Origin of the sequence: Pseudomonas sp. D1-1, from assembly GCF_051132225.1 — a bacterium.
GTDB lineage: Bacteria > Pseudomonadota > Gammaproteobacteria > Pseudomonadales > Pseudomonadaceae > Aquipseudomonas.
This window is the reverse complement of record NZ_CP071676.1, coordinates 1,757,914-1,812,894: the sequence shown is the minus strand read 5'-3', so window position 1 is coordinate 1,812,894 and position 54,981 is coordinate 1,757,914. Positions and strand designations below refer to the sequence as shown.

The 54,981-nt window shown below is 61.3% G+C and carries 61 protein-coding genes (2 of these 61 cut by a window edge); 7 read left to right on the top strand and 54 right to left on the bottom strand.

The window, feature by feature from the left end; all coding sequences use genetic code 11:
* Positions 1–149, top strand: partial view of a c-type cytochrome gene (locus tag J3P86_RS08255; RefSeq protein ID WP_434674519.1) — the end only. 670 nt of this gene lie to the left of the window's left edge; 149 of the gene's 819 nt are visible here — the last part of the coding sequence; its start codon lies beyond the left edge, outside the window; its stop codon occupies positions 147–149.
* Positions 150–229: 80 nt separating this feature from the next.
* Here the strand turns inward: J3P86_RS08255 and J3P86_RS08250 are convergent, their stop codons facing one another.
* From J3P86_RS08250 to J3P86_RS08200, 11 genes are all read right to left on the bottom strand, one after another.
* The gene (locus tag J3P86_RS08250) at positions 230–571 is read right to left on the bottom strand and encodes a ribonuclease E inhibitor RraB (RefSeq protein ID WP_434569327.1); all 342 of its coding nucleotides are present in this window, start codon (positions 569–571) and stop codon (positions 230–232) included.
* Positions 572–774: 203 nt separating this feature from the next.
* The gene (locus J3P86_RS08245; protein ID WP_434699887.1) at positions 775–1,011 is read right to left on the bottom strand and encodes a hypothetical protein; all 237 of its coding nucleotides are present in this window, start codon (positions 1,009–1,011) and stop codon (positions 775–777) included.
* A 138-nt stretch (positions 1,012–1,149) separates the two neighbouring features.
* Entirely contained in the window at positions 1,150–1,758 is a 609-nt protein-coding gene (locus J3P86_RS08240; protein ID WP_434699886.1) for an START domain-containing protein, read from the bottom strand.
* 39 nt (positions 1,759–1,797) lie between these two features.
* The gene (locus J3P86_RS08235; protein WP_434699885.1) at positions 1,798–2,052 is read right to left on the bottom strand and encodes a YkgJ family cysteine cluster protein; all 255 of its coding nucleotides are present in this window, start codon (positions 2,050–2,052) and stop codon (positions 1,798–1,800) included.
* A gap of 148 nt (positions 2,053–2,200) precedes the next feature.
* Positions 2,201–2,674 carry a translation initiation factor 2 gene (locus tag J3P86_RS08230; protein WP_434673872.1) on the bottom strand — a complete coding sequence of 158 codons (474 nt, stop codon included), beginning with the start codon at positions 2,672–2,674 and terminating at the stop codon, positions 2,201–2,203.
* Between the two features lie 84 nt (positions 2,675–2,758).
* Complete coding sequence (locus J3P86_RS08225) at positions 2,759–4,201, bottom strand: PLP-dependent aminotransferase family protein (protein ID WP_434699884.1); 1,443 nt, start codon at positions 4,199–4,201, stop codon at positions 2,759–2,761.
* 201 nt (positions 4,202–4,402) lie between these two features.
* A complete protein-coding gene (locus J3P86_RS08220) occupies positions 4,403–5,212 on the bottom strand; it encodes an OmpA family protein (protein WP_434699882.1) in 810 nt (269 codons plus the stop codon).
* Positions 5,209–5,568 (bottom strand): DUF4398 domain-containing protein, encoded by a 360-nt coding sequence (locus J3P86_RS08215; RefSeq protein WP_434603286.1) that lies wholly within the window; start codon positions 5,566–5,568, stop codon positions 5,209–5,211. Before J3P86_RS08215 ends, J3P86_RS08220 begins: the two co-directional genes overlap by 4 nt.
* 9 nt (positions 5,569–5,577) lie before the next feature.
* Positions 5,578–6,402 (bottom strand): substrate-binding periplasmic protein, encoded by an 825-nt coding sequence (locus J3P86_RS08210; protein ID WP_434699881.1) that lies wholly within the window; start codon positions 6,400–6,402, stop codon positions 5,578–5,580.
* 74 nt (positions 6,403–6,476) lie between these two features.
* Positions 6,477–7,406 carry an electron transfer flavoprotein subunit alpha/FixB family protein gene (locus tag J3P86_RS08205; protein ID WP_434699879.1) on the bottom strand — a complete coding sequence of 310 codons (930 nt, stop codon included), beginning with the start codon at positions 7,404–7,406 and terminating at the stop codon, positions 6,477–6,479.
* A 2-nt stretch (positions 7,407–7,408) separates the two neighbouring features.
* On the bottom strand, positions 7,409–8,158 hold the full coding sequence (locus J3P86_RS08200) for an electron transfer flavoprotein subunit beta/FixA family protein (RefSeq protein ID WP_024776877.1): 750 nt from the start codon (positions 8,156–8,158) through the stop codon (positions 7,409–7,411).
* A gap of 547 nt (positions 8,159–8,705) precedes the next feature.
* Here J3P86_RS08200 and J3P86_RS08195 point away from each other — a divergent pair.
* Positions 8,706–10,370 (top strand): electron transfer flavoprotein-ubiquinone oxidoreductase, encoded by a 1,665-nt coding sequence (locus J3P86_RS08195; RefSeq protein ID WP_434625132.1) that lies wholly within the window; start codon positions 8,706–8,708, stop codon positions 10,368–10,370.
* 88 nt (positions 10,371–10,458) lie between these two features.
* Here J3P86_RS08195 and J3P86_RS08190 read toward each other — a convergent pair whose 3' ends face one another.
* From J3P86_RS08190 to J3P86_RS08170, 5 genes are all read right to left on the bottom strand, one after another.
* Positions 10,459–11,262 carry an IclR family transcriptional regulator gene (locus tag J3P86_RS08190; protein ID WP_013693986.1) on the bottom strand — a complete coding sequence of 268 codons (804 nt, stop codon included), beginning with the start codon at positions 11,260–11,262 and terminating at the stop codon, positions 10,459–10,461.
* 60 nt (positions 11,263–11,322) lie between these two features.
* Positions 11,323–12,633, bottom strand: coding sequence for an MFS transporter (locus J3P86_RS08185; protein ID WP_305496032.1), 1,311 nt, complete (start codon positions 12,631–12,633; stop codon positions 11,323–11,325).
* A 190-nt stretch (positions 12,634–12,823) separates the two neighbouring features.
* Positions 12,824–13,972 carry a galactonate dehydratase gene (gene dgoD, locus J3P86_RS08180; protein ID WP_003179439.1) on the bottom strand — a complete coding sequence of 383 codons (1,149 nt, stop codon included), beginning with the start codon at positions 13,970–13,972 and terminating at the stop codon, positions 12,824–12,826.
* Between the two features lie 49 nt (positions 13,973–14,021).
* Entirely contained in the window at positions 14,022–14,642 is a 621-nt protein-coding gene (locus tag J3P86_RS08175; protein WP_434625135.1) for a 2-dehydro-3-deoxy-6-phosphogalactonate aldolase, read from the bottom strand.
* Between the two features lie 19 nt (positions 14,643–14,661).
* A complete protein-coding gene (locus J3P86_RS08170) occupies positions 14,662–15,645 on the bottom strand; it encodes a 2-dehydro-3-deoxygalactonokinase (protein WP_434625137.1) in 984 nt (327 codons plus the stop codon).
* 184 nt (positions 15,646–15,829) lie between these two features.
* On the opposite strand from J3P86_RS08170, the gene J3P86_RS08165 reads away from it, so the two are divergent.
* The gene (locus J3P86_RS08165) at positions 15,830–16,462 is read left to right on the top strand and encodes a glutathione S-transferase family protein (RefSeq protein ID WP_434625139.1); all 633 of its coding nucleotides are present in this window, start codon (positions 15,830–15,832) and stop codon (positions 16,460–16,462) included.
* A gap of 3 nt (positions 16,463–16,465) precedes the next feature.
* Here the strand turns inward: J3P86_RS08165 and J3P86_RS08160 are convergent, their stop codons facing one another.
* Positions 16,466–16,948 (bottom strand): GNAT family N-acetyltransferase, encoded by a 483-nt coding sequence (locus tag J3P86_RS08160; protein WP_305496036.1) that lies wholly within the window; start codon positions 16,946–16,948, stop codon positions 16,466–16,468.
* A gap of 166 nt (positions 16,949–17,114) precedes the next feature.
* Between J3P86_RS08160 and J3P86_RS08155 the strand changes: the two genes are divergently transcribed.
* Positions 17,115–17,456: a hypothetical protein gene (locus J3P86_RS08155; protein WP_434625141.1), complete on the top strand. Its 342-nt coding sequence runs from the start codon at positions 17,115–17,117 to the stop codon at positions 17,454–17,456.
* A 47-nt stretch (positions 17,457–17,503) separates the two neighbouring features.
* Positions 17,504–17,884, top strand: coding sequence for a Rho termination factor N-terminal domain-containing protein (locus J3P86_RS08150; RefSeq protein WP_434625143.1), 381 nt, complete (start codon positions 17,504–17,506; stop codon positions 17,882–17,884).
* 540 nt (positions 17,885–18,424) lie between these two features.
* Here J3P86_RS08150 and araH read toward each other — a convergent pair.
* The 23 genes from araH to J3P86_RS08035 all read right to left on the bottom strand — a co-directional run bounded on the left by araH (position 18,425) and on the right by J3P86_RS08035 (position 38,673).
* On the bottom strand, positions 18,425–19,393 hold the full coding sequence (araH, locus tag J3P86_RS08145) for an L-arabinose ABC transporter permease AraH (RefSeq protein WP_305496039.1): 969 nt from the start codon (positions 19,391–19,393) through the stop codon (positions 18,425–18,427).
* Between the two features lie 9 nt (positions 19,394–19,402).
* The gene (gene araG / locus J3P86_RS08140) at positions 19,403–20,947 is read right to left on the bottom strand and encodes an L-arabinose ABC transporter ATP-binding protein AraG (RefSeq protein ID WP_434699878.1); all 1,545 of its coding nucleotides are present in this window, start codon (positions 20,945–20,947) and stop codon (positions 19,403–19,405) included.
* A 75-nt stretch (positions 20,948–21,022) separates the two neighbouring features.
* Positions 21,023–22,027, bottom strand: coding sequence for a substrate-binding domain-containing protein (locus J3P86_RS08135; RefSeq protein ID WP_434625147.1), 1,005 nt, complete (start codon positions 22,025–22,027; stop codon positions 21,023–21,025).
* A gap of 174 nt (positions 22,028–22,201) precedes the next feature.
* Positions 22,202–23,020, bottom strand: coding sequence for an SDR family oxidoreductase (locus J3P86_RS08130; protein ID WP_434625149.1), 819 nt, complete (start codon positions 23,018–23,020; stop codon positions 22,202–22,204).
* A 237-nt stretch (positions 23,021–23,257) separates the two neighbouring features.
* Complete coding sequence (locus J3P86_RS08125; protein ID WP_434569345.1) at positions 23,258–24,133, bottom strand: SMP-30/gluconolactonase/LRE family protein; 876 nt, start codon at positions 24,131–24,133, stop codon at positions 23,258–23,260.
* Positions 24,130–24,876 (bottom strand): FadR/GntR family transcriptional regulator, encoded by a 747-nt coding sequence (locus J3P86_RS08120; RefSeq protein WP_305496044.1) that lies wholly within the window; start codon positions 24,874–24,876, stop codon positions 24,130–24,132. The genes J3P86_RS08125 and J3P86_RS08120 overlap by 4 nt, the downstream gene beginning before the upstream one ends.
* 178 nt (positions 24,877–25,054) lie before the next feature.
* On the bottom strand, positions 25,055–25,621 hold the full coding sequence (locus J3P86_RS08115) for a DUF1285 domain-containing protein (protein ID WP_434699876.1): 567 nt from the start codon (positions 25,619–25,621) through the stop codon (positions 25,055–25,057).
* A gap of 16 nt (positions 25,622–25,637) precedes the next feature.
* Positions 25,638–26,243, bottom strand: coding sequence for a DUF4823 domain-containing protein (locus J3P86_RS08110; RefSeq protein ID WP_434569347.1), 606 nt, complete (start codon positions 26,241–26,243; stop codon positions 25,638–25,640).
* 136 nt (positions 26,244–26,379) lie between these two features.
* On the bottom strand, positions 26,380–27,348 hold the full coding sequence (locus J3P86_RS08105) for a GTP 3',8-cyclase MoaA (protein ID WP_305496047.1): 969 nt from the start codon (positions 27,346–27,348) through the stop codon (positions 26,380–26,382).
* A 137-nt stretch (positions 27,349–27,485) separates the two neighbouring features.
* On the bottom strand, positions 27,486–28,124 hold the full coding sequence (locus J3P86_RS08100; RefSeq protein ID WP_003204240.1) for a TetR/AcrR family transcriptional regulator: 639 nt from the start codon (positions 28,122–28,124) through the stop codon (positions 27,486–27,488).
* A 383-nt stretch (positions 28,125–28,507) separates the two neighbouring features.
* Complete coding sequence (locus J3P86_RS08095; protein ID WP_434699875.1) at positions 28,508–29,302, bottom strand: TatD family hydrolase; 795 nt, start codon at positions 29,300–29,302, stop codon at positions 28,508–28,510.
* Positions 29,303–29,313: 11 nt separating this feature from the next.
* Positions 29,314–29,670, bottom strand: coding sequence for a PilZ domain-containing protein (locus J3P86_RS08090; RefSeq protein WP_305496049.1), 357 nt, complete (start codon positions 29,668–29,670; stop codon positions 29,314–29,316).
* 40 nt (positions 29,671–29,710) lie between these two features.
* Complete coding sequence (locus J3P86_RS08085; RefSeq protein WP_434699874.1) at positions 29,711–30,697, bottom strand: DNA polymerase III subunit delta'; 987 nt, start codon at positions 30,695–30,697, stop codon at positions 29,711–29,713.
* The gene (gene tmk / locus J3P86_RS08080; RefSeq protein WP_434625158.1) at positions 30,690–31,322 is read right to left on the bottom strand and encodes a dTMP kinase; all 633 of its coding nucleotides are present in this window, start codon (positions 31,320–31,322) and stop codon (positions 30,690–30,692) included. Before tmk ends, J3P86_RS08085 begins: the two co-directional genes overlap by 8 nt.
* A 19-nt stretch (positions 31,323–31,341) precedes the next feature.
* Entirely contained in the window at positions 31,342–32,514 is a 1,173-nt protein-coding gene (gene mltG, locus J3P86_RS08075) for an endolytic transglycosylase MltG (protein WP_434699873.1), read from the bottom strand.
* Positions 32,515–32,517: 3 nt separating this feature from the next.
* Entirely contained in the window at positions 32,518–33,333 is an 816-nt protein-coding gene (gene pabC / locus J3P86_RS08070; RefSeq protein ID WP_434699872.1) for an aminodeoxychorismate lyase, read from the bottom strand.
* Positions 33,333–34,577, bottom strand: a complete 1,245-nt coding sequence (fabF, locus tag J3P86_RS08065) for a beta-ketoacyl-ACP synthase II (protein WP_305496054.1) — start codon at positions 34,575–34,577, stop codon at positions 33,333–33,335. The genes pabC and fabF overlap by 1 nt, the downstream gene beginning before the upstream one ends.
* Before the next feature lie 108 nt (positions 34,578–34,685).
* A complete protein-coding gene (gene acpP / locus J3P86_RS08060) occupies positions 34,686–34,922 on the bottom strand; it encodes an acyl carrier protein (RefSeq protein WP_003175607.1) in 237 nt (78 codons plus the stop codon).
* 191 nt (positions 34,923–35,113) lie between these two features.
* Positions 35,114–35,857, bottom strand: a complete 744-nt coding sequence (fabG, locus tag J3P86_RS08055) for a 3-oxoacyl-ACP reductase FabG (RefSeq protein ID WP_018613558.1) — start codon at positions 35,855–35,857, stop codon at positions 35,114–35,116.
* A 15-nt stretch (positions 35,858–35,872) separates the two neighbouring features.
* Positions 35,873–36,811, bottom strand: a complete 939-nt coding sequence (gene fabD / locus J3P86_RS08050) for an ACP S-malonyltransferase (RefSeq protein WP_434625165.1) — start codon at positions 36,809–36,811, stop codon at positions 35,873–35,875.
* 123 nt (positions 36,812–36,934) lie between these two features.
* On the bottom strand, positions 36,935–37,945 hold the full coding sequence (plsX, locus tag J3P86_RS08045; protein ID WP_434653208.1) for a phosphate acyltransferase PlsX: 1,011 nt from the start codon (positions 37,943–37,945) through the stop codon (positions 36,935–36,937).
* Between the two features lie 4 nt (positions 37,946–37,949).
* Positions 37,950–38,132: a 50S ribosomal protein L32 gene (gene rpmF / locus J3P86_RS08040; protein ID WP_003179396.1), complete on the bottom strand. Its 183-nt coding sequence runs from the start codon at positions 38,130–38,132 to the stop codon at positions 37,950–37,952.
* A gap of 13 nt (positions 38,133–38,145) precedes the next feature.
* Entirely contained in the window at positions 38,146–38,673 is a 528-nt protein-coding gene (locus J3P86_RS08035) for a YceD family protein (RefSeq protein ID WP_003204262.1), read from the bottom strand.
* 105 nt (positions 38,674–38,778) lie between these two features.
* Between J3P86_RS08035 and J3P86_RS08030 the strand changes: the two genes are divergently transcribed.
* Positions 38,779–39,357, top strand: a complete 579-nt coding sequence (locus J3P86_RS08030; RefSeq protein ID WP_434699870.1) for a Maf family protein — start codon at positions 38,779–38,781, stop codon at positions 39,355–39,357.
* Between the two features lie 167 nt (positions 39,358–39,524).
* Here the strand turns inward: J3P86_RS08030 and J3P86_RS08025 are convergent, their stop codons facing one another.
* Genes J3P86_RS08025 through rluC form a run of 3 tightly spaced genes read right to left on the bottom strand, consistent with a single transcriptional unit; the run spans position 39,525 to position 42,144 of the window.
* On the bottom strand, positions 39,525–40,514 hold the full coding sequence (locus J3P86_RS08025; RefSeq protein ID WP_434699868.1) for a S49 family peptidase: 990 nt from the start codon (positions 40,512–40,514) through the stop codon (positions 39,525–39,527).
* A gap of 21 nt (positions 40,515–40,535) precedes the next feature.
* The gene (locus J3P86_RS08020) at positions 40,536–41,198 is read right to left on the bottom strand and encodes an HAD-IIIA family hydrolase (protein WP_434569358.1); all 663 of its coding nucleotides are present in this window, start codon (positions 41,196–41,198) and stop codon (positions 40,536–40,538) included.
* Positions 41,188–42,144: a 23S rRNA pseudouridine(955/2504/2580) synthase RluC gene (gene rluC / locus J3P86_RS08015; protein WP_434569359.1), complete on the bottom strand. Its 957-nt coding sequence runs from the start codon at positions 42,142–42,144 to the stop codon at positions 41,188–41,190. The genes J3P86_RS08020 and rluC overlap by 11 nt, the downstream gene beginning before the upstream one ends.
* A 699-nt stretch (positions 42,145–42,843) precedes the next feature.
* On the opposite strand from rluC, the gene rne reads away from it, so the two are divergent.
* A complete protein-coding gene (gene rne / locus J3P86_RS08010; protein WP_434699867.1) occupies positions 42,844–46,038 on the top strand; it encodes a ribonuclease E in 3,195 nt (1,064 codons plus the stop codon).
* Between the two features lie 249 nt (positions 46,039–46,287).
* On the opposite strand, the gene J3P86_RS08005 is transcribed toward rne, so the two are convergent.
* From J3P86_RS08005 to J3P86_RS07955, 11 genes are all read right to left on the bottom strand, one after another.
* The gene (locus J3P86_RS08005; protein ID WP_434699865.1) at positions 46,288–46,878 is read right to left on the bottom strand and encodes a nucleotidyltransferase family protein; all 591 of its coding nucleotides are present in this window, start codon (positions 46,876–46,878) and stop codon (positions 46,288–46,290) included.
* A gap of 16 nt (positions 46,879–46,894) precedes the next feature.
* Positions 46,895–47,866, bottom strand: a complete 972-nt coding sequence (locus J3P86_RS08000; RefSeq protein ID WP_434699864.1) for an XdhC family protein — start codon at positions 47,864–47,866, stop codon at positions 46,895–46,897.
* Entirely contained in the window at positions 47,866–50,181 is a 2,316-nt protein-coding gene (locus tag J3P86_RS07995) for a molybdopterin cofactor-binding domain-containing protein (protein ID WP_434699863.1), read from the bottom strand. Before J3P86_RS07995 ends, J3P86_RS08000 begins: the two co-directional genes overlap by 1 nt.
* Positions 50,178–50,648, bottom strand: coding sequence for a (2Fe-2S)-binding protein (locus tag J3P86_RS07990; RefSeq protein ID WP_305501323.1), 471 nt, complete (start codon positions 50,646–50,648; stop codon positions 50,178–50,180). Before J3P86_RS07990 ends, J3P86_RS07995 begins: the two co-directional genes overlap by 4 nt.
* A gap of 268 nt (positions 50,649–50,916) precedes the next feature.
* A complete protein-coding gene (murB, locus tag J3P86_RS07985; RefSeq protein ID WP_434699862.1) occupies positions 50,917–51,936 on the bottom strand; it encodes a UDP-N-acetylmuramate dehydrogenase in 1,020 nt (339 codons plus the stop codon).
* Entirely contained in the window at positions 51,933–52,397 is a 465-nt protein-coding gene (locus J3P86_RS07980; RefSeq protein ID WP_434569365.1) for a low molecular weight protein-tyrosine-phosphatase, read from the bottom strand. Before J3P86_RS07980 ends, murB begins: the two co-directional genes overlap by 4 nt.
* Positions 52,397–53,161 carry a 3-deoxy-manno-octulosonate cytidylyltransferase gene (kdsB, locus tag J3P86_RS07975; protein WP_434699861.1) on the bottom strand — a complete coding sequence of 255 codons (765 nt, stop codon included), beginning with the start codon at positions 53,159–53,161 and terminating at the stop codon, positions 52,397–52,399. The genes J3P86_RS07980 and kdsB overlap by 1 nt, the downstream gene beginning before the upstream one ends.
* Entirely contained in the window at positions 53,158–53,343 is a 186-nt protein-coding gene (locus J3P86_RS07970) for a Trm112 family protein (RefSeq protein ID WP_003179363.1), read from the bottom strand. Before J3P86_RS07970 ends, kdsB begins: the two co-directional genes overlap by 4 nt.
* 23 nt (positions 53,344–53,366) lie before the next feature.
* Complete coding sequence (lpxK, locus tag J3P86_RS07965) at positions 53,367–54,377, bottom strand: tetraacyldisaccharide 4'-kinase (RefSeq protein WP_434699860.1); 1,011 nt, start codon at positions 54,375–54,377, stop codon at positions 53,367–53,369.
* Positions 54,377–54,805 (bottom strand): ExbD/TolR family protein, encoded by a 429-nt coding sequence (locus J3P86_RS07960; RefSeq protein WP_434569368.1) that lies wholly within the window; start codon positions 54,803–54,805, stop codon positions 54,377–54,379. Before J3P86_RS07960 ends, lpxK begins: the two co-directional genes overlap by 1 nt.
* Positions 54,802–54,981, bottom strand: partial view of a MotA/TolQ/ExbB proton channel family protein gene (locus J3P86_RS07955; protein ID WP_305496069.1) — the 3' portion only. The gene runs 456 nt beyond the window's last position; 180 of the gene's 636 nt are visible here — the last part of the coding sequence; the start codon falls outside the window, past its right edge; the stop codon is at positions 54,802–54,804. Before J3P86_RS07955 ends, J3P86_RS07960 begins: the two co-directional genes overlap by 4 nt.

Sequence of the window (54,981 nt, the reverse complement as noted above, 5' to 3'; positions counted from 1 at the left end):
TTCTCAAGCGTTACATACGGGATCCGCAGAGCCTGCGGCGCTGGCCTCAAGGGAAGATGCCGGGGTTCTCGGCGGCGGTGCTGCCGGATGCGGAGCTTGATTTGCTGGTGGGATATTTGAAGCATATGGCGGGACGCAAGCAGCCGTAGATGCTGAATTGCCACAAGAGCGCTACATGAAAACGGCCGACACAAAGGGTCAGCCGTTGCTGTGCTGCAAAGAGTAAGTATCAGGCCTGCAGGCGACGGATCTCCTGCTTGACGCCCCACCCTTCAATGATGCCACCCAGTGGCTCAACCACCGCCTCGAAATTCAGTTCGAAGTCGCCGATATCGTCATAAGTGGCGTACATCACCCGGCTCAGTTCCAGTGACCAGGCTCCATCTTCCCGAGCGCTGATCTGCGCATTCAACGATTCTCCCCGAAAATGACCTGCCGCCCTGCGCGCCCGTTCCTCGTCGGGAAAAATGGCGTAGAACTCGATGGGATGGAATTGGGAGAAATCGAAACCGCCTTCTTTCATGCGGCGCAACACGCTGGTGCTGACATCTTCTTGATAGGCTGTGCTCATGAAACGTCCTCCTCAGAACCGATGGATAGACTTTCCGTCTTCCCGTGCATGCAACCAGCGGTTACAAGCGATACGGCATCAAATGACCGTCGGGACACAAGCATGTAGCTGACAAGACCGGACCTTCGCGATCCTTTCGCTGATCTCGATTGCAGAGTAGCGTCAAGTCAGTGCGACTGCCAAGCGGGACCAGACAATGAATTTCATGAAACCGGTTTAATGCTGATGATCTCAATGCTGTTCTGGGTTTTCAGGCTCTTGACCGTGGGGTCGTCGGTGCGGCCCTCCAGGTCGTTGAGGTCCAGCTCTTTCGAGAGAGGTACCAGCTTTTCCTGAATCAGTTGTGCCGCTTGTTCCATCGTGGGCTCCTGGGCGTAATCAAACTGCTCGGCGATCGTTTCGCCGTGATCGTCAACGAAGGTGATTTCCCACTTTTGCATCAATGTCTCCTTGATCGATGGAATGGCCCGACTTACCTCTATCTCGACATTGGCGGCGAAACAATCGTTCCGCTGAGTTCGTTGACGGCACATAAGAAAAAACCGCCTCAAGGGCGGTTTTTCTCGGAGTGACCAGGGCTATTTTTCGGCGCGTTCTTTCAACGCTTTCAGGGTATTGAACGGCGCATCCACCACGAACTTGTTAGCCAGCCAGGACGGAACGTCGCCCCCCGGCTCGGTATGGACCTGGTAAATCACCTCGACCTGATCCGCGCCCTTGGGAGTGAATTTCCAGAAACCGTCGACTTGTGCCACTCGCACAAAACCTTTTTCTTCAGGAGCGTAAGTAGGCACGCCCTTGAGGTTGCGGGTCAGGCTGCCATCCGCGCCTTCGACGGTGGTAACTTCCAGCACGGAGTCACGCGGCGTAACCGGCCACGGCGTGTTGAATCGAGTGTAGGTCCAGCTCTTGTCGCCCTCGTGCTTGAGCAGCTTCTGGCTCTTGCATTCATGAATCCAGGCACAGGCACCCGATACGTCCTCCTGCAAGGCGCGCAACTTCGCCATGGTGGTCTTCATCACGGTCACGCCTTGGTAGGCCTTGTACTTGGAAAGGCTGACTTCACTGAGTGAAACCTTGATGCCGTCCTTTTCCTTGGCAACCTGCCAATCCTCAGCCTGGGCGGTAGCCGTCGCCAGCAACACGGTCAAACCACACAACACAGCCATACGATGCAGCGAACCCATAATTGTTTTCCTTGTTTTCGAAGTTCCGATCTTGACGCATTACGCTGCCGTGACTTGCTCCCACCAACCGATCAGTCGAATGGCGTCTTCGCTGCTGTCGCCACAGACCTCGATGTCAGCCTCAAACGCCGAGCACACCGCAGGGCGATCGGCCCGGTCGAATATCTGGCACAGATTGTCGACCGACAACTGCACGCAACGCTCGCCCGCCGGCTTGCCTTGAGGCATCCCTGGGATGGGTGAGCTGATGGAGGGGGCGATGCAGCAGGCGCCACAGCCCTCGCGGCATTTCATGACGAAAACGTCCTCGCGGCAGGTAATGGTTGATAACAGGACAGAGAGTAACGGCTAAAACGAACGTTTTAAATTACTGGATGGGTGTTTTTTCGTTCATGACGCGATGACCGAGCAGTCAGTGACGAGTTGCAGGCGCAATGAATGCCTACTGCTTGAATTCGAACTCCAGCGCTGCGCCTTCCACTTCGTTGCGCTCCTGGTTGCGCAACGGCAGCTGCATTTCATTGCTCAGCAAACGTCCGTTGAGTTGGAACGGCCCAGGCTTATCGCCGAACATGGGCGGCAACAACGGCTCACGCTTGGGCAGCGGCACAGTTCCCGGGGGCTTCAGCTCCTCGACCATTTCATTGGGCAAGCTCAAATCGAGCTTCGCCGGTGGCAGTCGGGTCTTGGCAATTTCGCGAGCGGATTTGCTTTTGGAGGCGACGGGGGCACGTTTTTTTCTGGTATTCGCGGCTTTCTTCGCGGGGGCTTTTTTCACCGCTGCGGGTGCCTTGCCAGAATTCTTCGTGGCGCTGGCCGCGGGTTTTTCCTGTGCCGCAGCCGCCACGACGCCTCCTGAATGGAAGGCAGTCAACAGGCCAAGCAAAACCCAGACGGCAGGGACAATGGCTTTCATTGGACTCGATGGCAGTTACGACACAAGCCCCATGCTCGCCTGTTAATCGAGCGCTGACAAGCATGTCCATCCAAGCGCTTGAATTTAAAGGAGCCCGCTCGCGGTCTCCTGGCACAGCTGGGTGGCCAACAGCCCCAGCGTCATCAGGGCCCGCTCTGCCTCGCGGTTCCAGGGTGTTCCGCAGTTCAGGCGAATGCAGTGGTTGAACTGCTCGGTGTTACTGAAGATCAGCCCGGGGGCGATGCTGATGCCCTGTTGCAGCGCCCGCACGTGCAACTCCTGGGTATTGACCCGTCCCGGCAGGCTGACCCAAAGGATGAAACCCCCGGTAGGACGGCTCATTTGCGTGCCTTCGGGAAAATACTGCTGCACAGCCAGTTGAAAGGCGCTGAGGTTCTTGCGGTACTCCTGGCGAATGTAGCGCAGGTGCCGGTCGTAGCCGCCGTTTTCCAGGTACGCCGCGATGCCCATCTGCGTGACGCTGCACGCCGAATGAGTACTGAACGTTTGCAGGCGCTGGATCTCTTGCTGGAACTTGCCGGCGGTCATCCAGCCGATGCGCACACCCGGCGACAAGGTCTTGGAAAAACTCGAGCAGTAGATCACCCGATCCAGGCGGTCGTACGCCTTGAGTGCCTTGGTACGCCCCTGCTCGAACATCAGTTCGCCGTAAATGTCGTCCTCGACAATCTGAATGTCGAAATCCGACGCCAGGCGCAGCAGCTGCTTTTGCCGCTCCTCAGGCATCGTGCCGCCGAGGGGATTGCTCAGGCGCGTGGTCAGGACCAACGCCTTGATCGACCATTGGTTGGCCGCCAGCTGCAAGGCTTCAAGGCTCATACCGGTGACCGGATCGCTGGGGATCTCGATCACCTTGAGTCCCAACAGATCCGCCAACTGCAGCAAACCGTAATAGGTCGGCGACTCGGCGGCGATCAGGTCCCCCGGCCGGGTCAGCACGCGCAGCGACATTTGCAACGCATCGACGCAGCCATGGGTAATCACCACTTCGGAGGGGTCGACCACGACTCCGGCATCACGCATGCGAATCGCCACCTGGCGCCGTAACGGCTCGAAGCCGGGGCTGAACATGTAGCTGAAGGCCCGCGGACTGTGAAACCGTGTGACCTTGGCCAACTGCTGGTGCAACGCCCGCACTGGCAGATAATCGACGCTCGGTACCGCCGCGCCCAGCGGGAAGACCCCCTCACGACGCGACTCGACCAACACCTGCTGGATGATGCTGCTGCGCGTCACCAGGCCGGGGCGCTCGACCCGGGCGATGTCCGGCGTCGGCGCGGTCAGGGCCGGCGTCTGGTGCACGTAGTAACCCGACTGCGGCCGCGCCCGGATCAACCCCTGGTCTTCCAGGTTGGCATAGGCCTGCAACACAGTGGCATGGCTGACGTTGAGCTGCGAACTCATCTTGCGCACCGACGGCACGCGTTCGCCGGGCTGATATACACCGCGCCGGATATCTTCAGCCAGCTGTTGAGCAATACGTTGGTAGAGCAGGAGGTTGGTCATGACGCAGCACTCGATTTCACGGGCATTTTATTCTTGTGGGAAATATTACCGGAACAGTTTAGAAGTGTACTGGGACAGTTGCCAGATTACTTGACAGCACAGTGTAGTGACACCCCCAAACTGTACCCTTTTCTTCACGATCTCCAGGCGCAAAAAAACCCGGCGCCTTGGCAGGGGCCGGGTTTTCCAGTGACGCAACCCTCAGCGGGCGGCGCCGAGCTGGCCTTTCTCGTCGGAAAAGACGATTTCCACACGACGATTCTGGGCCCGGCCACGCTCGGAAGCGTTGACATCCACCGGGTATTGATCGCCGTAGCCTTCGACCTGAATGCGCTTTTCATCGATCCCCAGGTCCACCAGCACGTCCGCCACCGCCTGCGCGCGATCACGGGACAGCTTGAGGTTCTCCTGCTTGCCACCGGTGCTGTCGGTGTAGCCCTCGATACGCGCCACGCGCTTGGGATTGAGCTGCAGGAACTGCACGATCTTGAGCACCACGCGGTTGGCCGAGTTCTTCAGTTCCGCTTCGCCGGTGTCGAACAGCACGTCACCCAGGGTCATCACCAAGCCGCGATCAGTCTGGGTGGTGGCCATCGCCATGATCTGTTCTTCCAGCCACTTGCCTTGCTGCTGGACGCTCAGCAACTTGGATTCGCGCAAGGCCAATTGCAGGCGCTGGCGTTCCAGCTCAAGCTTCGCCGCGCGCTCTTCGTTGAGCAACTGATTGCTGTGTTCCCGCGCGATCTCGCTGTAGCGCTGGCTCAGGTAAGCGTAATGCTGGACATCCTCGCCGCTGCCCCAATAGCTGGACAGGCGATCGGCCCGGGCCAGGGATTCGCCGGCGCGGATGACATCCTTGGGCGCGGCGCGCAGGACATTGGCGTCTTCCTTGACCTTCTGGAAGCTGGCACTGGCCTGTTCCAGCGCCGCTTCGCTACGCTGCCCGGCGCAGCCATACAAACTGGCGAGGCCCGCGAGGACCAGGCTGCCACATACATGGGACGGCTTCATTGGGCATCATCCCTCAACTGTTTGCGCAAGCGCTTGATTCGAGTATCGAGCACGTTCAACTGCTCCTGGCGCTTGAGACTGAGCACCTTCGCTTCGGCCAGGCGCGCGTCCAGCTCGGCCTGCTCGGCGCGCATGCGTGCCTTCTTGTAGGATTCGTCGGCCATGTTGCTCTTGGCGCGGGCGAATTTTTCTTCGGCGAGTTTGAGTTCAGGCACGTCATCGGCGGTGGCGCCCACCGCATGGGCCTGCTCGATGGCCTGTTCAGTCAGGCGCAGCTGTTCATTCGGCGCCGGATCGGCTGCACAACCCGCCAGAGCCAGAACGGCCAGGGCAGCGAAAAGAGGTCGAATAGTCACTAATGTTCCCTACGGTTTTGGGGCACTGACAGGTGGCTGCAACTGTGTTCTCCAACACTCCAGATTGCGCTGCAACACAGCCTCCGTCAGGCCGGACGCGGCCAATTCTGTCATCTTTTGCGCCAGCTGTCCGCGCAACCATGGATCGTTGCAGGCGGAGTTATGGGAAACCGCGAGGAACAATCCCGGTTTATCCACCGGTTGCGGTGCCGCCTGCAGATCGTTGGCCATCCCCAATGTCTGCGCCATCGCCATGCCCGAGTAGCGTCCTGCCAAGACATATTCCACTTCACCCAGCAGCAATTTCTGAAAGGCCTGGGTCAGGTTGGGTGTCCGGGTCAGGGTTAGATTCTGCTCGGCAAAGACGCTGAATCCCTGGGTCATTCGGGCCTTCTCCGACAAGGCTCCGGGATGTCCATGAAGATCCTCGGGCCGGGTGATGAGCAACGTCGAGTCCTTGCGGGTCCAGACCAGGTAATCATTTTCCAGCAAGGCCGGATGCACGTAATCGAGGCTGTCCAGCCCGTTCGTGGTCAGCGGAGCATCGGTGAGCAGGTCCATGCGCCCGCTGCGCACCTCGTCCAATGCCTGGGCACGCTTGCCGGCGTAGAGCAGCTCGATCTTGATGCCCAGCGCCTTAGCCACCTCCTCCAGCAGGTCGGCGCCAGCGCCGATCAGGTGCTTGGGGTCCTGGGAGTCTTGCCAAAGATAAGGCGGCGCATCGGGGCTGCCAGTGGCGACCAGACGCTCACATTTGCCAGCGGCGACAGACAGGCCCGGCATGCAAGCCAATGCCCACAACAACGACCAACCGGCCAAATGGCGAAGATCCATGGCGCTACGCTCCCCGGAAGCAGAAATAAAAAACCCGGCCAAAGGCCGGGCTCTTTATAAGTGAAGACGCCGGATTAGACCAGCTTCTCCAGCTCGGGGATGGCTTCGAACAGATCAGCCACCAGACCATAATCGGCCACCTGGAAGATCGGCGCTTCTTCGTCCTTGTTGATCGCAACGATCACCTTGGAGTCTTTCATGCCGGCCAGGTGCTGGATCGCGCCGGAGATACCGACGGCGATGTACAGCTGTGGCGCAACGATCTTGCCGGTCTGGCCGACCTGCATGTCGTTCGGCACGAAACCGGCGTCGACCGCGGCGCGCGAAGCACCAACGGCAGCGCCCAGCTTGTCGGCCAGGGCGTACAGGTGCTTGAAGTTGTCACCGTTCTGCATGCCGCGACCGCCGGAAACGACGATCTTGGCAGCGGTCAGTTCAGGACGGTCGGACTTGGCCAGTTCTTCGTTGACGAAGCTGGAGATGCCGGCGTCGTGAGCAGCGCCTACCGCTTCAACGGCAGCCGAGCCACCTTCGGCGGCAACCGGGTCGAAACCGGTGGCGCGCACGGTGATGACCTTGATCGCAGCGGTCGATTGTACGGTGGCGATGGCGTTGCCAGCGTAGATCGGGCGCTTGAAAGTATCGGCGCTTTCCACCGAGATGATTTCGGAGATCTGGTCGACGTCCAGTGCGGCAGCCACGCGCGGCAGGATGTTCTTGCCGTTGGAGGTAGCGGCAGCCAGGATGTGGCTGTAGCCCTTGCCCAGCTCGGCCACCAGCGGAGCAACGTTTTCCGGCAGCTGATGTGCGTAGGCGGCGTTGTCGGCCGACAGTACTTTTGCCACGCCGGCAATTTTTGCAGCAGCTTCGGCAACGGCACTTGCGCCCTGCCCGGCCACCAGCACGTGCAGATCGCCACCGATTTTGGCTGCGGCAGCAACGGTGTTCAGCGTGGCCGGAGCCAGCGCCTTGTTATCGTGTTCGGCGATTACCAAGATAGTCATAGTCAGATTACCTTCGCTTCGTTTTTCAGTTTCTCGACCAGTTCAGCCACCGACTTGACCTTGATGCCCGCGCTGCGTGCAGCCGGCGCTTCGACCTTCAGGGTCTTGTTGGTGGAGGCGGTGGAAACGCCCAAAGCATCCGGAGTCAGCACTTCAAGCGGCTTCTTCTTGGCTTTCATGATGTTTGGCAGGGACGCATAACGCGGCTCGTTCAAACGCAGGTCGGTGGTGACAATGGCTGGCAGTTTCAGGGAAACCGTCTGCGCGCCGCCGTCGATCTCGCGGGTCACGGCAACGCTGTCGCCGGACACTTCGACTTTCGAAGCGAAGGTGCCCTGGCCGTAGCCGCTCAACGCAGCAAGCATCTGGCCAGTCTGGTTGTTGTCGCTGTCGATGGCCTGTTTGCCGAGGATCACCAGCTGTGGCTGTTCCTTGTCGACAACGGCTTTCAACAGTTTGGCAACGGCCAGGGAAGTCAGCTCTTCGGCGGATTCGACGAGGATGGCGCGATCGGCACCCAGCGCCAGCGCAGTGCGCAGTTGCTCCTGGGCGGTGGTCGGGCCGATGGAGACGACAACGATCTCGGTTGCCACGCCTTTCTCTTTCAGGCGTACGGCTTCTTCCACGGCGATTTCGCAGAAGGGGTTCATCGACATCTTGACGTTGGCGAGGTCGACGCCGGAGTTGTCCGCCTTGACGCGAACCTTGACGTTATAGTCGACCACTCGTTTGACAGCTACAAGAACCTTCATGGATTCCTCGTTACTCTCCGGTGAAAAGAAAGTCGCCTGGGCGAACCTGGCGGTTGATGATCATGGGCGCAAGGGCACCTCTAAAAACGCCGGCATGAACCACACATGACCTTGCTCACGGGAGTGAAGACCATTCGTCAGTGATGACCGATGAGTCATTCATTATCGCGGCGTGTAAACTGCGCGTCCGAACCGCGCACCTCGTCACTTTGTGCTGCCTTCGCCCTGTCTTTAGAGGTGCTCTTGAAACCAACAGTCAGCCTACGGCGAGCGCAAAACCGCCCGTATCTTGACCGGAACGCCTATTCCGGTCAATACGGCAAAATGGTCGGTCATAAGCCGTACGTCAGTGATTTATCTGGGCTGCGGCAATTTCAAACGAACGTTTGTATTGGACCCCAAGAGTGGTGTAGATATAATGCGCCGCTCAGAGAGAGAAGCGCGGGTCATCCATTGTCGCTTTCGTCGCTCGGCGAAGGAAATAACGGATGCAACGCCAAACCTCCAATTAGAAAAAAACTGTAGAGCCTTGAGTAGGAGATAGCCTGTGGAACGCGAATACATGGAATTCGACGTGGTCATCGTCGGTGCCGGCCCCGCTGGCCTGTCTGCCGCTTGCCGACTGAAACAGAAGGCCGCCGAAGCCGGTAAGGAAATCAGCGTCTGCGTGGTCGAAAAAGGCTCCGAGGTCGGTGCGCACATTCTCTCCGGCGCGGTGTTCGAACCGCGTGCCTTGAACGAACTGTTCCCGGACTGGAAAGAACTCGGCGCGCCGTTGAACACGCCGGTCGTGCGCGATGACATTTATGTCCTGCGAAACGCCGAGGCGGCGAGCAAAATCCCCGACTTCTTTGTGCCCAAGACCATGCACAACGAAGGCAACTATATTATTTCCCTGGGCAACCTGTGCCGCTGGCTGGCCCAGCAGGCCGAGAACCTGGGCGTGGAAATCTACCCTGGCTTCGCCGCCCAGGAAGCGCTGTTCGATGAAAACGGCGTGGTTCGCGGCATCATCACCGGCGACCTGGGTGTCGACCGTGAAGGCAACCCGAAGGAAGGCCTCTACACGCCCGGCATGGAACTGCGTGGCAAATACACGCTGTTCGCCGAAGGCTGCCGTGGTCACATCGGCAAGCAACTGATCAAGCGCTTCAACCTGGACAGCGAGGCCGACACCCAGCACTACGGCATCGGTCTGAAAGAGATCTGGGAAATCGACCCGGCCAAGCATCAGCCTGGCCTGGTGGTGCATACCGCCGGTTGGCCGCTGGACATCATGGGCACCGAAAACACCGGCGGCTCGTTCCTTTATCACTTGGAAAACAATCAGGTGGTGGTCGGTCTGATCGTCGATCTTTCCTACAGCAACACCTTTCTGTCGCCGTTCGACGAGTTCCAGCGCCTCAAGCATCACCCGGTGCTCAAGCAGTACCTGGAAGGTGGCAAGCGCGTCAGTTACGGTGCTCGCGCCATCGCCAAGGGCGGCCTGAATTCGTTGCCGAAAATGGTCTTCAAGGGCGGCGCGCTGATCGGTTGCGACCTCGGTACGTTGAACTTCGCCAAGATCAAGGGCAGCCACACCGCAATGAAGTCGGGCATGCTCGCCGCCGAAGCAGTGGCTGATCGCCTGTTCGCCGAGTCCGAAGGCGGTGACGAACTGACCGCCTATGTCGATGGCTTCAAGAGCAGCTGGCTGTACGAAGAACTTTTCGCCAGTCGCAACTTCGGCGCAGCGATCCACAAATACGGCGCGATCGTCGGCGGCGGCTTCAACTGGCTCGACCAGAACATCTTCGGCGGCAAGATTCCGTTCACCCTGCGCGATACCAAGCCGGACTATGCGTGCCTGAAACTGGCGGCCGATTGCAAGAAGATCGACTACCCGAAACCGGACGGCAAGATCAGCTTCGACAAGCTCAGTTCGGTGTTCATCTCCGGTACCAACCATGAAGAAGAACAGCCTTGCCACCTGAAGCTGACCGACCCGAGCATCCCGATCGGCAAGAACCTGCCACTGTACGACGAACCGGCCCAGCGCTACTGCCCGGCCGGCGTGTATGAAGTGATCACCAAGGAAGACGGTGAGAAGCGCTTCCAGATCAACGCCCAGAACTGCGTTCACTGCAAGACCTGCGACATCAAGGACCCTGCACAGAACATCACCTGGGTCACGCCGGAAGGCGCCGGCGGACCGACCTACCCGAACATGTAAGCCGATCCGCTGAACATCAAGGCTCCCGGATGGGGGCCTTTTTGTTGCCCGCCATCAAAAAACACCCCAGCACCATGCGTGACGGCCGTCAGACCTTGGCGCCCAGCTCCGCCGACAGCCGCGCGGTGACGCCTTTGACCAAGGGAATCAGCTCGGCCATCTTTTCCAGCGGCATGTACGGCACGGTGCTGGCGATGCTGATACCGGCGACGATACGCTTGCCGGCGTCGCGGATCGGTGCCGCCACGCAACGAATCGACGGTTCGTTGTCTTCGAGGTCGAAGGCATAGCCGCCTGCTACGTATTCCACCATTCGTTGCTGGAACTGCTCCCAGGATTGCTCCTGATGCTGGGGCCAGAACTGATTCTTCCCACCCGCCGGAAGGCTGATCTCGTACAGCCTTTTCCATTGCTCCTGGGAGTCATCGAGCATCAGTGCCTTGCCGATCCCGGTGCGCGCGAGCGGCATGCGGTGGCCCACCCGTGAGCGCATTTCCGGTCCGTTGCGGCCCGGATTTTTCAACAGGTACAGGACCTCGTCGCCCTCGCGAATCGCCAGGTGGACGGTGTCTCCGGTGAGCGCCGACAGCTCGTCCAGGTATGGCCCCGCCAGGCTCACCAACGGCAGTTCTTCCCGCGCCTGGAAACCCAGCTCGATCAGCTTCGGCCCCAGCAGATAGCCCACTTGCGGCACCACGCGCAGATAACGCTCGTCCACCAGGCAACTGGCGAGGCGATGGGTGGTGCTGCGAGTGGTGCCGATCAGCCGGGCGATTTCCTTCAAGTCACGGGCGCCGCTGGCGACCGCCTGGACGACGCCCAGGCCACGCAGCAATGTCTGGGTGCCTGTAGGCGCGGCGTCCTTGGTGATTTTTGGATCGTCTTGCTGCATATCCGGCCTTTCACAGTGAGCGGGGGAACGGGCGGCATTATGGTCGCCCGCCCCTCGGGACTACAACTCGATGCGCTCGACTTTCCCGACCAGCAGGATGTAGGACAGCGCGCCAATCAACGCCAGAACGGCGATGTAGGTGATGGCCGGGGCAAACGAATCGCCGCTGGCGAGAAAACCAATGACGATCGGCGTGGCGATGGCCGCCAGGTTGCCGATGAAATTGAACACCCCACCGGTCAATCCCAACAGCCGTGCCGGCGCCAAAGTCGATACCAGCGACCAGGTGATCGACGCCAGGCCGTTGCCGAAAAAGGCCAGGGCCAGGAATGCAATCACCAGCGGCGTCGACTCGACGAAATTGGCGCCGATGATTGCCGTGGAAATCAACAGACCACCAATAATCGGCAGCTTGCGCGCGAACCCCACCGTGGCGCCGCGACGGATCAGCCAGTCGGAAAAGAACCCGGAACACAACACGCCGACAAACGCCGCGAGGAACGGCAGCGACGCCAGCAAGCCGGATTTGATGAAATCCATGCCGCGATATTTCACCAGGTAGGTCGGAAACCACGTCAGGAAGAACCACAGCGTGGAGTTGAGGCAGAACTGGCCCAGGTAAATCCCCCAGAGCTTGCGCTGGGTCAGGACTATCCCAAGGTCGGTCCAGCTGAATTTCGCCTTGGCCTTGGCCGTCTCGGCCTGGATATCCACCAGCCCGCCCCCTTCGCGGATCAGTTCGATTTCAGCGGCGTTGGCGCCTTTGAAATCCCGCGGCTCGCGATACACCGCGTACCAGATCACCGCCCAGAGAATGCCGACGGCACCGGTCACCACGAACACCATGTGCCAGCCGAAGGCATGCTGCAGCCAGGCCAGGACCGGCGTCAGGAATGCCAGGCCGACAAATTGCCCGGACGTATAAAAACCGATTGCCGTGGCCCGTTCACGCTCGGGAAACCAAGTGGTAACCACGCGGCTGTTGATTGGATAAGCCGGCGCCTCCAGGGCGCCGACGGCCATGCGCAGGACAAACAGCGCGATGAAGCTGGCAGCGAAACCGAGCATCACCGTGGCCACCGACCACAGCAGCAACGCCACGCTGTAGAGAATGCGTGGCGGCACGCGGTCCACCAGCCAGCCACCGGGAATTTGCATGGCGGCGTAGGTCCAGCCGAACGCCGAGAAAATCAGCCCGACATGGATCGGATCGATCCCCAGTTCGCTGGTCAGTGCGGGGGCGGCAATCGAGAGGTTGCTGCGGTCCAGGTAATTGATCACCACGGTGATGAACAGCAGGACCATGATGAAAAAACGCTTGCGGCTGGGCGTCACCAACGACGCCTGCGCGCTCAGGGTGTGCGCTTGCATGTGAGGTGCCTCTTTTTATGTTTATTGAGGAAACGGGCGCATCGAAGAAGATCTCCCTGCTTGCGAAGATCAAACTGTGGGAGCGAGCCTGCTCGCGATGACGGTGTGTCAGTTGATTCATGTGCCGCAGACAAATCGCCATCGCGAGCAGGCTCGCTCCCACAAGGGGCCGGGTGAAGTCAGAACTCACTCACCACTCGGCAAAACTGCCATCGGCATGGCGCCAGATCGGGTTGCGCCAGCGGTGGCCGATGGCCGCGCGCTCGATGACGTATTCCTCGTTGATCTCGATGCCCAGGCCCGGGCCGTTGGGGATCTTCACGAAGCCTTTGTCATAGTCGAACACCTGCGGATCCTTGATGTAATCCAGCAAGTCGTTGCTCTCGTTGTAATGGATACCCAGGCTCTGCTCCTGGATGAACGCGTTGTAGCAAACCGCGTCCAGCTGCAGGCACGCCGCCAGCGCGATCGGGCCCAGCGGGCAGTGCAACGCCAGCGCCACGTCATAGGCCTCGGCCATGTTGGCGATCTTGCGGGTTTCGGTGATGCCGCCGGCGTGGGAGGCATCCGGCTGGATGATGTCCACGTAGCCTTCGCTGAGCACCCGCTTGAAGTCCCAGCGCGAGAACAACCGTTCGCCCAAGGCGATCGGCGTGCTGGTCAGGGGTGCCAGTTCCTTGAGCGCTTCGTAGTTTTCGCTGAGCACCGGCTCCTCGATGAACATCAACTTGTAAGGGTCGAGCTCCTTCATCAGCACCTTGGCCATCGGCTTGTGCACGCGGCCATGGAAGTCCACGCCGATGCCGACGTTCGGCCCGACCGCATCGCGCACCGCCGCCACGTTGGCCAGGGCCAGGTCGACTTTTTCAAACGTGTCGAGAAATTGCAGCTCCTCGGTGCCGTTCATCTTCACCGCAGTGAAGCCCCGTGCAACGGCTTCCTTCGCCGCTCGGGCGGTGTCCGCCGGGCGGTCGCCGCCGATCCACGAATACACACGGATCTTGTCGCGCACCTGGCCACCCAGCAGATCGCTGACCGACACGCCCAAGGCCTTGCCCTTGATGTCCCATAACGCCTGATCGATACCGGCCAGCGCGCTCATGTGAATGGCACCACCGCGGTAGAAACCGCCGCGATAGAGCACGGTCCAGATGTCCTCGATGTTGCGTGGGTCTTTGCCGATCAGGTAGTCGGACAATTCCTCGACGGCGGCCGCCACTGTGTGGGCACGGCCTTCGACCACCGGCTCGCCCCAACCCGTCACGCCCTCGTCGGTCTCGACCTTGAGGAAGCACCAGCGCGGCGGAACGATAAAGGTGGTCAACTTGGTGATTTTCATCTTCTTGTCTCTCTTGTCGGATGCAGCGCGCGGGGCGCTGGGAAAGTCTTCAGCTCAAAGCGTTCCATGCGGCCACGTAGGCCTTGGCGCGCACCGCCACTTCGTCCACTGTCAGGCCCGGCTTGAACAGCCCGGAACCGAGGCCGAAACCCTTGACGCCAGCCTCGATGAACACCGCCATGTTGTCCGGCGTGATCCCGCCCACCGGCACCAGCACGGTCCCGGACGGCAACACCGCAAGCCAGGCCTTCACCACTGCCGGGCCCATCTGCTCGGCCGGAAACATCTTCAACACATGAGCACCCTCGGCCAGCGCGGCGAAGGCTTCGGTGGGCGTGGCGACGCCGGGCGACAGGTACAGGCCCGCCGCTTTCGCCGCGCGCAGCACCTTTGGATCGCTGTGGGGCATGACGATCACCTGGCCGCCAGCCGCTTTCACCTGCTCGACCTGCTCCGGTGTGAGCACGGTGCCGGCACCGATCAGGCAATCGGCGGGCAACGTGCTGCGCAGGATGCGGATACTTTCGTACGGCTCAGGAGAATTGAGCGGTACTTCGATGACGCGAAATCCGGCGTCATAAAGGACTTCGCCGATAGCGGCCGCCTCTTCGGGACGTAGGCCGCGCAAGATCGCGATCAGCCCGTTTTGCGCCAGTGCTTGGGTGAGCATTTCAGGTCTCCAGTGAGGTTTAGCGCGATGCGGTGGAATCGAGCAGCCCGGCCGCCACGGCCAGTTGCCACAGCCCGCGTTCGGTGGCCTGTTCGGCCAAGGTCACGCGGGCGAACCCGCAGGCGTCGAGAGCCCGTTGATAGCGGGCACATAGTTGAGAGTTGCCGATCAGCACCACCGTTGGCAGATGCACGCTGTTGCGTCGCTGCCGCTGCACGGCGGCCAGGGCGGTCAGTTCATGGCCGATGAGCAGGCCGGAAAGATAGTCGGCCTGGGCGCTGGCACCGAGTTCGCCGGTCAAGCCCAGGCTGCGGGCGCTGAATACCGTGGACAGCGGGCCGATCTGGCCGTCTACCGACAGCGCTACCTGCACGCCACGATCAAACGCCGCGCCGTCGAACGCCACACCGCGTTGCTGGGTGCGGCCGAGAATGCTGTGGTCACTGAGCACGGCGAAGATCTCGCCAGTCATGAAGGTGTCGAAATGCACGATGCAGCCATCGGCCACTTCCACCCATTTCGAATGGCTGCCCGGCAGGCCGATCAGCACCGCTTCGTTCGGCAGGCTGGCCAACGCACCGAGCACCTGGGTTTCTTCGCCGCGCATGACATTGGGCAGCCGGGAACGTTGGATCACTCCCGGCACAATGTGCACATTGACTCCGCGAAGACTGCGGATGACCTGTAGGGAATGTCCGAGGTTGGCGACGTTTGCCGGCGTGTCGCAGTAAGGCGCTTCACGCCAGCCCTGGGCGCTGCCGACCATGCCACAAGCGATGACGGGCAAACCTGGCTGCGCATCGAGCCAGTCGCCGCAGGCTTCATCGAAGGCCAGTTCGAAACCGTTGTTGCACGCCTGGCCGGCGACCGTGCGCGGCCCGGACGGCAACTGCATGATCCCCGACGACAGCGAACGCTGTTCGAGCACCTCGCCTCCAGCGGCAAGTTTGTAAGCTCGTAATGAGGTGGTACCCCAATCGAGCGCTATCAATTGCGCCTGCATCCGCTTCACCTGTTTTGTTTATTGGCAGTGAGTGAAGCGGACTATAAACCCGGGCGCTGGAAAATCTCAATATATAAATATCACTCCCATATATTGGGATATAAAAGCGTCCCGCAAAACCATCGCTATCTGCATGAGACCCTGCTACGTTTTTTGACCGGACGCCAAACATCAGGGACAAAAAATGGAACACTCACTGAAGATCCTCGGCCGCACCTCTTCGATCAACGTCAGAAAAGTACTCTGGACCTGTCAGGAACTGGACATCCCTTACGAACGCGAAGATTGGGGTATCGGCTTTGCGTCGACCCATGACCCGGCATTCCTGGCCCTCAACCCCAACGCCCAGGTGCCGGTGATCATTGATGAGAACGGCGTGCTCTGGGAGTCGAACACTATCTGCCGCTACCTGGTGGGCAAGCATGGGCGCGACGACCTGTTACCCATAGAACCTGCCGCCCGCGCGCGCGTCGAGCAGTGGATGGACTGGCAAGCCACGGAGCTCAATCCGTCGTGGGGGGATGCATTTTATGGGTTGGTGCGCAAACATCCGGATTTCCAGGACCCGCAGCTCATCGCTGCCGGGGTTAAAGGCTGGAACGAGAAAATGGGGTTGCTCGAGCATCAGTTGAATCACACCGGCGCCTACGTGGCCGGTGCGAAATTTTCCCTGGCGGACGTGCTTATCGGCCTGTCCGCGCACCGCTGGCGCCAGACGCCCATGGAGCGTCCGGACTATCCAGCCGTGGCCGCTTATTGCAAGCGGCTCGAACAGCGTCCCGGATTTGCCGAGTACGCGTCCAGCGCCTACTCGTAAGCCTCAATTGCCGTTGGCGAAATCCCGCAGTACCTTGCCATCCATGCGGTAGCGCACCCATTCTTCCTGGGGCTGCGCGCCAAGGGATTTGTAGAACTCGATGGCCGGGGTGTTCCAATCCAGGACGCTCCACTCGAAGCGACCGCAGTCGTTGTCGCAGGCGATCTTCGCCAGATGCCGCAACAACGTCTTGCCCGCCCCGCCGCCGCGTTGTTCGGGAGTGATATAGAGGTCTTCGAGGTACAGGCAATTGCTGCCCAGCCAAGTGGAGTAACTGAAGAAAAACACTGCGAAACCGATCGGCACGCCATCGCGCAGGCACATCAACCCATGGGCGGTTGCGCCTTCGCTGAACAGGCTGCGCTCGATATCGGCAACGCTGGCGATGACTTCGTGGCGGGCTTTTTCGTAATCGGCAAGCTCAGTGATGAAGGCAAGGATTTGCGGCGCATCGCTGGGTTGCGCAGGACGGATCTCGATCGACATGAACGGGCCTTGTAGCCAAATGAAAGCACCATACTAAGCCGCTGCGCGGCGCTCGTCACATCTTCTGAAGACAACTTTCACAGTACCGTCCGTCGCCCTCAAGGCACCATCCCCGCTCCCGCGCGGCCAAAAATCAGGCAAGCATTCCTAAAATGGAGGCTACACCATGATCAGATCCAGGCTGACTGCGTTCACATTTGCCGCTTTGTTGTCCTCGGCGGCTTTCGCAGCCACGACTTCAGGGACCGGCCCGACCGATCCGGTACAGGCACCGAATTCGCCCGCCACCCAAGGCTTGCCCAAGCTGAATACCGACGGCACCGGCGGCACCTTGAACAATGGCCAGCCGCCCGCCACGGGCACCGATCCACGGGTCCAGGGTAATGACACCGGTCGCCAGGGTGGCATGAACACCCCGGACTCCACCGCTCCGGATAACGCCGACACCGGCGTGGGTTCGAAAACCACCACCGGCGGTTCCGGTTCGGAAGGTGGCGCCAACCAATAGCCTGGCTCGCAGGTGACTCTGCTCACACACCAGAGGAGGAACAGTTCATGCCTCGTGGAAGCAAAGACAAATACACCGACAAGCAAAAGCGCAAGGCCGAGCACATCGAAGAGAGTTATGAGCAAAAAGGCGTGCCGGAGGGCAAGGCCGAAGCTCGGGCCTGGGCGACCGTCAATAAGCAGTCCGGGGGTGGCGAACGCTCCGGTGGGTCCGGCAAGAAAAAACCCGCCGAGGCCAAGCAATCCGATCGCAAGGAATCGGCCCGGCGCGCCGTCAAGTCGCGTGAAGGCCATCCGCGCACCAGCAACGCCTCCCATGAGGCTCAGACGGTGGACAGCCTGATGAAGGAAGCCCGGGCGAAAAACATTCCCGGACGCTCGAAGATGCGCAAGCAGGAGTTGGTCGAGGCGTTGCGCAAGGCCGGGTAATTGTTGGCGTCAGCAAGAACGCCTTCGCGAGCAGGCTCGCTCCCACACTGATTCTGTGCTGTGCCACGGTAATGAGGCCTGGCACGCAACCTGTGGGAGCGAGCCTGCTCGCGAAAGCGGTGGGTCCGCCAAGGAAGTGTTGGATGTGCTGACGCCTTCGCGGGCAAGCCCGCTCCCACAGGGATCTGCGGCGTGCCGTTGTTTATATGCCGGGCACAAAAACCTGTGGGAGCGAGCCTGCTCGCGAAAGCGGTGGGTCCGCCAAGGAAGTGTTGGATGTGCTGACGCCTTCGCGGGCAAGCCCGCTCCCACAGGGATCTGCGGCGTGCCGTTGTTTATTTGCCGGGCACAAAAACCTGTGGGAGCGAGCCTGCTCGCGATAGCGGTGGATCAGCTGAGGAAGTGTTGGAGCTACTGATGCCTTCGCGAGCAGGCTCGCTCCCACACTGGTTCTGTGCTGTGCCACGGTAATGAGGCCTGGCACGCAACCTGTGGGAGCGAGCTTGCTCGCGATAGCGGTAGATCAGTCGCCACTGATCTTCAGCGTTGCTTCAACCGGTCAATCACCACCGCCAGCAACAGGATCGAACCACGGATGACGTACTGGTAGAAGGTGTCGATATTCTTCAGGTTCATCGCGTTCTCGATGATCGCGAGGATCAGTACACCGGCAATGACATGGCGAATCATGCCGATCCCGCCACTCAGCGAAACCCCACCCAATACACAGGCCGAGATCACCGTCAGCTCGAAGCCCTGGCCGATCATCGGCTGGCCCGAGGTCATGCGCGACGCCAGGATCACACCCGCCAGCGCGCCAATCACGCCATGCACGGCAAAGATGATGATCTTGGTGCGATCAACGTTCACCCCCGCCAGCAACGCCGCTTCCTGGTTGCCGCCGATGGCCATGGTGTTGCGCCCGTAGGTGGTGTAGTTCAACAACCAGCCGAAGAACAGGAAGCAGACGATGGTGATCAGGATCGGCACCGGCACGCCAAACAGCTGGCCGTTGCCGAACACGAAGAACGATTCCTGGGACACGCCGACCGCTTTACCGTTGGCGAAGATATACGCCAGGCCGCGAACGATCTGCATCGTCGCCAGCGTGGTGATTAACGCGTTGACCCGTAGTTTTGCAATGACGATGCCGTTGATCAGACCGACGATCAGGCCCATCACCAGCGCCGCGCTGACACCGAGGAACACGCTGTTGGTGTCGCGCATTACCACGGCAGCGACCACGCCGGCACAGGCAATCACCGAGCCCACCGACAGGTCGAAGTGCCCGGAAGCCAGGCAATAAAGCATGGTGCAGGCGGCAATGCCGGTGGTGGAAATCGCCAGGCCCAGGCCCCGCATGTTCAGCGGCGACAGGAAGTTGTCGATCATCAAGGTGCAGAGCACAAAGATGCCGATGGCCGCCAGCAGCATGACCCAGTCGTCGAGGAAGCGGCGCAGGTCGAGGGGCTTGCGTGCCGTTGGCAGTGCATTGTTTTGAATGGTCATGATTACCTCTCAGTTCGCCGCGTCGGCAACGCGTTGGCGCGGCAGCGCCAGTTGCAGCAGGTTGGATTCATTGGCCTGGTCACGCGGCAGCTCGCCGCGCATGGCCCCTTCGCACAGCACCAGGATCCGGTCGGAAATGCCCATCACTTCCATCAGGTCGCTGGACACCACGATCACGGCGATGCCATCGGCCGCCAGGTTGTGGATGATCTGGTAGATCTCGGCCTTGGCACCGATGTCGATGCCCCGTGTCGGCTCGTCCAGCAGCAGGACCTTCATCGGCATCGACAGCCAACGCCCGAGGATCGCCTTCTGCTGGTTGCCACCGGACAGGTACATGATTTTCTGGCTGGCCGCCGGGGTCTTCACTTTCAGCGACTTGATCTGCTTGTCGGCATTGCCCCGCTCCCATTCGCCGCGCAGCAGGCAGCCGAGGGTCGAATGGGACGGACGCGCGCTGATGTTGATGTTCTCGCCGACACTGCCCAACGGAATGATGCCTTCCTTCTTGCGGTCCTCCGGGCAGAGCAGCACGCCAGCGGCGATGGCGTCCCGTGGCGAACGCAGTTTCAGTTCCTTGCCGTGCAGGACAAGACTGCCCTCGCTCTGGCGCTCCAGGCCACTGAGCAAGCGAAACAGCTCGGTACGACCGGCGCCGACCAGCCCGAAGAGGCCAAGGATTTCACCCTTGTGCACCTCGAAACTCACCGGCTCGCGCAGGCCCGGCCCCAGCAGCCCCTTCACCTGCAGCGCCACATCGCCACGCTCACGCGGACGGTAGTCATAGATGTCCTGGATATCACGACCGACCATGCAGGTGACGAGTTGATCATGGGTCAGCTCGCTCATGTTTTCGAAGGTCCGGACATAACGACCGTCCTTGAACACCGTCACCGCATTACAGATTCGAAAGACTTCTTCCATGCGGTGGCTGACGTACAACACCACTTTGCCCTCGTCCCGCAGGCGGGCGATGATCGCCATCAAACGGTCGATTTCCCGCGCCGAGAGGCTGCTGGTCGGTTCGTCGAAAGCAATGACGTGGGCGCCACGGGACAAGGCCTTGGCGATTTCCACCAACTGGCGCTGGCCGAGGGACAGGCGACCGACTTTTTCCTGCGGGTCGATTTCGTCCGCCAGGCCTTTGAGCAGCGCCAACGCCTGCTGGCGCAGCACACCGCGATTGACCAGGCCGAAACGCGCCGGCAAATGGCCAAGGAACAGGTTTTCGGCGACGGTCATTTCCGGCACCAGGTGCAGCTCCTGGTGAATCACCGCCACACCGCTGGCGATACTGTCGGCGGTGCCTTTGAACGCCATCGTCTGCTCACCGATCTGCAAGTCGCCGCTGCTCGGGATATAGGCGCCGCCAAGGATCTTGAGCAACGTGGACTTGCCCGCGCCGTTTTCACCCATCAAGGCATGAACCTGTCCTGGATGGGCGACGAAACTGATATTGGCCAGGGCCTGCACGCCGGGAAAGGTCTTGCCGATCCCGTTGAATCGCAAGCTGCCGCCAGTGTTGTGTTGCCGTGTCGCTGTTTGCGCTTGCATAACCACCTCGAACTCACAGAGATCAAGCGGCCCGGTCACGCCTGTGACCAAGGCCGCTTTTGAATCAACCAGCCGTCAATTCCACAGGCCGATCTTTTCCAGTTCCTGCTTGAAGTTCTCCCGGGTGATCAGCGTCACCTCGTCCATGGCGGTGTACTTCGGCGGCTCCTTGCCGGTGGTGATCCACTCGTACATCATTTCGGCGGTCTTGTAGCCTTCGATGTGCGGGCTTGGCAGCATCGAACCGAAGAAGCCACTATTTGGTTTCTTCAGCTCGCCGATGGCGTCGGTGCCGTTGATGCCGATACCGATCACGTTGGCCGCCTTGAAGCCGGCTGCTTCGGTAGCGCGCACGCCACCCAGCACGGTGTTGTCATTCATGCCGCCGATGATCAGGTTTTTCGCGGCGCTAGGCAGCTTGACCAACGCCGAGTTGGTGGAGTCCATGCTGCCCGGCACGTCGAGGGTCTTCAGCGCTGTGAACAGGATATGGTCTTCCGGCATCCCGGCCTTCTTCAGGGCATCGACCGAACCGTCGGTGCGTTTCTTACCGGTGTCCAGCTCGTTGAAGGTGTTGATCACCGCGTAGGTGTCTTTCCAGTCCCAGTCGCGTTTTTTCGCTTCGGCAGCCATCGCGGCGCCTTGTTTCTGGCCAACCTCGAACGCGGCCATGCCCAGGTACGGCACGTCTTCCATGAATTTTCCGCTGGCGTCGACGAAACGGTCGTCCACGGCGATCACCTTGAGGTCGTTGAGCTTGGCCTTGGCCATGATGGCCGGGCCCAGGGACACGTCCGGCGGGCAGATCACAAAGCCCTTGGCACCGTTGGCGGCCAGGCTGTCGATAGCGGAGAGGGTTTTCTCGCCGTCAGGCACGGCGATCTTGATCAACTGGAAGCCTTTGTCCTTGGCCGCCTTCTCGGCGAATGCCCATTCGGTCTGGAACCAGGGCTCCTCGGCCTGCTTGACCAGGAAACCGATTTTCACCGCATCGGCCGCCAGCAGGTGGCTGCTGAGACTGAACGCGGTAACCGCCAGGGCGGCGCGACACAGGGAACGGATCCCACGACGATGTTTCATAGCTGACTCCTTGTTTTTTTTATTGAAAGCCAAACGTCCAGGGATCTGCTCCACGTTGGTGGAAATGCGCAGGCTGGCCGGTCAAATCGTGTTACTGCACAGCATAGGTCTAAATAGTCATATCGTATGATGATTGGATTACAGGCGAAGTTTCCCACTGCAATCCAGAAATATTCAGTCGTGGTACATGACCGAACGTCCACCATCAATGGTGATGCATGAAGCGTTGATGAAAGGTGCTTCGTCACTGGCCAGAAACACCGCCGTCATTGCCACTTCGATCGGCTGGCCGATACGCCGTGGCGGGTGCAGATCCAGCGCACGCTGGCGTTCGGCCCGTGGATCGGTGAAGCCATTCCAGTAATCGATATTCAGCTGGGTCTCGATGTAGCCCGGCGCAATGGCATTCACCCGCACGCCTTGGGGGGCGTATTCGATGCCCAGGGCACGGGTCAGCCCGAGCAGGCCATGCTTGGCCACCGGGTAAGGGAAACAGCCGGGAATGATGTGGGACGAATGGGTCGACGCGATATTGATGATGCTGCCCACGCCCTGCTCGATCATCTGTGGCAATACGGCCTTGCAGCCATACCAGGCACCGTCCAGGTCGATGGCGAAGCAACGGCGCCAGTCTTCCTCGGTCATTTCCAGCGGATCGCGGAACACATTGACGCCAGCGCAGTTCACCAATACGTCGATGCGACCATGCAGTTCAACCGCTCGCCGGGCCATGGCGTGCAGGTCCTGCTGGCTTGAAACATCGACCTTGAGTGCTTGTACATCCCCACCGCGCCCACGCCAATGGGCGGCGACGGCCTCGACTTTTTCAGCCTGGATGTCGCTGATGACCAGCCGCGCCTGTTGGGAAGCAAACGCAGCAACGATTGCCTCGCCAATGCCCTGGGCAGCACCCGTCAGCAGCACGACCTTGCCTTTCAACCGTTCGCCCTGCGGCGGCTCCGGCACCGGTGGCAAGCAAAGCGCTTCAGCCATGAACCTGGGCTCCCGCGGCAAGACACGAGAAAAACCGGACACCCACGGGGGACCGGTCTAGAGACTGCATAACCGACAGTAGCTGGCGAACGCCGCTGGGGCGTTCGGGGGAAATTCGATGCATCGCTTCACCTGTTTTGTTTTTTTAAGTGTGAGTGCGTATTGCTGATGCAGCCGACTATAAACCCGACCGCCAAATAATCTCAATATATATATTTACATCCCATATTTTGGGATCTAGCCAGCAAACCTCGTACAAGCCACACCCGGAACGTCCACTCGCATCGACAGCACCGCACCGTCCAGCGGATGCCCAAGCGGACTTTGCGCACTGGTGATGTACAGCGTCCGCAGGTCGTCTCCACCGAATACACAACTGGTGGGACGGCTGACCGGTAACTCGATCACCCGATCGACGTGGCCGTCCGGATGCAGCCGCAGCAGGCAACTGCCATCCCAGCGAGCATTCCAGATGTAACCTTGCGCATCCATCGCCGAACCGTCCGGCCCGCCACGGGAATGGGGGCCGAACCAGACCTCCGCGGGCGCGAGTTTGCCGTCGGGGTAGATGAAGTGCCGATAGAGCGTGCCATCGAGGCTCTCACCGAAATACACCGTCGTGCCATCGGGGCTCCATAGCAGCGTGTTTGGAATGCCCAGCCCGCGCAGCAGGGGCATCACCCGGCCATCGCCGCCGACACGGAACAGGCCGCCGGAACGTCGCTCGATGGGCAGGTCCTCGCCCTCTTCTCCGATATTGTTTTGCATGGTGCCCAGCCAAAGCTGGCCCAGCGCATCACAGCGCGCTTCGTTGGCACGATTGCCGGGCTGGGGATCGGCCATGCACAGCAACTTCAGGCGCGGCTCCAGCCCAGGCGAATCCAGGTCCAGTCGATAGACGCCACTGCTCAATGTCACCAACGCATCGCCGCTCTGGGTCGGGATGAAGGCGGAAACGTGTTCGGGCATCTGCCAGATCTGTACATTGGCGCCGATCAGCCGCAGCGCCTGCTTGCCGGCGATATCTACCCAATACAGCGCCTGGGTCGGCTCGTCCCAGAACGGTCCCTCGCCCAGTTTCGCCCGATGTTCCGTCACAGCCGTCCAGTTCATTGCAACCTCCCGTTCCCGGCTCGCCCGGTATTGTCTGTTCGACCGGCCATGACGTCGGGGTAAAAGCGCTTGATGGCCAGGTCAGCGTTGTCGATCAGGGTCATGCAGGCCCAGACGCCGCGCGCCGCGTCGCGCTCGGCGATGGCTTCGGCGATATCCTTGTGGATCGGCAAGGTGCGCCGCAATTCGTCCGGATCGGCCGCCGACACCTCGAACGAGACCGCCAGCAACGCGCCCAGGGCCGGGACCATCTGCTCGATGAATTGATTGTGGCTGGCGGCGAGAATGCATTCGTGGAAAAACTGGTCGGCAAGGTTGTAATCGGCGCCGCTGTCCACCGCCCGCTCCAGCGCATGATAAGCCAGGCGGATCGCCTGCACCTGATCAGCCGTCGCCCGTTCGCAGGCCCAGCGCACCGCCATCGGTTCGATGGTGCGCCGCAGGTCCAGCAGGTCGTCGACGAAGTTTTCCGGCAGGCCGCTGCGTGACAGCCAGCCAACCACCTGCGGGTCGAACAGGTTCCAGCGGCGCACCGGCAGTACCCGCGTGCCGACTTTCGGGCCGACTTCCAACATGCCTTTGGCCACCAGCGTCTTGATTGCCTCACGGATCACCGTGCGGCTGACGCCCAGTTGCTCGCCCAGATCTGCCTCGACCTTGATGGTTTGCCCAGGCTTGACCTGGCCGGCGGCAATCCAGCCACCCAGCCAATCGACGGTCGACGCGTGAAAACTGCTGGACATGACTACCCCGTGGGCTTTTCTTATCAGGCGCCCACGCTAATCATCATATGATTGGGTGTCAATTTGAATTTTGCATAACCACTGTGGGAGCGGGCTTGCTCGCGAAAGCGGTGGGTCTGCATAAAAAGGTGTCGACTATGCTGCCGCTTTCGCGAGCAGGCTCGCTCCCACGCAGGATTCAGGGCTCAAGGCCGATGGGGAAAAACACGCCGCCGCTCCACACGCCCAGCCAGCGCTGACCATCGATCTCGCGACTCACCGCCAGCTCCACCAGTTGATAGAACACGTTGCGATGAATCAGCGCTTCGAGATTGCTGCGCACATGCACGTACGGCGCAGGCTCCTGGGTCCGGGGGTCGATGACCACCCGCATCGGATGATCGGGGCCGGCTTCGGTGGTTTCCTCGACATTGGTAGTAAAGCGCAACAACTGCCCCTCCCCCTCCCCCTCCCCCTCGACCTCAAGGGTCACGGCCACGAACGGGGCGTCGTCGACTTTGATGCCGACTTTTTCCACAGGGGTGATCAGGAAATAATCATCGCCGTCGCGGCGAATGATGGTGGAGAACAGCTTGACCATCGGCTTGCGCCCGATCGGCGTGCCCAGGTAATACCAGGTGCCATCACGGGCGATGCGCATGTCGATGTCGCCGCAGAAGTCGGGGTTCCACAAGTGGACCGGCGGCAGGCCTTTGGTCTTCGGGATCTGTCCCAGCAGGTCATTGGCTTTTTGCGGTCCGCTCATGGTGACTCCTTGAATTTTACTGGTCGCTTATCCCCAGCAAGGTGCGGGCATATTCACGCAGTGGGGCGGCGATCAAGTCTTCTGGCTGTTTGTCGTGCAACGTCAGTAAACCGCCACGACTTTTGATACGCGCAGTATCAATCAAATACTGGGTGCTGGTCTCGATCAACATGATCTGAATGACACCGGTATCGACACCCAGTCGATCCACGGCTTCTTCGTCCAGCCATTCGTCGGTGTTGCCGATGCGGTTGTCCGCCTTGGCGAACCGGGTATACAGCAAGTAATGAGCACCGGCGGCCCGCGCTTCGCCCATCGCCTGGTCGAGGCCTTCCGGGACCCGGGCGCGACGAACCATGGGGAAATACTCGATGAAACCGTTGAACGCTTCTTCAGCCACGACATTGGGCCGCGGATAAGCGCTGCCTGGCGGAGCAAAAGCACCCTGGGCAATGTAGATGAAGGAATCCGGCTGAATGCGCAGGTTGTTCACCCGACGGCTGTCGCTATGGTCCAGCAGGCCGGCGTCGCTCATGTGATAACGAACGCCCTCCCCCATGTCGCTGACATTCATGCAGCCACCCAGCGTCAAAACGGCCAGCAGCAAAAACAGGCTACGCATCCTATCCTCCAAAAACCGGTGACGGAAAACCGGCGAATGGCCATGGGATGCAGCTTTTGCGCCAGCTCGACAAATATCCGGTTTGGAATGTCTGTGGTAGGGGGAGCTTGCTCCGTCACCACAAAAAAGCCGCTGTTCAGCCGCCGATGATTTTCATGATCGTCGCACCACCGGAGAACGCCACTTCCTGCTTGTCCCCCAAGGCCTTGACCAACAGCCGCTGGAGCGCCGGCAATGCCTGGTGACGCGGTTTGTCCAACAGATCGCCAACGTAGTGACGGTTACTCGACGACAGGCAGCCATGCAACCAGCCCGTGGAAGACAGCCGCAGCCGCGAACAGGTGCGGCAGAACGGCACGCTTTCGTTGGCAATCACACCGAAATGCCCCAACCCCGGAATCTCGTAACGCACGGCCGTGGCATCGATCGGCGCATCGGCCTGCAGATATTCGTACTGGTCGCCAATCAGGCCCAGCAACTGCTGGAGGCTGACGAACTGTTGAAGGAACGCATTGGAGTCCTTGGCCAGGTGGCCCATGCGCATCAACTCGATGAAACGCAACTCATAACCACGCTCCAGGCAGTACTGGAGCAATGGCATCACCTGGTCCAGGTTCTGCCCGCGCAACGGCACCATGTTGACCTTGATCTTCATTCCCGCCGCCCGGGCCTGCTCCATGCCGTCCAGCACAGTCGCCAGGTCACCACCACGGGCAATGCTGCGAAACGCCACGGGGTCCAGGGTGTCGAGGGAGACGTTGATACGGCGGATACCGGCGTTGACCAGCAGCGGCAGCTTCTTTGCCAGCAGTTGACCATTGGTGGTCAGACTGATGTCCTGCAGCCCCATCTGCCCCACCGCCGTCATGAAGCTTTCCAGCTTGGGGCTGACCAGTGGCTCTCCACCGGTGATGCGCAACCGCTCGATGCCGGCGGCTTCGATCAGATAGGCCACGCCCCGCGCCATGGCCTCGGCCGACAGTTCATCCTGCGCAGCCACCAGCCGCTTGCCGTCTGGCACGCAGTAGGTACAGGCATAGTTGCAGGCTGAAGTCAGGCTGATCCGCAAATTGCGAAAACGCCTGCCTTGACGGTCAACGATCATGATGACTCCGGCGAAAGAAGAATCGGGCCCGCAAAACCTGACCTAAAAATCAGATTTCTGCAAGGCCCAAGCCTGAGTATATTCCTCGGGCAATGCGCCATGTAAGCAGACATGGCGCAATCAGACAGCTGAATGCCTCAACTGCTCGGGACGTCGGTGTCGCGCTTGCGCTTGTTGCCCATGCGCACGCCAATGTCCATCAGGAACTGGAAGAAGCCTTCCTGATCTTCAAGCACATTGCTCCAGAACGGCGAGTGATACAGCGCCACGGCGCCATGCACCAGCGCCCAGGCTGCGCAGTAATGGAAATACGGCGGCACATCTTCGAGCTTGCCTTCGCTGATCCGGCCCTTGATCAGCAGGGTCAGGCGTTCGAAGTTGGAAGCGCGGATCTTGTGCAGCTCCTCGACCATTTCCGGCACCTGGTTGCCCTTGACCACCTTCTCTTCCAGACGGTCGAACAAGCGGTAACGCTGCGGGTCGCGCATGCGGAACTCGAAATAGGCCCGGGAAAGCGCTTCCTTGTCCTTGTCCACATCGGCCGAATGCAACAACTCGTTCAAATCGCGCTCGTAATCGAGCATCAGCCGCAGGTAGATCTCGGCCTTGGATTTGAAATGTTTATAAATCGTGCCTTTGCCGATACCCACGGCATCCGCAATCATCTCGACGGTGACACTGTCTTCACCCTGGTCGAGGAACAACTTGAGCGCGGTGTCGAGAATTTCCTGCTCGCGGCGACGAAACTCACGGACCTTACGGGGTTCTTTGTGCATAAGAAAAAGGTCTGAAGGGTCAAAATTCGAAGCCGGGTATTATGCCTAAATTACGCAAAAATGCACGGATCATCCATTTTCGATCAGTGTTCTGTGGGAAACCGTGCAGTCCCGACTCCTCCGTTTACCTGGCACCCTACCGTACTGGCAGGTTAAAAGGACAGTGAGAACCTATCCGAAGCGAGCGTATTCCAAATTTGTTTAAAAACCGCCGCAACCACACTGGACGCATCGCCACAGTGATCAATACTTGAACTGTCGGCGTGACATCTCCCCCAAGTGACACGCCGATAAAGGTACCAACGGACCGAGTGCCTTTGTTTACTCCTAATGGTCTTAACCCGGATTCACCCCCCAGAACCCGGGTTTTTTTTGTCCGGGATTCAGGCCCTCGGCGAACCGACATGCGCCAGGGGGAACAGGCGCTTGAAGTTTTCCGTGGTCTGCTGCGCGAACCGCTCATAGGATTCACCGCGCAACATGGCCAGGAACTCGGCCACCTCGCGCACATACTGAGGAAGGTTCGGCTTGCCGCGATAGGGTATTGGCGCCAGGTAGGGCGAATCGGTCTCCACCAGCAATCGATCTGCCGGCACTTTGCTGGCGACGTCGCGCAGGGCATCGGCATTGCGAAACGTGACAATTCCGGACAGGGAGATGTAGTAACCCATGTCCAGCGCAGCCTTGGCCATGTCCCAGTCCTCGGTGAAGCAATGCAGCACGCCCGCCTGGGGCAACGCCGCGTCGCGCAGCAGATCCAGGGTATCGGCGCGGGCACCGCGGGTGTGGATGATTACCGGCTTGCCAGTCTGACGAGCCGCTTCCAGGTGCAAGCGGAACGAAGCCTGCTGCACCTCGGCGGCCTCCGGCTCGTAGTGATAGTCGAGGCCAGTCTCGCCAATGGCCACCACCCGAGGATGGTCGAGCTCGCGCAGCAGCCAGTCCAGGGCCGGCGCGGCATCGGGCTGTACGTCCAGCGGGTGGATACCCACCGAACAATCAACATCCGCATAACGGTCGGCCAGGACCTTGACGTCGGCGGCGTTATCGGCGCTGACACCGATGCACAGGAAATGCCCGACGCCTCGTTGGCGCGCTGCATCCAGCGCGGCGTCCAGCGAACCGCCATGGGCGGCAAGGTCGAGGCGATCAAGGTGACAATGGGAATCTACAAGCATATGGGGCCAGGCTACATCGTATGGGTAGGACGGTCGGACTTGAGGGTTCCGGCCAGGTGGGTTTCGATCTGATTGCGAGCCGAGTTGTCGCCTTCGTTGAACTGCACGCCAACCCCGGCCGCCCGGTTGCCCTGGGCGCCTTTGGGGGTGAGCCAGATCACCTTGCCGGCGACCGGGATTTTCTCCGGTTCGTCCATCAGGCTCAACAGCATGAACACCTCATCGCCCAGGCGATAATTCTTGTTGGTCGGGATAAACAGGCCGCCATTCCTGATGAAGGGCATGTAGGCGGCGTAGAGCACCGACTTGTCCTTGATGGTCAGGGACAGGATGCCATTGCGTGGCCCGGGGCTGACAGGTTCGTTCATGCTGATCTCCGCTGCAATTGAGCTGAGTTTAGTGTGCCTGTCAGTTACGACCAGGCAAACTTGCCCATTGCACCAACAGCGCCTCCAGCAACAGGACGCGATTGAGGTTGGCCTTGCTCAGCACCTTCTGGCGTTGGGCAAGGATCCAGTCCTGAATGTTCAGGATTTTGTCCTGGCTGCTTTTTTGCGCCAGGTACTGGACCACCTTGCGCATGTCCGCCAGTCCCAGCCCAGCCTCGTCCTCGGTGAGCTGATAACGCAGGATCAGGCTCGACCAGTCGCAGAACCAGTCGAACAGCAGCAGCAACGGAATGGCGTTCCAGCCCTCGGCCAGTTGCGTCGGCGACTGCTGTTGCTTGAGCAGCTTCTTGACGCCGTCCACTACCAGTGCCCGCTGCTCACGCACGCCCTGGGCCTGGAGGCTGACGGCCGCCAGTGGCGAACCGGCGGCCAGGGTCAGCAGCTCGACACGCTCCTCATCGCTGCTGTCAGGCAAGGCCTGGCCCAGCCACTGCAGGCTCATGGCCTCGCTGGGCAGCGGACAAGCCTGCTGCACGCAACGGCTCTTGATGGTCGGCAACAACCGACTCGGCTGGTGGCTGACCAACAGCAGGACGGTATTCCCGGAAGGCTCTTCGAGACTCTTGAGCAAGGCATTGGCAGCGTTGATGTTCATCGACTCCACCGGTTCGATCAACACGACCTTGCGCCCGCCCATCTGCGCGGTCTGGACGACGAAACTCACAAGGTCCCGGACCTGGTCGACCTTGATCGCCTTGTCCGCCTCTTCAGGCTCCAGCACGTAATTGTCTGGATGGCTACCGGCCTTGAGCAGCAGGCAGGACTTGCATTCGCCGCAGGCGCCCGCGGCCACCGGGGCCTGGCACAACAGGCTCGCCATCAGGCGTTCGGCCAGCGCCCGCTTGCCGATCCCGGCCGGACCGTGCAGCAGGTAGGCATGGGCATGCTGGGCACGCCCGGCCAATTGCTGCCAGAGGCTGTCCTGCCACGGATAGGCTTCAGCCACGGGCACGCTCCAGCAGACGCGGCAGCAGACCATCCAGCGATTGCTGGACCTGTGCCAGCGGTTGGGCGGCGTCGATCAGCAGGTAACGCGCCGGATCAGCCTGGGCACGCTCCAGGAAGGCATTGCGCACGGCGTTGAAGAAGGCCTGCCCTTCCAGCTCGAAGCGATCAAGCCGACCCCGGGCGCTGGCGCGGGCCAGACCGATGTCCACCGGCAAGTCGAACACCAGAGTCAGGTCTGGCCGCAGGTCCGCCTGGACAAAGGTTTCCAACGCGGCGATACGCTCAAGGGACAAGCCCCGGCCGCCCCCCTGGTAGGCATAGGTCGAATCGGTGAAGCGATCACACAGCACCACCGCACCACGGGCCAGCGCCGGGCGGATCACCTCGGCCAGATGTTGCGCCCGGGCAGCGAAAACCAGCAACAGCTCGGTGTCGGGGTTCATGACCTCGTCAAGGGGTGCCAGCAGCACCTCGCGAATCCTCTCGGCCAATGGCGTGCCGCCCGGCTCACGGGTCAGCACCACCTCGATGCCTTCAGCCCGCAAACGTTCGGCGAGGTATTCGCGGTTGGTGCTCTTGCCGGCGCCTTCGGGGCCTTCCAGGGTTATAAACAAGCCAGTCACGGGCGATCCTTAATCAGAGTCATTGCGGGCTCGGCGGCTCGCTGGCATTCGGTTCGGGGGCAGGTTGCGGCGCGGGCTCCTGAGGCGGCACCTGGGGCACGGCTTCAGGCGCCGTATCAGGTGAAGCGGCGGGAATCGGCGCCACATCGTCCGGCGCAACCGGGGCCGGGCTCGAACGATAATCGGCGCGGCGCTTGAGTTGGTATTCGCGCACCGCGTTATTGTGCGTTTCCAGGTCATCGGAAAACACATGGCTGCCATCGCCCCGGGCCACGAAATAAAGGCTGTTGCCGTCCGCCGGGTTCAACGCCGCATGAATCGCCTCGCGCCCGACCATCGCGATCGGCGTCGGCGGCAGCCCTGGAACCAGATAGGTGTTGTAGGGATTCGGTTCTTTCAGATGGGCACGGGTGAGCTTGCCGGTGTAGCGCTCCCCCAGGCCATAGATTACGGTGGGATCGGTCTGCAACAACATGCCCAGGCGCAAGCGGCGCACGAACACCCCGGCGATCTGGCCACGCTCCTGGGGCACGCCGGTCTCCTTCTCGATCAGGGAAGCCATGATCAATGCTTGGTAGGGCTGGGTGTAAGGCACGTCGGCGGCTCGTTGCGCCCACTCCTTGGCGAGCACCTCTTCCAGCCGATCGTAGGCCTTCTTCAGCAGATCGGTATCCGACGTACCGCGCACGAACCGATAGGTATCCGGGAAGAACCGGCCTTCGGGAAATATCCCGGAATGACCAAGACGGTCCATCACCTGACTGTCGCTCAGGCCGGCGAGGGTCTGCTGGAGCTTCTCATCCTTGGCCAGCGCTGCGCGAACCTGACGGAAATTCCAGCCCTCCACCAGCGTGACGCTGTATTGCACCACGTCACCACGCTTCCAGACACCGATCAGGCCGTCCATCGTCATCCCTGGGACCATCCGGTATTCGCCGGAGTGCAGGGGTTGGCCGGCGAGGTTGAAGCGCCAGTACACCCGCAGCCAGAATGCATCCTTGATCAGGCCATCGGCTTCCAGGCGATTGAGCGTCCCGGTCGGCGTGGTGCCGCTGGGTACGTCAAGCAGTTCTTCCTGGGTGATGTTCAACGGCTGCTGCAGCGCCGAGTGAATTTTCCACGCCGAAGCGCCCAGCAACAGCCCTGCCAGAACCAGTCCGACTTCCAGCAGCAGCAAGAATTTACGTCTCACGAATCAAGCATCCAATAGCGCACGGGCAAGGGTCTGCAGTTTACGGGTGAGCGGGCCAACCGACCAGCGCGCCGAACCGCATCCGCGTACCGGCCACACGCCATAAACGCTGTTGCAGACAAAGACCTCGTCGGCCTGGTGCAGCTGTTCGAGGCGGATATTGGTGACCTGAGTAGCGATGCCATCAGACTCGGCTTGAAACAATAATTGCCCACGCATCACCCCGGCGACACCACAACGGCTCAGATCCGCCGTGATCAGCGCTCCGTCGTGCACCGTGAACAGATTACTGAACACGCCTTCGATCACCCGCCCGGACATATCCAGCATCAAGCCTTCGGCATGCTCGGTGTCGCTCCACTCGGCGCGGGCCAGCACTTGTTCAAGGCGATTGAGGTGTTTGAGGCCGGCGAGCAACGGTTGCTCGGACAGGCGTGTAGTGCAAGGAAACAGCTGAACGCCTTGCTCGGCATGGGCCAGTGGATAGGCCGCCGGCGGGCTGCCCTGCAAGATGCGGCGGGCCTGGGCTGAAGGATTGGCGGCATAGCCCCGCAGACTGTCGCCACGGGTCACGATCAGTTTCAGAACGCCATCGCCGAGCTGCTGCGCATAGGCTTGCAGTTCTGCATTCAATACCGCCCAATCGGCACTGATTGCCAACCGTCGGCATCCCAACGCGAGGCGTTGCAGATGCCCCTCAAGCAGAACGAGCTTACCGTCCCGCACGGCGATGGTTTCGAACAACCCATCACCGTAGGCCAGGCCGCGATCTTTCAGCGACAGAGCGTCAGCCGGCTGACCGTCGACCCAGCTTTCCATCAACCGGCGAACCGGCGAAACACCAGCGAGCCGTTGGTCCCGCCGAAGCCGAAGGAATTGGACAACACGACGTCGATGTCCATGCTGCGGGCGGTATGTGGCACGAAGTCGAGGTCGCAGCCCTCGTCCGGCTCATCAAGGTTGATGGTCGGCGGCGCCACCTGGCTGTTGATCGCCAGTACGCTGAAGATCGCTTCCACCGCACCTGCCGCGCCCAACAGGTGGCCGGTCATCGATTTGGTCGAGCTGACAGCCAGTTTGTAGGCGTGGTCGCCAAACACCGTCTTGATGGCCTGGGCTTCGGCCAGATCGCCGGCCGGGGTCGACGTACCATGGGCGTTGATGTACTGCACCTGCCCTGGATTGAGCTTGGCGTCGCGCAAGGCATTGGTGATGCAACGGGCCGCACCGGCGCCATCGGCCGGTGGCGACGTCATGTGGAACGCATCGCCGCTGGTACCGAAGCCGATCAGTTCGGCATAGATGGTCGCGCCACGAGCCTTGGCGTGCTCAAGTTCTTCGAGCACCAGCGCACCGGCACCGTCCGACAGTACGAAACCATCGCGGCCCTTGTCCCACGGGCGGCTAGCCCGGTCCGGCTCATCGTTGCGGGTCGACAGCGCACGGGACGCGCCGAAACCGCCCATGCCGAGGCCGCAGGCGGCCATTTCGGCGCCACCGGCAATCATCACGTCAGCTTCGTCGTACATGATGTTGCGCGCGGCCATGCCGATGCAGTGCGTGCCCGTGGTGCAGGCAGTAGCGATGGCGTAGTTGGGTCCCTGTGCACCAAGGTGGATGGACAGGAAACCGGAAATCATATTGATGATCGAGCCCGGCACGAAAAACGGCGAAATACGCCGCGGCCCGGAATCATGCAGCGTACGGCTGGTTTCTTCGATATTGGTCAAGCCGCCAATACCCGAACCCATGGCCACGCCGATGCGCTCACGGTTGGCGTCGGTGACTTCCAGCCCGGCATTGCGCACCGCCTGGAAACCGGCTGCCAGGCCGTATTGAATGAACAGGTCAAGCTTGCGGGCTTCCTTGACCGACAGGTATTCCTCGACATTGAAACCCTTTACCGAGCCGCCAAAACGGGTGGAATAGGCAGAAAGGTCGGTGTGTTCGATCAGACCAATGCCACTACGGCCAGCCAGAATGCCCTGCCAGCTGCTCGGCACATCCGTGCCCAGTGGCGACAACATACCCATACCGGTGACTACGACGCGTCTACGCGACACAGCACTCTCCTTTTTCAAATGACGACTTTGCATCAGGCCTAAAGAAAAAACCGCACGCCGAAATGGCAGTGCGGTTTTTCCATGACAGCTAGCGACGACTGAATACGATTACGCCTGGTGGCTGGTAACGTAGTCGATAGCAGCTTGTACAGTAGTGATCTTTTCAGCTTCTTCGTCAGGAATCTCGGTCTCGAATTCCTCTTCCAGAGCCATCACCAGCTCAACGGTGTCAAGGGAGTCGGCACCCAGGTCTTCGACGAAGGAAGCGGTGTTCACAACTTCTTCTTCTTTAACGCCCAGTTGCTCGGCAACGATTTTCTTGACGCGCTCTTCGATGGTGCTCATACCTTGTTTTCACTCCTAATGGACAAATTCAGGCAGCTGGCCGGTGGGTAAGTGTATAGAAAGACTTTTCGGTTTTTCAACCGAAAGCTTCACTCCTCGAACCCTGGGGCCCGCCGCCTATAAATAGATTGCAGCTTTATAACGGATTTTAGACAGCTCGTATGACATTTTTTTGAAGCAATCCGTCACATTTAACTCATGTACATCCCGCCGTTTACCGGGATTGTAGCCCCAGTCACGTATGCCGCACCGTCCGAAGCAAGAAAAGCGACCACGGACGCGATTTCTTGAGCTTGCCCCAGACGGCCCAGCGGAATCTGTGTCAACAAAGCTTCACGCTGTGCTTCCGGCAGTTCGCGGGTCATGTCGGTGTCGATGAAACCCGGTGCAACCGAGTTTACCGTAATCGAGCGCGAACCGACTTCCCGTGCCAGCGCACGGCTGAAACCTTCCAGGCCGGCTTTAGCCGCAGCATAGTTTACTTGGCCAGCGTTGCCCATGGCACCCACAACCGAGCCGATACTGATAATTCGGCCCCAACGGGCCTTGGTCATGCCACGCAGAACGCCCTTGGACAGCCGATACAGGCTGTTCAAGTTGGTATCGACCACATCGAACCATTCGTCATCTTTCATGCGCATCATCAGGTTATCGCGAGTGATGCCGGCATTATTGACCAGGATCGCCGGAGCGCCGAACTGCTCCTGGATGCTTGCCAGAACCGCCGCAACAGATTCGTCGCTGGTGACATTCAGCTCAAGGCCGGTGCCTTGGATGCCGTTTTCCTTCAAGGTCGCGGCGATACGCTCGGCGCCTGAAGCGGAAGTCGCGGTGCCAATGACAATGGCGCCTTGGCGACCCAATTCCAGTGCGATAGCCTGGCCGATGCCGCGGCTTGCACCGGTCACCAGTGCAACTTTACCTTGCAGACTCATGCAAGCTTCTCCTGTTCAGGCTTGCGCTGCACGAGCGGCAGCGAAAGCGTCTGGGGTGTTGAGATTGGAAGTCGACACGCCTTCGGCGCAGCGTTTGTTCAGACCTGCCAGCACCTTGCCAGGGCCGCACTCGACCAGTTCGGTCGCGCCCTTGGCTGCCAGGGTCTGTACCGATTCGACCCAGCGAACCGGCTTGTAGAGTTGTTCCAGCAGATCGCGCTTGAGGGTCTCGAGATCCGGCGCCACGTTGGCGCTGACATTCTGAACCACGGGAATCTGCGGCGCCTGCCAGTCGATGGCGGCGATGGATTCGGCAAACCGCTCGGCGGCCGGGCGCATCAGCTCGCAGTGCGACGGAACGCTGACCGGCAAGGGCATCGCGCGCTTGGCGCCACGGGCCTTGCAACCTTCGATCGCGCGCTCGACAGCCGCCTTGGCGCCGGCAATGACCACCTGGCCCGGCGAATTGAAATTCACCGCGCTGACCACATCGCCTTGCGCCGCTTCGGCACAGGCTGCCAACACATCGGCGTCTTCCAGGCCGAGGATAGCGGCCATGCCACCCTGCCCGGCCGGAACCGCTTCCTGCATCAACTGGCCACGCCGTTCCACCAGCTTGACCGCGTCGCCAAGGCTCAGGCTGCCAGCCGCCACCAGGGCGCTGTACTCACCCAGGCTGTGACCGGCGACAAACGCCGGACGCGCGCCGCCTTCAGCCAGCCACAAGCGCCACAGCGCAATGGAGGCGGTCAGGATCGCGGGTTGGGTCTTGTCGGTCTGGTTAAGTTGCTCTTCCGGCCCTTGCTGGGTCAGTGCCCACAAGTCGTAGCCGAGTGCATCGGATGCTTCTTTGAATGTTTCCAGGATCAACGGGTATTGCGCGCCCAGCTCGGCCAGCATGCCGAGGGACTGCGAGCCCTGTCCTGGAAAGACGAATGCGAGGGAAGCAGACATGAAAACAAAGCCCCTAATGATCTTGTCGTCAAAAATTGACGCCCCTGGGGGCGCTAGGAAACTGACAGTTGGATGGCGGGTTGAACCGACCGGTCACATTTAAGCATTGTCGGACGAAAACGCCTAAGTTAACAAATCTTCAAGACGGCCATGCAGGCGCTCAGGCAGGTTTTCCTCGATTTCAATCACCGCCCGGTTGATTGCACTCTGAAAGCCCTGCACCCCAGCCGAACCATGACTCTTGATCACGATGCCCTGCAGCCCGAGAAAACTCGCACCATTGTGCCGCGCCGGGGCCAGATCCGCCTGCAGACGACGCATCAGCGGCAATGCCAGCGCACCCACCGCCCTGGAAGCCAGGCTCTGCTTGAACAGGGCCTCGATGCGGCCGCCAATCATGGTCGCCAGGCCTTCGCTGGACTTGAGCAGGATATTGCCGACAAAACCGTCGCATACCACCACGTCCGCCTCGCCGCGATATAGCCCGTCACCCTCGACAAAACCGATGTAATTGATGCCCCGGGCGCTTTGCAACAATGTGGCCGCGAGCTTGACCTGCTGATTACCCTTGATGTCTTCGGTGCCGATATTCAGCAGTGCCACGCGAGGGCGAGCGATGCCGAGGGTTTCAGCCGCGACCGAGCCCATCACCGCGAACTGCAGCAAATGCTCGGCGCTGCAGTCGACATTGGCGCCCAGGTCCAATAGCTGGCAGAAACCGCGCTGGGTCGGGATCGCCGCGACCATGGCGGGCCGATCGATCCCCGGCAGGGTTTTCAGCACGTAGCGGGACAGCGCCATCAACGCCCCGGTATTACCCGCACTGACACACGCCTGGACCTTGTCGTCGCGCAACAGCTCCAATGCCACGCGCATCGAGGCGTCGGGCTTGCCGCGCAGAGCCTGGGCAGGCTTCTCGTCCATGGCGATGACTTCGGACGCCGGGGTAATCGTCAGGCGCGCGCGATCCGCAGCGGGATAGCCACTGAGCAATTCTTCCAGGAGGGAGGGTTGACCGACGAGGGTCAGGTGCAGCGAGGGCGTAGCATTCAGGCAAGCGAGGCTGGCCTGGACAATGCTGCGGGGACCGAAGTCCCCGCCCATTGCGTCAATTGCGATGACTTGAGCGGACAAGTGATTACTCGTCGGCGCCCTTGTCGATCACTTTACGGCCACGGTATACGCCTTCTGGCGATACGTGGTGACGCAGGTGAACTTCACCGGTGGTTTTTTCTACAGACAGGGTGCTAGCCTCGAGAGCGTCGTGCGAACGGCGCATGTCACGGGCAGAGCGGGATTTTTTGTTCTGCTGAACAGCCATAATTGATTAACTCCTAAACGTTTGGGTCACGCTTTAACTGCGCCAATACACTGAACGGGTTGGACCGCGTTACCTCGTCCTCGCTCGGTTCGGGCTCATCTGCTCCCGCCGGCTGCTGGCATTCTTCCGGATGATGAGCAGGCACAATGGGCAAGGCGAGCAGAAGCTCCTCCTCGATCAGTGACTGCAGATCCAATGGATCTTCGCCCAGTTCCAGCACGTCATAACCTTTCGGCAACGACTGGGTATTCGCACCCTCCTTCACCACGGCGTAACTGCATTCGCTGTGGATCGGCAGGGTGACCAGCTCAAGACAACGCTGGCAAACCATTTTGACTTCAGTGTCGATAAAGCTGTGGATCACCACAGATTTACGTTCATCTCGTTCAAAAACGAATTTGGCCTGGACCGTACCGACATCGTCGGAAAGCGGGTCGCAGAGTCTCTTCAAATCGGCCAGCAGCAATTCACCTTGAAGGGTGGTGCCACGGTCAGCCAATTTGCGCGGGTCAACGTGAGGTGGAATCGGGTCATTCAACATAGGCGCAGCATTATAGGGATGCACCGGGCCATGTCAAAGGAAATTCAGCCCTGTCCGTCACTTGCACGCCTCGCTAGAATCCTCTCCTGCCTCCTGGAGACGCCAATGCTGCCTTTATTACTTGCCTCAAGCTCGGTCTACCGTCGGGAACTGCTTGCCCGCCTGGGGCTGCCGTTCGTCTGCGACTCACCGGACATCGACGAAAGCCATCGCGCCGGCGAGGCCGCGCTCGAACTGGTGAAACGCCTGGCCCGGGAAAAAACCTTCGCCCTGGCGGACCGTTACCCGGCACACCTGATCATTGGCTCGGACCAGGTCGCCGTGATCGGAGAGCGCATCCTGGGCAAGCCCCACACCTTCGAGAACGCCCGCGAGCAACTGCTGGCCGCCAGCGGGACCAAGGTAACCTTCCTGACCGGCCTGGCACTACTCAACAGCCAGACCGGCGCCTGCCAGGTCGATTGCGTTCCGTTTACCGTAACCATGCGGACATTGGATCAGGCTCGCGTGGAGCGCTATCTGCGCACCGAGCAACCGTACGACTGCGCCGGCAGCTTCAAGGCCGAAGGCCTGGGCGTGAGCCTGTTCCAGCGCACCGAAGGGCCGGACGCCACCAGCCTGGTCGGCCTGCCGCTGATTCGTCTTGTGGACATGTTGCTAGTTGAGGGTGTGGAGGTTCCCTGAAACCCCAGACAACCCATTTGTGGCGAGGGGTTTATCCCCGCTGGGCTGCGGAGCAGCCCCCTCAATCGATCTGATGCACCGAGGCGTCAACCTTCAGGGTCGCTCCGCGCCCCAACGGGGATAAATCCCCTCGCCACAGGGGCCCCGCCAACCAGAGCGCAAGAAGCCTAGCGCAACGCCGGGCCCTGGAAGCCCATCCACATCGCCAGATGCTCGGCGATGCTTGCGCCCAGCTTCTTCGAGAAGCGGTCAAACGGCGATTCTTCGATGGTGAAGTCCACCAGGTCCTTCTGACCGATCACATCCCGAGCCACCGAACTGGCGCTGCCCAGGCCATCGATCAGGCCCAGCGGCAAAGCCTGCTCCCCGGACCAGACCAACCCGGAAAACAATTCCGGATGTTCCTTGTCCTTCAAGCGCTCGCCGCGGCCTTTCTTGACGCTGGCAATGAATTGCTTGTGAGTCGTGTCGAGTACGCCCTGCCAGAACGCGGTTTCTTCAGGCTTTTGCGGCTGGAACGGATCAAGGAACGACTTGTGCTCGCCAGAGGTATAGACCCGCCGCTCCACACCGAGCTTCTCCATGGTCCCGACAAAACCATAACCGGCCGCCGTCACGCCAATGGAGCCGACCAGGCTGGCCTTGTCGGCATAGATCTGGTCCGCAGCGCTGGCAATGTAATAGGCACCCGACGCGCCGAGATCGGCGATGACTGCATAGACCTTGGTGTTCGGGTGAAGCGCGCGCAACCGGACGATCTCGTCGTAGACGTAACCCGACTGCACCGGACTGCCGCCCGGGCTGTTGATGCGCAGCACCACGCCCTTGACCTTCGGATCTTCGAAGGCAGCCCGCAGACTGCCGACGATGTTATCCGCACTGGCTGGCTCCTTGTCGGCGATCACTCCTTCAACGTCGATCAACGCGGTATACGCCGAACCACTGACCGCACCCTTTTCGATACTCATCAACGGCGTAAACAGCAGCAGCGCAACGAAAAGATAAACAAAGGTCAGCAGCTTGAAGAAGATCCCCCAGCGACGCGACCGACGCTGCTCTTGCACACCGGCCAACAGAGTCTTTTCCAACAGCTTCCAGCTTTTTCCATCACCGCTCTCGGCATCTGCCTTGGCCGGTGCTTTCCATTCATCGGTCATGCATGCATCCCCATCAAAACGTCAACCGGCACGCTGGCTCAGCCACGCGTGCAATTCGGGAAAATGGTCAATCGCCAGGCACGGTTCAAACGCCCGAAGCGCCTCGATCGTCTGAGCGCCATAACTGACAGCGACAGAGCCCATGCCGGCATTACGCGCCATCTGCAGGTCGAACGACGAATCCCCGACCATCAGCGCCTGCTCGGGCCGCACATTACAGTGGGCCAGGATTTGCTCAAGCATCAGCGGATGCGGCTTGCTGGCGGTTTCGTCGGCGGCGCGGGTGATGTCGAAATAATCGTCCCAGCCATGGGACTTCAGCACCCGATCCAGCCCGCGTCGAGCCTTGCCGGTCGCGACAGCCAGGTGATAGCCCTCTTCCCGCAGGGCCTGGAGCGTGTCGGCCACGCCGTCGAACAGCGGCGAAGGCTCGGCCTCCAGCGCGATGTAGTGGTCGGCATAATGCTGGCGAAAAACGCTCAACTCATCATCAGCGATTTCCGGGTACAGGCTGCGAATCGCTTCCGGCAGCCCAAGACCGATAATGCCCTTCACCGCAAAATCATCCCGCCGAGCAAAACCCGTTCGGTCCGACGCGACGTGCATCGACTCGACAATCCGACCGATGGAGTTGGCCAGAGTGCCGTCCCAATCAAATATCAGCAGCTTGTAGTCAGGATGCACTCAACCGCTCCACGGTCTTGGCCCACATGTCATCCACGGGGGCCTGCAATTTCAGCTCGCCGCCGTCCGGCAACGGCACGGTCAGCATGTAGGCATGAAGGAACAGGCGCTTGCCGCCCAGGTCACGGATTTCCTTGCTGAAGTCATCGTCCCCGTACTTGCTGTCACCGGCAATGCAATGCCCGGCATGCAGGGTGTGGACGCGGATCTGGTGGGTCCGCCCAGTGACCGGCTTGGCCTCGACCATGGTGGCGAAGTCGCCGAAACGGCGCAGCACCTTGAACACGGTCAGCGCTTCCTTGCCTTCTTCGTTGACTTCCACCATGCGCTCGCCGGAGCGCAGGTTGCTCTTGAGCAGCGGCGCGCGGACCTGCTTGACGGATGTTTCCCAACGACCGCGCACCAGCGCCATGTAGCGCTTGTCGACGCCATCGCCGCGCAACTGTTCGTGCAGATGGCGCAACATGCTGCGCTTCTTGGCAATCATCAACAGCCCGGAGGTGTCCCGATCCAGACGATGGACCAGCTCCAGCTCCTTGGCATCGGGACGCAGCTGACGGAAGGCTTCGATCACGCCGAAATTCAGGCCGCTGCCGCCGTGGACCGCGATGCCCGCGGGCTTGTTGACCACGATCAGCGCCTTGTCTTCGAAGACGATGGCGGCTTCCAGGCGTTGCAACAAACCTTGCGCCAGTGGCACCGGCTCATCGCGCTCGGGCACGCGAACCGGCGGTACGCGCACGACGTCGCCCGCCTGGAGCTTGTATTCGGGCTTGATCCGACCTTTGTTCACCCGCACTTCGCCTTTGCGCAAAATGCGATAGATCAAGGTCTTGGGCACGCCTTTGAGCCGGGCAAGCAGGAAATTATCAATTCGTTGGCCGGCATATTCCGGCGAGACCTCAAGCAGTTGAACGCCTGGGGTCGAAGGGGCAGTAGTTGTCATGGCGGCGATGATAACAATTTTTTATGGAATTGAAGCACTTAATCATTGCTGCTATAGTCGCGAACGCCGCCAAAAGTGGCTGGACAGCGGACCAGCGGTCAAAAACCGGCCCTGACCAACGCAATTCACGAGGACGAGAGGCCGTCCTACGGGGCTCTTGCTACGTAACGGTAGAGTTCGCAGGTGTAACGAGCGCAGGTGACATGAGGCCTGAAATACGCCGCAAAGCAGAGTCTTGACTCGCCTTGCGCGCCACATTCACGGCCAGTTCACAAAGTGCAGTCGCCCGCAGACGACCCCGAGCGAGAGCTTCGGAAACAACGCCTAAATGAGCCATGATGCGTGACCTCCCCTTCCGGAGCTCACGGTAAATGCCAACCCGCTGCGGATTCTGCGCGCGGCAGCACCCGAATTATCAGGGATACGTGTAGGGTGGAGATGTACAACCGTCGGACTGTGTAGCACTAGGCTTATATTTAGACGCTTCATCTCGTCCACAGGCGCCGGTTGATTCCTCCTCCTGACTGAGTGCTTGAGTACCAGCAAGCAGGACGCGTCCGTCGCGACTTCGCCATCATTGGGTCGAACTCGCTGGACACTGGAATGGCCCCGCCATCGCCAGGACGCACCTGACACCGACCGTGAGAAGTCGTGTGTGCCGAACGCCGTTTCCGGCAGCCCGGAAACCGACGGTACTACATGAAAAGAATGCTGATTAACGCAACTCAACCCGAAGAGTTGCGTGTTGCACTGGTAGACGGCCAGCGCCTCTACGACCTGGATATCGAATCCGGTGCACGCGAGCAGAAGAAGGCCAACATCTATAAAGGCCGGATTACTCGCATCGAACCAAGCCTTGAGGCTGCCTTTGTCGATTTCGGCTCCGAGCGCCACGGCTTCCTGCCCCTCAAAGAAATCTCCCGCGAATACTTCAAGAAGGCCCCCGAAGGCCGCGTCAACATCAAGGACGTCCTGAGCGAAGGCCAGGAAGTCATCGTCCAGGTCGAAAAAGAAGAACGTGGCAACAAGGGCGCCGCCCTGACCACCTTCATCAGCCTCGCCGGCCGCTACCTGGTCCTGATGCCGAACAACCCACGTGCCGGCGGTATCTCCCGCCGCATCGAAGGCGAAGAGCGCAACGAACTGCGCGAAGCCCTGAACGGCCTGGTCGCACCCGCCGACATGGGCCTGATCGTGCGCACTGCCGGCCTGGGCCGCAGCAGCGAAGAAATGCAGTGGGACCTCGACTACCTGCTGCAACTCTGGACCGCGATCAAGGAAGCCTCGCTGGATCGTTCCGCACCTTTCCTGATCTACCAGGAAAGCAACGTGATCATCCGCGCCATCCGCGACTACCTGCGCCAGGACATCGGCGAAGTGCTGATCGACAGCGTCGAAGCCCAGGACGAAGCCCTGACCTTCATTCGCCAGGTGATGCCGCAGTACGCCAGCAAGATCAAGCTCTACGAAGACAGCGTTCCGCTGTTCAATCGTTTCCAGATCGAAAGCCAGATCGAGACCGCCTTCCAGCGCGTCGTCGAACTGCCGTCGGGCGGCTCCATCGTCATCGACCCGACCGAAGCCCTGGTGTCCATCGACATCAACTCGGCGCGCGCCACCAAAGGCAGCGACATCGAAGAAACCGCCCTGCAGACCAACCTTGAAGCCGCCGAAGAAATCGCCCGCCAGTTGCGCCTGCGCGACATCGGCGGCCTGATCGTCATCGACTTCATCGACATGACCCCGGCCAAGAACCAGCGCGCCGTGGAAGAAAAGGTCCGTGAATGCCTGGAAGCCGACCGTGCCCGCGTACAGGTCGGTCGTATCTCGCGCTTCGGCCTGCTGGAAATGTCCCGTCAGCGCCTGCGTCCATCCCTGGGCGAAAGCAGCGGCATCGTTTGCCCGCGCTGCAACGGCACCGGCATCATCCGTGACGTCGAGTCGTTGTCCCTGGCGATCCTTCGCCTGATCGAAGAAGAAGCCCTGAAGGACCGCACCGCTGAAGTTCGTGCCCAGGTGCCGATCCCGGTGGCCGCGTTCCTGCTCAACGAAAAACGCAACTCGATCACCAAGATCGAACTGCGCACCCGCGCCCGCATTGTGATCCTGCCGAACGACCACCTCGAGACGCCGCACTTCGAAGTGCAGCGCCTGCGTGATGACAGCCCCGAGGCCCACACCAACCAGTCCAGCTACGAAATCGCCGCGGCCGCCGCCGAAGTCGAAGACGTCCAGCCAGCTGCCGCCACCCGCACCCTGGTTCGCCAGGAGGCAGCGGTCAAGACCGCGCCGGCCCGTGCCAACGCTCCGGTCCCGACCGAAGCCGCCGCACCGGTTGCCGCCCCAGCCGCAGCCCCGGAACCTAGCCTGTTCAAAGGCTTGGTGAAGTCCCTGGTCAGCCTGTTCGCCACCAAGGAAGAGCCTGCCGCCCCGGCCGTTGTCGCCAAGCCTGCCGCTACCGAGCGTCCGGCCCGCAACGAAGAACGCCGCAACGGTCGCCAGCAGACCCGCAACCGCAACGGTCGTCGCGACGAAGAGCGCAAGCCGCGCGAAGAACGTGCTCCGCGTGAAGAGCGCGCACCCCGTGAGCCGCGTGAAGAGCGTCAACCACGCGAAGCCCGTGAGGAAGTTCCAGCGGTAGCCCGCGAAGAACGCGCACCACGTCCGCCTCGCGAAGAGCGCCAGCCACGCGCACCACGTGAAGATCGCAAGCCGCGTGGCGAGCGTGAAGAACGTGTTCGCGAATTGCGCGAGCCTCTGGACGCCGCACCGGCTGTTGCTGCGACGCCTGCGACTCCGGCAGCAGAACGCCCGGCTCGCCAGCCTCGCGAAGAGCGTGCACCGCGTCCGCCGCGTGAAGAGCGTCAGCCGCGCGCCGAGCAGGCAGCCGCCGAAGCCAGCGAAGAGGAAGTACTGAACACCGAAGAGCAGTTGCAGGAAGACGGTCAGGACAGCGCCGAGGGCGATCGTCCACGTCGTCGCTCCCGCGGCCAGCGTCGTCGCAGCAACCGTCGCGAGCGCCAACGCGATGCCAACGGCAACGTGATCGAAGGCTCGGAAGAGTCCGACGCCGGCGAGAACGCCGAAGCGCCTAGCGCTGCCGACCTGGCCGCCGGCCTGGCCGTCACCGCGGCTGTTGCCAGCAGCGCGATCAGCGCCCCAGCCGAGGCCCAGGCACACGAGCAGGCCGAACGGGCCACCGCTGCGGTGGAAGAGGCAGCGGTCGAAGCGCCAGTTGTCGAAGCGACCACTCCGGTAGAAATCACTGCTTCGCCAGAGGTGGAACTCGCACCGGTTCGTGAAGCCGAGCCGCAAGCCGAAGCCGCCGCCGAGCCTGCCCCGGTCGTCGAGCAGCCGGTGGTAGCCGCTGAAATGCCTGCCGAGGAAACCGCACCAGAGCCAGTACGCGAAGAGCAGACCGCTTTCAACTGGAACGCAGAGCCAGCCGCACCAGCGCCGGTTGCTGAACCTGAGCCGGTAGTAACCGTCGAACCGCAAGTGGTCGAGCCTGCGCCAATGGTCGAAGCGCCTGTGGTTGCCGAAGCAGTGGTTGCCGAAGCCCCAGCCCCGGTTGAAGCGCCTGCACCGGTCAGTGCCCTGACCCCTAACGGCCGCGCCCCGAACGATCCACGCGAAGTACGTCGTCGCAAGCGTGAAGCCGAGCGTCTGCAGAAAGAAGCTGAACTGGCCGCCGCAGCTGCCACTCAAGCGCCTGCCGCCGAACCGGCTCCGGTCGTGGAAGAAGTCGCCGAGGCAGCCCTTGCCCCGGTAGCTGAAGCCCCGACTGAATCGGCCCCGGTGATCGACGAACCTCAGCACGCCGCTGAAGAAGAAGTCGCTCCGCGTCACACTGAAGCCCTGGAAAAAGAGCACGAGCCTAAACCTCACGCCTGATTCCACCGCCCAGTAAAAAGCCCCGCCTGGTGATGCCAGGCGGGGCTTTTTTATGCCTTCGATTTGCAGGTCCCTATGAGAACCTGGCACGAGATTTATATCCGCTGAAAAACCCATGTGGGAGCGAGCTTGCTCGCGAAGGCGGTGGATCAGCTTGCATCACCGTTGAATATCAGACCGCTTTCGCGAGCAAGCTCGCTCCCACAGGGGAATTGCAACCACCATAAATTTTACAATCCTTCAAGAAATCTATCTGAAGATCAATGCCTCCGGCACATCAATGTCCCAGGTCACACCAGGATCGTCCACCGACACCTCGACGACTTGCGCCCCGGCGAATAACACCTTCGCACCACGGTCACCGGACAACGCCATCAACTGCGGGCCAAACCCACGACCAAATCCCACCGGATGCCCATACTCCCCGGCAAGAACCGGCACGCTGATGCCATCCTCGCGAATCCCTGCCGCCACATTTTCGATGCTCGACGGCAGGACAAACGGCATGTCGCCCAGCACGATCAGCCAGCCAGCCACCTCCGGACAGGCCCGGACGCCGGCGGCAATGCTGTCGCCCAGGCCAGGCGAATCCAGCTCGATAAAATCGCATCCGTAGGCCTGGGCCATGCGAATGGCCTGCGGACGGTCATTGCGGGTGACCAGCACGCGCTTGTCCAGCGAGGCCGGCAGATTGACCAGCACGTGTTCGATTACCGAGCGCACCGCGCCGTCACGTCCTATGCAATCAGTCAGCAGCTTGTCCTTGTCAGGCCCGGCGACCTGGCGGAAACGGCGGCCCGAGCCAGCCGCGAGGATGATCACGCCAATGGACTCAGACATACCCTTCCCTCCTGGACTACAGCGGTTTCTTTTGGCGCAATTCGACGCCATTCTTGATCGCGACGATTTCCGCCAGCAGCGACAGGGCGATTTCCGCCGGGGTGTGACTGCCGATATGCAGGCCGATAGGGCCGTGCAGCCGCTCGATGGCTTGTGCTGACAAGCCTAGCTGAGCGAGGTTGTCCCGGCGCTTCTGGCTGTTGACCCGTGAGCCGAGGGCGCCCACATAAAAAGCCCTGGAATCCAGGGCGGTGAGCAAGGCCATGTCGTCCAGGCGCGGGTCATGGGTTAGGGCAACAATCGCGGTGCGCTCATCGGTCTCGATGCTCAGCACCGCCTCGTCGGGCATGCCCGGAACAAAGCAGCCATGCTGCTCTTCCCAACCGTAGACGAATTCCTTGCGCGGGTCGCAGATCAACACCTCGAAATCCAGCAACCGGGCCATTTCCGCCACGTAACGCGACAGCTGTCCGGCGCCGATCAGCAACAGCCGCCAGCGCGGGCCATAAATCGCCCGCAGAGTTTCGCCATCGAACACCAAGGCATCGCTTTTGCTCGCTGGTGTCAGCAGCACAGCGCCGGTCGCGATGGTCAATTCCCGGGCAACTATTTCGTGGGCCTCGCACCGCGCCAGCAACTCGGCGACCCAGCCTGGATCGCCGACTCGCTCCTCCGTCAGGCGCAAGGTGCCGCCGCACGGCAAGCCGAAACGCGCCGCTTCCTCACGGGTGACACCGTAGGTGATGAGCTGCACGGGCGGGCCATCCGCCGGAATCCGGCCGTCGTGCAGCCGGGCGATCAGGTCATCCTCGACACAACCGCCCGATACCGAACCGATCACCACGCCGTCTTCGCGCAGGGCCAGCATAGCCCCCGGAGGTCTCGGCGCGGTGCCCCAGGTCTGGACCACGGTGAACAGCACCACCCGCTGCCCGGCGCGACGCCATTCCAGCACGCTGCGCAGCACGTTCAGATCAACGCTGTCCATCAGGCTTTGGCCTGCTGCCAGCCTTGCAACTGGTAACGCACAGGCAGATCACGGATGCGCTTGCCGGTGGCGGCGAAGATTGCGTTGCACAATGCCGGCGCGATCGGCGGCACGCCCGGTTCACCAACGCCCCCCAGCGGCACTTCGCCCGGCGGAGTGACCAGGTGCACGGCTACTTCCTTGGGTGCCAGGGACATGCGCGCCACTTCATACATGTGGAAATTGTCCTGCTGGACCTTGCCGTCCTTGAAGCTGATCTCCCCGACCATCGCGTTGCCCAGGCCCATCACGCAGGCGCCTTCGAACTGCGAGCGGATACGCTCGGGATTGATCTGCGGCCCACAGTCCACGGCAATGTCCGCCTTGTGCACGATTATCGTGCCGTCATCCTTGACCTCGACTTCAATTGCCGCGGCCACATAGGTGACGAAGCTGTAGTGCACCGCCAGCCCCAAGCCCCGGCCCTTGGGCAATTCACGGCCCCAGCCAGCGGCCTTCGCGGCAGTCTCCAGCACGGTGCGGATCCGCGCCGTATCGATGGGATAACGCTCGGGCGATTCGCCGTAGTTCCAGCTGTCATTCTGGCTGTTGGGGTTGATCCTGCGGTCCGGGCCCAGCAACTTCAGATGGTACTTGAGCGGGTCCTGGCCGGCCTTGTGGGCCAGTTCGTCGATGAAGCTCTGGATCGCAAAACCATGGGGAATGTTCGACACCGAGCGGTACCAGCCAACCCGGGTATGGGCCACCGCCTCGGGGTTCTCCAGGCGCAGGTTGGGAATGGCATAGGCCATGTTGGTCACGCCCATGCCCACTTCGAACGGCGCTTCGTGGGTCATGCCCGGCGCGAACAGCGCGGTGATGGTCGGGGCCACGGTGCGATGCAGCCAAGCGGAGGGCAGCCCGTCCTTGTTCAGGCCGGCCTTCAGGTATTCGGCCGATACGGTATGGAAATACGAGTGATGAATATCGTCCTCGCGGGTCCATTGCACCCGAACCGCCTGGCTGGGGAATTCCTTGGCGAGCACCGCCGCCTCGACGACGAAATCGGGTTTGGACTTGCGTCCGAAACCGCCGCCCAGCAACGTGATGTTTATCGTGACTTTGTCGAAAGGGATGCCCAGGCGTTCGGCGACGCGCTCGCGGGTGACCTGGGGTGCCTGGCTCGGTGCCCAGGCTTCGCATTGACCGTCCTTGAAGCGGGCGACCGCGACCATCGGCTCCATCGGTGACTGGGACAGGTGCGGCAGGTAGTAGGCAGCCTCCAACGTCGAATCGGCTTTGGCCAGTGCGTCGTCAAGATCGCCAGTGCTATGCAGGACTTTGCCCGGTTTCAGAGCAGCCGCTTGCAGTTCCTTGCGGTAGGCGATGGAGTCATAGCCGGCGTTCGGGCCATCGTCCCATTCGATTTTCAACGCTTCGCGGCCCTTGATCGCCGCCCAGGTGTTTTTCGCTACCACCGCCACGCCGCCCAGCGGCTGGAATTCGGAGGGCAAAGGGCGTCCTTCGATCTGCACCACCTTGATCACGCCCGGCACCTTCAACGCCGCGCTGCTGTCCACGCTCTTGACCTTGCCACCGTAGACCCGTGGGCGGGCCATGACGGCGTAAAGCATGCCGTCGAAATGCACATCGGCACCGAATACCGCTCGGCCGTTGACAATGTCCGCGCCATCGATGGCACGGCTCGCTTCCTTGCCAATGTAACGAAACTCCGACGGCTGCTTGAGGCGCAGGCTGTCGCGGGCCGGAACCGGCAAGGCCGCCGCGGCGGCGGCCAACTCGCCATAACCCAGTTCGCGCCCCGAAGGCTGATGCACCACTTTATGCAGTTGCGCACGGCATTCGCCCACCGGCACTTTCCACTGGGCAGCGGCGGCCGATTCAAGCATGGTTCGGGCGGCGGCACCGCAGCGGCGCATCGGCTCGTACCAGTGACGCATGCTGCGCGAGCCGTCGGTGTCCTGGTTGCCGAAGCGCGCCTCATCAGCCGGCGCCTGCCTGACCTTGACGAGCGCCCAGTCGGCGTCGAGTTCGTCGGCCACCACCATGCTCAGGCTGGTGCGCACCCCCTGGCCCATTTCCGAACGGTTGCAGATCACCGTGACGCTGCCGTCGGCGGCAATGCTCACGTAGACCTTGGGGTCGTCGACCGCACCATGGGGCATGCCCTCGGCGCCGAATTTCTTCTCTTCGGCAAAGGCCTCCGGCAGCCCCCAACTGGCGGCCAGCACCAGCACGCCCGTGGCGCTGGCGCCCCTGAGGAAACCCCGACGACTGAGGTTGCTCAGCACAAAATCATTCGGCAAGCGGCTCATGCCTTGGCCTCCTTCAGGTGAGTGGAGGCCTGACGGATCGCGGTCTTGATCCGGTTGTAGGTGCCGCAGCGGCAGAGGTTGCCGACCATGGCCTCTTCGATCTGTTCATCCGTCGGGTTGGGGTTGGTCTTGAGCAATGCCGTGGCGGACATGATCTGCCCGCCCTGGCAAAAACCACACTGGGCCACGGCGGTGTCCAGCCAGGCCTTCTGTACCACCTGGCCGACCGGGTCGACGTGAAGCGCGTCGATGGTGCTGATGTTCTGGCCCTTCACCGAGCCGATCGGCGTGATGCAACTGCGCGCCGGGGCGCCATCGATGTGGATCGTGCACGCGCCGCACAGGCCCATGCCGCAGCCGAACTTGGTGCCGTTGTAACCGGCCACATCGCGGATTGCCCACAGCAGCGGCATGTCCTCGGTGACATCCAGTTGATGATCTGTTCCATTGAGTTTCAGGGTAATCATGGGCACGCCCGCATTCGTTTCGAGTTATGGGGGTCGAGCAATCTGCCGTTTGGTGATCGGTTCGGTGTCGCAGACTGGCTCAGGCTGATCCGGCTCTCTTGTGCACACGTCAACAGCGTCTGCACCGGGCCTTGGGGATGCGTATGCTCGCATCGTCAGCCAATTAAATTAACCCAGGAACAAGCAAAACGCCCTGCACAATCCTGCACGAATGAGCGTGTGCAGGTCATGCAGGGCGTTTTTTTGTTCACGCAGGGCCAAGCGCCCGTCAGTACCGATTCGGCTCCATCTCCAGATCGACCTGGAAACGTTCGGCAATGTCCTTCTGGATCCGTTGAGCCAGGTCCAGCAATTGCAGGCCCGTGGCGTTGCCATAATTGACCAGCACCAGTGCCTGCAACTTGTGCACGCCAGCGTCGCCCTCGCGAAAGCCCTTCCAGCCGGCCCGTTCGATCAGCCAGCCGGCCGCGATTTTCATCTGCCCTCCAGGCTGTGGATAAGCCACCAGGTCAGGGTATTGCAGCTTGAGATGCGCCACATGACTGACCGGCACCAAGGGGTTCTTGAAGAAGCTGCCGGCGTTGCCGAGTACGGCGGGGTCCGGAAGCTTTTCGCTGCGAATGCTGCAAATCGCCCGGCTGACGTCCGAAGGCGTTGCCTGATCGATGCCTTGCTCGCTCAGGCGCTGGCGGACCGGGCCGTATTCCAGGTGCAGATGCGCGACACGACTGAGGGCAAAACGTACCCGCAGGATCAGCCAGCGTCCCGCCTGCTGCTTGAACAGGCTGTCGCGGTAGGCGAAGGCGCATTCTTCAAGAGTGAAGTCGCGCAACTCGCCGTTATGGCGATCCAGCGCGGTAAGGCCGGCGAAGACATCCTTTATCTCGACGCCGTAGGCACCGATATTCTGCATCGGTGCCGCCCCTACCGTACCGGGAATCAGGCTGAGGTTCTCCAGCCCCGACCAACCTTGCGCCAGCGTGTGCTGGACAAAAGGATGCCAGGGCTCCCCGGCCTCGGCCTCGATCACCACGCGTTCGCCGTCGTCGCTGAGCAGGCGGATCCCCCGACTGGCCATGCGCAACACCAGCGCGTCGATGTCGTCGGTCAATAGCAGGTTGCTGCCGCCGCCGATCAGCAGCAACGGCAGATCATGCCCGGCGGCATAGACCAGCGCCTCGCGGACATCGGCATCGCTGTGGGCCTCGGCGAACAACCGTGCGGCGACGTCCACGCCAAAGCTGTTGAACGGCTTGAGGCTGACACCGGCCTGGACATGCAAGGTCATAACCGCCCCTTCACTTCGATGACCAGACGATCCGTGGCCTGTTCGATCAGGTCGAGCACCTGCTCGAAACCCTGTTCGCCGTCGTAGTACGGATCTGGGACATCATCGAGCTCAGCCTCGTAGCGACGCAGGAACAGATCGAGCTCGGCCTTGCCACTGGCCGGTTGCAGTGCCTTGAGGTTGCGCAGGTTATTGCTGTCCATCGCCAGGATCAGGTCATAGGCGGCGAAATCGGCGCGGGTGACTTGCCGGGCCCGCTGGGCCGACAGATCGTAGCCACGTCGCAGGGCCGCGGCCATGCTGCGTTTATCCGGGGCCTTGCCGACGTGCCAGTCACCGGTACCGGCAGAGGCGACTTCCACTTGCCCCTCCAGCCCGGCTTCGCGCAGCTTATGGCGCAAGATGCCTTCGGCGGTGGGCGACCGGCAAATGTTGCCAAGGCAGACGAACAGAACCCGCATCAAGCCTCCAGCAGGCGACGAACGCGCTCGAGGTCTTCGGCAGTGTCTACACCGGTCGGCGGCGCGACCAGCGCATCGGCGACATGGATCCGCACGCCATGCCACAACGCTCGAAGTTGCTCGAGGGCTTCGGTGTTTTCCAGCCAGCACGGGCCCCAAGCGACGAAGTCCTGAAGGAAACCGGCGCGGTAGGCATAGATGCCGATATGGCGACGGTACGGCACGCCGTCGGGCAGCACGTCGCGGTCCTGAGCGAATGCCTCTCGGGCCCAAGGCAAGCTGGCACGACTGAACGTCAGTGCCAGGCCGTTGAGGTCGCTGACCACCTTGACCACGTTGGGATTGAACAGGGTCTGCACGTCCTCGATCGGCTCGGCCAGGGTGGACATGCGCGCCTCTGGGTGCGCCGCCAGGTTCGCGGCGACCTGATCAATTACGCTCGGCGGGATCAGCGGCTCGTCACCCTGCACGTTGACGACGATGGCGTCGGGCGCCAGACCGAGTTTCCCAGCCACTTCCGCCAGGCGGTCAGTACCGGAGTTGTGATCCTCGCGGGTCATCACCACTTCGGCGCCAAAGCCCTGGCAGGCCTCCACGATGCGCGCGTCGTCCGTTGCCACCACCACACGCTGGGCGCTGCTCTTGCAAGCCTGCTCCCAGACATGCTGGATCATCGGCTTGCCGGCGATCAGCAGCAACGGTTTACCGGGCAAGCGCGTGGAGGCAAAGCGCGACGGAATGACAACAGTAAACGCTGTATTCATTTATCCAGGCGCTCGTCGGTGGTCAGGGTACGGGCTTCGCTTTCGAGCATCACCGGGATGCCGTCGCGAATCGGATAGGCCAGGCCGGCGCCCTTGCTGATCAGCTCGGTCTTGTCGGCACTGAGCTTGAGCGGGCCTTTGCAGACCGGGCAAGCCAGGATATCGAGCAGTTTGGTGTCCATGAAATTCCCCTGGGTATAACGTTTTAAGGCAAGAGCCGATCCGGCAACAGGCGCATCAGCTGCGTATCGAACCAGGCCGCGAAGGCTGGCGAAGGCGCTGCGTCAACCGCCAGGTACCACCAGTCGGGCGCGGCGAAGGCACGGCATTTGACCGCGTCCTTTTCCGTCATGACCACTGGAAATGACGGTTCGAAATCGAAGGCCTGGGCACTGTATTCGGCATGATCGGCAAACCCGTGCGGTACAGGCCGCCAGTGTAGCGTTTCGAGGGTCTTGAAGAAACGCTGGGGATTGCCGATGCCGGCCACGGCATGCAGGGTCTGGCCGGGAGGAAAATGGTCGAGGGGGCGCCGCTCGCCGCTGGCCAGGTTGATCAGCGCGGTGGGCCGCAACTCGAACGCGAAGCCGTCCTCGCGATCAGCGCTGGCGCCGTTGAACAGCACGGCGTCGACCGAGCGCAGGCGCTCCACCGGCTCGCGCAACGGGCCGGCCGGCAGGCAACGGCAGTTGCCCAGGCCACGGGCGCTGTCGATCAATACCAGTTCGAGGTCACGGGCCAGGCGGTAATGCTGCATACCGTCGTCGGACAGGATCAGGTCCAGCGGCTCGGCGTCCAGCAGCGCCCGGACAGCGCGGCTGCGATCAGGATCGATCATCAACGGCACGCCGCTGCGCTGGACGATGAGCAGCGGTTCGTCGCCCGCGACGTCGGCGCCCTGCTCGGCCTCGACTCGCCATGGCAATTGCGGCGGCCTGGCGCCGTAACCCCGGCTGACCACGCCGACCCGCAGGCCACTGCGCTGGCAATGCTCGATCATCCAGAGGATCAACGGCGTCTTGCCGGTGCCGCCGACGGTAATGTTACCCACCACAATCAGCGGCACCGGCGGCTGGTAGATCTCGCCCTCGCCCGCCAGGAAGCGCTCGCGCTTGCCGATCACTACGCGTCGGTACAGCCATTCAAGCGGGCGCAGCAGCACCAGGGCGGGATGCCCCTTGTACCACGCGGCAAGCAATCGATCGGACATGGCCATCAAGGTGCCGGCGCCGCCTCGATCGTGGTCATGCGCAGGTGGCTGAAGCCGAGCTTGCCGGCCGCGTCCATGGCGGTGATGACCGATTGGTGAGGCGTCTTGCCGTCGGCGCTGATGGCCAGCGGCAGGTTGGTATCACCGCCGGACTCCCTCTGCAGCGCCTCGATCAGGCTCGCCAGGTCGCTCTTGGGCAGCAACTGGTTGTTCACCGAGAACGCGCCCTCGGCGCTGATGGTGACTTCCAGGTTTTTCAACTGCTGGTCCTCGGCCGGCGAGCCACTCACCGCTTGCGGCAGCTCAACCTTCAACTGGGTTTCCCGGGTGAAGGTGGTGGTCACGACGAAAAAAAGCAGCAGGATGAACACCACGTCGATCAGCGACGCCAGGTTGATCTCGATATTTTCCCGTGGTTTGCGGCGGAATTTCACTTCTTGCCCCCGGCCAGGTCCACGTCACGGTCGCCCTGCACCACCTCGACCAGCTTGATGGCTTCCTGCTCCATGCCCACCACCAGCTCGTCGACGCGGCGTTGCAGGAAGCGATGGAAGAACACCGCCGGAATACCCACCATCAGGCCCGCGGCGGTGGTGATCAGTGCCTTGGA

What these genes read in the sequence shown, in the direction of transcription:
- fabD (WP_434625165.1), bottom strand. Translation starts at nt 36,811, where the DNA reads ATGTCTGCTTCCCTCGCATTCGTCTTTCCAGGACAGGGCTCGCAGTCC.
- araG (WP_434699878.1), bottom strand. Translation starts at nt 20,947, where the DNA reads ATGCAAGCGCAAACAGCGACACGGCAACACAACACTGGCGGCAGCTTG.
- J3P86_RS08175 (WP_434625135.1), bottom strand. Translation starts at nt 14,642, where the DNA reads ATGCTCACCCAAGCACTGGCGCAAAACGGGCTGATCGCGATCTTGCGC.
- J3P86_RS08030 (WP_434699870.1), top strand. Translation starts at nt 38,779, where the DNA reads ATGCTGCCTTTATTACTTGCCTCAAGCTCGGTCTACCGTCGGGAACTG.
- rluC (WP_434569359.1), bottom strand. Translation starts at nt 42,144, where the DNA reads ATGACAACTACTGCCCCTTCGACCCCAGGCGTTCAACTGCTTGAGGTC.
- araH (WP_305496039.1), bottom strand. Translation starts at nt 19,393, where the DNA reads ATGACCATTCAAAACAATGCACTGCCAACGGCACGCAAGCCCCTCGAC.
- J3P86_RS08225 (WP_434699884.1), bottom strand. Translation starts at nt 4,201, where the DNA reads ATGACCAACCTCCTGCTCTACCAACGTATTGCTCAACAGCTGGCTGAA.
- J3P86_RS08150 (WP_434625143.1), top strand. Translation starts at nt 17,504, where the DNA reads ATGCCTCGTGGAAGCAAAGACAAATACACCGACAAGCAAAAGCGCAAG.
- fabG (WP_018613558.1), bottom strand. Translation starts at nt 35,857, where the DNA reads ATGAGTCTGCAAGGTAAAGTTGCACTGGTGACCGGTGCAAGCCGCGGC.
- J3P86_RS08025 (WP_434699868.1), bottom strand. Translation starts at nt 40,514, where the DNA reads ATGACCGATGAATGGAAAGCACCGGCCAAGGCAGATGCCGAGAGCGGT.
- J3P86_RS07980 (WP_434569365.1), bottom strand. Translation starts at nt 52,397, where the DNA reads ATGCGGGTTCTGTTCGTCTGCCTTGGCAACATTTGCCGGTCGCCCACC.
- J3P86_RS08245 (WP_434699887.1), bottom strand. Translation starts at nt 1,011, where the DNA reads ATGCAAAAGTGGGAAATCACCTTCGTTGACGATCACGGCGAAACGATC.
- dgoD (WP_003179439.1), bottom strand. Translation starts at nt 13,972, where the DNA reads ATGAAAATCACCAAGTTGACCACCTTTATCGTTCCGCCGCGCTGGTGC.
- J3P86_RS08095 (WP_434699875.1), bottom strand. Translation starts at nt 29,302, where the DNA reads ATGCTTGTAGATTCCCATTGTCACCTTGATCGCCTCGACCTTGCCGCC.
- J3P86_RS08235 (WP_434699885.1), bottom strand. Translation starts at nt 2,052, where the DNA reads ATGAAATGCCGCGAGGGCTGTGGCGCCTGCTGCATCGCCCCCTCCATC.
- J3P86_RS08120 (WP_305496044.1), bottom strand. Translation starts at nt 24,876, where the DNA reads ATGTCCAGCAGTTTTCACGCGTCGACCGTCGATTGGCTGGGTGGCTGG.
- J3P86_RS08205 (WP_434699879.1), bottom strand. Translation starts at nt 7,406, where the DNA reads ATGACTATCTTGGTAATCGCCGAACACGATAACAAGGCGCTGGCTCCG.
- J3P86_RS08035 (WP_003204262.1), bottom strand. Translation starts at nt 38,673, where the DNA reads ATGTTGAATGACCCGATTCCACCTCACGTTGACCCGCGCAAATTGGCT.
- J3P86_RS08185 (WP_305496032.1), bottom strand. Translation starts at nt 12,633, where the DNA reads ATGCAAGCGCACACCCTGAGCGCGCAGGCGTCGTTGGTGACGCCCAGC.
- J3P86_RS08130 (WP_434625149.1), bottom strand. Translation starts at nt 23,020, where the DNA reads ATGGCTGAAGCGCTTTGCTTGCCACCGGTGCCGGAGCCGCCGCAGGGC.
- J3P86_RS08165 (WP_434625139.1), top strand. Translation starts at nt 15,830, where the DNA reads ATGGAACACTCACTGAAGATCCTCGGCCGCACCTCTTCGATCAACGTC.
- J3P86_RS08135 (WP_434625147.1), bottom strand. Translation starts at nt 22,027, where the DNA reads ATGAAACATCGTCGTGGGATCCGTTCCCTGTGTCGCGCCGCCCTGGCG.
- J3P86_RS08115 (WP_434699876.1), bottom strand. Translation starts at nt 25,621, where the DNA reads ATGAGCGGACCGCAAAAAGCCAATGACCTGCTGGGACAGATCCCGAAG.
- J3P86_RS08005 (WP_434699865.1), bottom strand. Translation starts at nt 46,878, where the DNA reads ATGTCTGAGTCCATTGGCGTGATCATCCTCGCGGCTGGCTCGGGCCGC.
- lpxK (WP_434699860.1), bottom strand. Translation starts at nt 54,377, where the DNA reads ATGGCCATGTCCGATCGATTGCTTGCCGCGTGGTACAAGGGGCATCCC.
- J3P86_RS08125 (WP_434569345.1), bottom strand. Translation starts at nt 24,133, where the DNA reads ATGAACTGGACGGCTGTGACGGAACATCGGGCGAAACTGGGCGAGGGA.
- J3P86_RS08230 (WP_434673872.1), bottom strand. Translation starts at nt 2,674, where the DNA reads ATGAAAGCCATTGTCCCTGCCGTCTGGGTTTTGCTTGGCCTGTTGACT.
- J3P86_RS08160 (WP_305496036.1), bottom strand. Translation starts at nt 16,948, where the DNA reads ATGTCGATCGAGATCCGTCCTGCGCAACCCAGCGATGCGCCGCAAATC.
- murB (WP_434699862.1), bottom strand. Translation starts at nt 51,936, where the DNA reads ATGACCTTGCATGTCCAGGCCGGTGTCAGCCTCAAGCCGTTCAACAGC.
- J3P86_RS08110 (WP_434569347.1), bottom strand. Translation starts at nt 26,243, where the DNA reads ATGCGTAGCCTGTTTTTGCTGCTGGCCGTTTTGACGCTGGGTGGCTGC.
- J3P86_RS08100 (WP_003204240.1), bottom strand. Translation starts at nt 28,124, where the DNA reads ATGCACAAAGAACCCCGTAAGGTCCGTGAGTTTCGTCGCCGCGAGCAG.
- acpP (WP_003175607.1), bottom strand. Translation starts at nt 34,922, where the DNA reads ATGAGCACCATCGAAGAGCGCGTCAAGAAAATCGTTGCCGAGCAACTG.
- J3P86_RS08155 (WP_434625141.1), top strand. Translation starts at nt 17,115, where the DNA reads ATGATCAGATCCAGGCTGACTGCGTTCACATTTGCCGCTTTGTTGTCC.
- J3P86_RS08210 (WP_434699881.1), bottom strand. Translation starts at nt 6,402, where the DNA reads ATGGATCTTCGCCATTTGGCCGGTTGGTCGTTGTTGTGGGCATTGGCT.
- J3P86_RS08220 (WP_434699882.1), bottom strand. Translation starts at nt 5,212, where the DNA reads ATGAAGCCGTCCCATGTATGTGGCAGCCTGGTCCTCGCGGGCCTCGCC.
- J3P86_RS07970 (WP_003179363.1), bottom strand. Translation starts at nt 53,343, where the DNA reads ATGGACACCAAACTGCTCGATATCCTGGCTTGCCCGGTCTGCAAAGGC.
- kdsB (WP_434699861.1), bottom strand. Translation starts at nt 53,161, where the DNA reads ATGAATACAGCGTTTACTGTTGTCATTCCGTCGCGCTTTGCCTCCACG.
- J3P86_RS08250 (WP_434569327.1), bottom strand. Translation starts at nt 571, where the DNA reads ATGAGCACAGCCTATCAAGAAGATGTCAGCACCAGCGTGTTGCGCCGC.
- J3P86_RS08000 (WP_434699864.1), bottom strand. Translation starts at nt 47,866, where the DNA reads ATGGACAGCGTTGATCTGAACGTGCTGCGCAGCGTGCTGGAATGGCGT.
- J3P86_RS08200 (WP_024776877.1), bottom strand. Translation starts at nt 8,158, where the DNA reads ATGAAGGTTCTTGTAGCTGTCAAACGAGTGGTCGACTATAACGTCAAG.
- J3P86_RS08105 (WP_305496047.1), bottom strand. Translation starts at nt 27,348, where the DNA reads ATGATCGTTGACCGTCAAGGCAGGCGTTTTCGCAATTTGCGGATCAGC.
- J3P86_RS08170 (WP_434625137.1), bottom strand. Translation starts at nt 15,645, where the DNA reads ATGCAGGCGCAATTGATAGCGCTCGATTGGGGTACCACCTCATTACGA.
- J3P86_RS07990 (WP_305501323.1), bottom strand. Translation starts at nt 50,648, where the DNA reads ATGATTACCCTGAAACTCAATGGAACAGATCATCAACTGGATGTCACC.
- pabC (WP_434699872.1), bottom strand. Translation starts at nt 33,333, where the DNA reads ATGGAAAGCTGGGTCGACGGTCAGCCGGCTGACGCTCTGTCGCTGAAA.
- rne (WP_434699867.1), top strand. Translation starts at nt 42,844, where the DNA reads ATGAAAAGAATGCTGATTAACGCAACTCAACCCGAAGAGTTGCGTGTT.
- rpmF (WP_003179396.1), bottom strand. Translation starts at nt 38,132, where the DNA reads ATGGCTGTTCAGCAGAACAAAAAATCCCGCTCTGCCCGTGACATGCGC.
- J3P86_RS08190 (WP_013693986.1), bottom strand. Translation starts at nt 11,262, where the DNA reads ATGCAGCAAGACGATCCAAAAATCACCAAGGACGCCGCGCCTACAGGC.
- J3P86_RS08090 (WP_305496049.1), bottom strand. Translation starts at nt 29,670, where the DNA reads ATGAACGAACCTGTCAGCCCCGGGCCACGCAATGGCATCCTGTCCCTG.
- J3P86_RS07995 (WP_434699863.1), bottom strand. Translation starts at nt 50,181, where the DNA reads ATGAGCCGCTTGCCGAATGATTTTGTGCTGAGCAACCTCAGTCGTCGG.
- J3P86_RS08240 (WP_434699886.1), bottom strand. Translation starts at nt 1,758, where the DNA reads ATGGGTTCGCTGCATCGTATGGCTGTGTTGTGTGGTTTGACCGTGTTG.